Raw genomic sequence first — 55500 nt, forward strand, 5'->3', positions numbered from 1 at the left:
AGCACGGCCGTTCCCCGGCGGGAGAGCAGGAGTTCGGGGCTGGCGCCGATCAGCGTCCGGTCGCCGCCGGCCGGGACGGCGAAGGTGTAGCCGCCCGGGTCGCGACGGGCCAGCCGCTGCAGGATCGCGGGCAGGTCCAGCGGCTCGGCCGCGCTCAGTTCCAGCGTCCGGGCCAGCACCACCTTGCTCAACTCCCCGCCGCGCAGCCGCTCGACGGCCGCCGCGACGCCCGCGCCGTACGCCTCCGGCTCGGGCACGGGGCGGATCCGCCAGTCGGTCCGCTCGGCCGCCGGCGCGGGCAGCGCGATCAGCGGGTCGTCGCCCAGCGCCCCGGCCGTCCGGACCCGCTCGGGCACGGAGAGCTCGACCCTGCTGTCCCGGTCGAAGGCCACCGCGCCGACCACCAGCGGCAGTTCGCCCCCGGCCCGGCCCGCCTCGGCCAGCGTCTCGGCGACCCGCACGGGCAGCGGCCGACCGTCCTGCGGCACCCGGGCGCGGACGCCGTCGGCGAGCAGGGTGCGGGTCGGCGAGGCGAAGAACGCCTGGTCGGGGGCGGCCCGGTACTGGCCGAGCAGTCCGCTGGCCGCGCCGATGACGGCGTGGTCGGGGCCGCCGGCGGCGGGGGCCGCCAGGGCGTGGTGCACCGTGGTCACGGTGGATTCTCCAGTCTGGGACGGTTCTACGGGGGAGCTGAAGGAGCTGCGGGGAAGCGGCGGTTCCACGGGCGCGGGGGTTCCACAGGTGCCCGGGTTCCACGGGCGCCGGCGGTTCCACGGGCCGGGGGCGGCTCAGGCGCGCAGGGTCGCGCCGCCGTCGACGTACAGGTCGTGCATGGTGATGTGCCGCGCCCGGTCGGAGGCCAGGAACACCACGGCCTCCGCGATGTCGGCGGGCGCGGCGATCCGCCCGAGCGGGATGCCGACCCGCCAGGAGCCCAAGTCGCCGTCGATGACCCGCTGTTCGGACGCCTCCGCGTCCTCGCCCCACAGTGCGCGCTGCATCTCGGTGTCGGTCGACCCGGGCGACACCACATTGCACCGCACTCCGGACCGGGCGAGCTCCAGGCCGAGGCAGCGGGTGAACATGGTGGCCGCCGCCTTGGACGCCGCGTAGGCGGCCATCCCGGCCCGGGGCACCCCGGCGGCATTGGACCCGACGGTCACGACGGCCCCGCGCCCCCGGTCCGCCATCCGCCGGCCGACGGCCCGACTGGTGTGGAAGACCCCGGTGGTGTTGACGGCGAAGGTGTCCGCCCAGTCGGCGTCGGTGAGTTCGACGACCGGCGCGGTCCGCAGGATGCCCGCGACGTTCACCAGCGTGGCGATCGACCCGAGCTGCTCTTCGATCAACTCGACGGTCTTCTCCACCGATTGGGCGTCGGAGACGTCCAGCACGTACGGTCTGACGCCCGGCACCTCCGCGACCAGGGCCTCCAGCGCCCCGGCATTGCGGTCCACCGCCGCGACGACGGCTCCCTCGGCCACCAGCGCCCGGACCACGGCCGCGCCGATGCCCTGCCCGGCCCCGGTCACCATGGCGACGGAACCGGCGAATTCGGACTGCTGCTGCACAGGACATCCCCTCCGACCAGCAAGATTAGGCAAGCCTAACCTAACACAGTTGTTCGCTTACGCCGAAGGCCTGTGCGAGCGTCAATTCGAACCACCGGTCGATACATCGACCCGAATGCCGGTCGGCCGAGCATCCGACGGGGCGAGACGAGACGGACCGTCTCGGTCGGCGACGCGGGCACCCCCTGGCCAGAGCCGCGACCCGGCCTGACCTGACCTGACCTGACCTGACCGCCAGTCGGTCGGTCGGTCGGTCGGTCGGCAACAGCAACAGCAACAGCAACAAAGGCGGCGGCACTACCGCCCGTCAGACCAACCGGTCACCCTCGGAGGGGCGCCACGGCGCGAGCCGAGTGGTGGTCAGCTACTGCCGCCCGAAGGCCGGCCCCCGCCGAGGGGCGTACGGCCGCCTCAGCGCGCGGCGGCGGCGGGTGCGGTCGGGGCCGGGGTGAGGGCGGCGCAGCCGCGCAGGCCGTCGCGGCGCTTGAGGGCGGCCTCGGCGGCGGCGCCGGTGACCGGTTCCGGGATGCCCTTGTCGTCGATGGTGGCCGGGGTGAAGGCCTCGCCGGTCACCTTGCCCGCGGCGGTGAGGGTGAGGGTGGTGACGCCGGTCTCGTTGGAGTTGGGGTAGTTGGAGGTGCCGTACCAGAGGAAGTTGCCGAAGCCGTACCCGATGTAGGTGTTGCCGATCATGCCCGAGCCGACCATGGTGTGCGCGTGGGTGCCGACCACGGCGGTGGCGCCTGCGGTGGCGAGCTTCTTGGCGACGGTGGTCTGGGCGGAGGTCGGGCAGGCCTTGCCCTCCTCGCCCCAGTGCAGGTAGACGAGTACGACCGGGGCCTGCTGCTTCGCCGACTCCACGGCCTTGACCAGCGCTGGGACGTCCAGAGCGGAGGCTATGCCCGGCTTGTTCGCGCCGGCCCGCCACTTCTGGTTGGTGAGGTCCTCGACCTGGCTGGCGGCGACCACCGCGACCTTCACCCCGCGCACGGTGGTGACGTACGGGGCGTACGCCTCCTTGGCGTTGCGGCCGACTCCGACGATCGGGATCGGCGAGGAGTCCTTGGCGGCGAGGGTGTCGGTGAGGCCGTCGGCACCGAAGTCCACGGCGTGGTTGTTGGCCATCGAGACGACGTCGACGCCCGAGTCCTTGAGCACCGACAGCGCCTTGGGCGAGGTGCGGAAGGTGTACAGCTTGGGCTCCGGGGCGCCGCGCCCGGTGATCGCGGTCTCCAGGTTGAGGACGGACAGGTCGGCGTCGGCGAGGGTGCGGGAGATCGGGCCGAGCGCGGGCTCGGGCGGCTGGACGGCCAGCCGGTCGGCGGTGCGTCCCTCGAAGTGGACGTCCCCGGCGAAGGCAACGGTGATGGTGCCGTCGGGCCGGGGTGCGCCGCTCTTGCTCGGGGCGGCGCCGGAGGGTGCGGCGCCCGGGGTCGGGGCGGCGGACGTCGGGGCGGGCGCCGCACCGGCCGGGGCCGGGTCGGGGTCGTCCGGCCCGCAGGCCGTGACGGCGGTCAGTCCGACGAGCAGCGCGACGGCGGCCGCGGCACGGCGCATGAGTGGTTCCCCCCGAGGACGATGCAAGAGCGGTCAGCCTACGCCACCGGTTCGGCACCGATTGGCCCCGTATCCGCAACATTTCGGGCACAGGACGACACCGGCACCCCCTCCCCCGGCCCACTCGTCCCAATCACCCCACCCGTCCCGGCCACCGTGTCCCTGGCGCGACGGCGGGGGTGGCGCGCAGCGTGGTGTGTAGGGGGGCGCGGACGCGCTGCAGGGGCGCGGGCACGGCACGGAAGCGCCGCCCCGCACCGACTGTTCGGAGACCCGGAGGCCCGGATTTCCGAAGGCCCGGAGGCCCGGATGTCCGGATGTCCGGAGGCCCTATGTCCGAGGGACGGGTAGAGAGGTAGAGGGGCCCGAAGGTCCGGAGGTGTGACGTGACGGGCGGCGACAGACCCTCCCCGGCCCGGGACGCACCGGGCGGCACGGCCGCGACGGCCGGAGGAGTGCGCGCCGCCCGACCGGGTACGCCATGCTGAACCGCGACACCCGCCCCGGAAGACCGGACGACCGGAAGAGCCGCACCCGCCCATGGACAGCACCCCCGATCCCCGGCCCACGCCCGGACCGACCCCCGACCCGGAGGCGGCCCCAGGTACGACTGGTGTGACTGGTACGACCCCCGACGCGGCGGCCGACTTCACTCCCGCCGAGCGCGCCCGGGGCCGCGCGCTGCGCCGCGCCCAGCTGCCGTGGGCACTGGGCGGCCGGCTGGCGGGCCTGGCGCTGACCCTGCTGCTCGGCCTCACCCCCGTCGGCGCCGGTCTGGTCACCGCCACTGGCAGCTGGTTCGGCGGGTCCCGGACGGCGGCCGTCCTGGCGGGCTCGGCGGCCCTGGTGGTCCTCGGCCAGGCACTGCAACTGCCGTTCGGCGCCCGGGTGCGGACCGTCCGGGCGCGGTACGGGCTGGTCACCCAGGGCTGGTCGGGCTGGGCACTGGACACCCTGCGCGGCCTCGGGCTCGCCCTGGTCCTGTTCCCCCCGATCGCCCTGGGGCTGTTCGCGCTGACCGGCTGGTCGCCGCAGCGCTGGTGGCTGCCGGCGGCGGGCGCGGCGGCGCTGCTGACCGTCGTCCTCTCCTTCCTCCACCCCCTACTGATCGAGCCGGTGTTCAACCGCTTCACCCCGATGCCGCCCGGCGAGCCGCGTACGACGCTGCTGGCGCTGGCCGAGCGGGACGGCGTCCGGGTGCGGGACGTCCTGGTGGCGGACGCGTCCCGCCGGACCACCGCGCTCAACGCGTACGTCTCCGGGTTCGGCGCGACCCGCCGGATCGTCGCGTACGACACGCTGCTGACCACCGCCGAGCCGCGCGAGGTGGAGCTGGTGGTCGCGCACGAGCTGGGGCACGTCAAGCACCGGGACGTGCCGGCCGGCACCGCGCTGGGGGCGGTCGGGGCGGCCGTCGCGGTGGCCGTCCTCGGTCTGCTGGGCTCCTGGCGGCCGCTGCTGGACGCCGCCGGGGCGGCGGACGCGGCGGATCCCCGGGCGCTGCCGCTGCTGGCCGCGCTCGCGGCGCTGCTGGGTGCGCTGTCGGGTCCGGCGCAGTGCGCGGTGAGCCGCCGGATCGAGGCCCGGGCGGACCTGCACGCACTCGAACTGACCGGTGACGCCGAGCAGTTCGTGGCGATGCAGCGCAGACTGGCACTGGCGAACGTCTCCGATGTCGACCCGCCACGGGCGCTTGAGCTACTGTTCGCCACTCACCCGAGTGCGACCCGCCGGATCGCCGCCGCCCGTGCCTGGCAGGCCGCGAGGGCACGGTCCGCACCGGAGCGCCGCGCGAGCCCGGGCGAATCCGTTGTATAGTGCAACAAATATCGAGGAGGTAGGAACGCCGTGCCCGGCCGCCAGTCGTCCATCGACACCATCCAGCGCGAGCTGACCGCCTTCGCCCGCCGTGCCCGGCACAAGGCCTCCCAGCTGCACCCCGACCTCTCCCTGGTCACGTACAGCATCCTCGACCTGATCACCGAGCGCGGCGGCTGCCGGGCCGCCGACGTGGCCGCGCACTTCATGCTCGACAAGTCCACCGTCAGCCGCCAGGTCACCGCCCTGGAGAAGCTCGGTCTGCTGGCCCGCGAAGCCGACCCGGACGACCAGCGCGGCCAGATCCTGCGCGCCACCGAAGCCGGACTGACCCTGCTGCGGGACGCCAACGAGCAGCGCCGCCACGCCTTCACCACGCGCTTCACCGACTGGTCCGACGAGGACATCGCCCGCTTCGCCGACTACCTGGCCCGCTACGGCGAGGAAGGCTGACCGGCACCGCCCGGGCGGAGGCCGCCAAGGCATCGGCCGCCCAGGCGGAGGCCGACGGGGCATAGGCCGCCCAGGCGGAGGCCGACGGGGCATAGGCCGACAGGGAGGACTCCCGGCGGAAACGGCGGCACGACGGAGCCCGTCGACCGGCCGCCCACCGCCCCTCGGGGTGCGCCCCGCCGCCCCCACGGTGTACAGAGGAGGGGTGCCCCTCCGGCAGCGTCCCGATGCGCCGCACCCGCCGCGCGCGCAGTACCCCCCCGACCGCCGCCGCGCCTGGCGGCCGGACCGCCGGGTGCTGACGGCGCTGACGCTCGCGCTGATCGTGCTGATCACCGTCGTCGACGTGCTCTCCCCGCCGGACATCCACCTCGGCCCGCTGTTGATCGTCGCCCCCGCGCTCACCGCCTCCTTCGCCGGCCCCCGCGCCACCGCCGGGGTCGCCCTGCTCGCACTCGCCGCGCTGACCGTCATCGGAGCCGCCCGCGACGGCCTGACCAGCGCCAACATCGAGACCCAGCTGAGCGCACAGGTCGTCGTCTCGGCGCTGATCGTCGGCCTGCGGGTGCTGCGCGAGCGGCACGAGCGCGAGCTGGCCCGGGTCCGGTCGGTGTCCGAGGCCGCCCAGCGGGTACTGCTGCGCCCGCTGCCGGACCGGATCGGGCCGCTGCACCTGGCCTCCGTCTACCTGGCCGCCGAGGCCGAGGCGCAGGTCGGCGGCGACCTGTACGCGGCCGCCCGGACCGCCACGGGCACCCGGCTGCTGGTCGGCGACGTACGCGGCAAGGGCCTGTCCTCGCTCGGCGACGCGGCGCTGCTGCTCGGTGCCTTCCGGGCCGCCGCCCACCTGCACGCCGACCTGCCGGACCTGGCCGCCTACCTGGACGGCAGCGTCAGCTGGGACCTCGCCCAGCTCGCCGAGCAGTCCCGGCAGGCGCGGCAGACGGCGCAGGCCCTGCGCGGCCTGCCCCGGGCAGCGCCCGAACCCGCCCCGGAGGAGAGCGGCGAGTCCTTCATCACCGCCGTGCTGCTCGACATTCCCGACGACGGCGGCCCGGTCCGGCTGATCGACTGCGGCCACCCGCCCCCGCTGCTGCTGCGCCCCGGCGGCATCACCACCATCGCCGCCCGCCACCCCGCCCCGCCGCTGGGCCTCGGCGAGCTCGCCCCGACGCGCTACGAGGTGGAGACCTTCGCGTTCCGCCCCGGCGACCGGCTGCTGATCTACACCGACGGCGTGATCGAGGCCCGGGACACCCAGCGGCGCTTCTACCCGCTCACCGAGCGGGTCACCATCTGGCGCACCGAGCGCCCCGCCGCACTCCTGCACCGCCTGCGCCGCGATCTGCTCACCCACGTCGGCGGGCGGCTGGACGACGACGCCGCGATGGTCGTGGTCGAACGGCTCCCGGACGACGGCCCGCCCGGGAACCGCTCCGCGCCGGGCGTCAGGTCCGCCGCCGCCACCGGTCGGCCCGGTCACCGCAGCCGCACCGGGACGCCCGGCTCGGGCGCAGCCGGCCCCGACAGCGGCCCCGGCTGACCTGCTGACCGGCGGGCCTGCTGACCTGCTGACCTGCTGACCTGCTGACCGGCGGGCCTGCCGACCGGTCCGCGGCCCGGGAGGCCTACGGCTTGTACGGCAACTGCGGCACGTCGAAGCAGTTCGTCGTCATCGACGGCACCTGGGTCACCCAGCCGCCCTGCCCGCCCCCGGCCGAGTCCTGCCAGCGGGCGGCGTTCAGGCAGGCGCGGACCGGGCCGGTGGGCGGCGGCTGCGGGACGAAGGAGGCGGGCAGGATCAGGCCGTGCGCGTCGTACCGCTCGGCGCGGTTCATGAACGCCTCGACGCAGACCCGGGTCGGCGCGGCACCGCAGGAGTCCAGCGCGTCGGTGAGCCACTGCGCGCCCGCCCAGCCCTCCAGCTCCCAGGCGGACAGCTTGTCGGCCCGGTCCGGGAAGTATCGGGCCATCGCGGCCCGGAAGTCGCGCACCGCCGGGTACTGCCCGTCCTCGTAGTCCAGGCTCGACGAGGTCGCCCAGAGCGCGTTGCGGCAGCCCGGCGAGGACCGGTAGTCATCGCGCACCGACTCCGACCAGTTCTGCACATTGGTCACCTTCGCCGCGACCGTCACCCCGGCCTCGTCCAGCGCCCGACACAGCGCCGCGTTGCCCCGGCCGTCCATGGCGTCGAACAGGAGCTGGGAGCCGTCGGCGTGCACGGCCGCCGCCACCGCCTGGAAGTTCGGCAGCGCGAAGTCCACCGTCTGGAGCAGCACCCGGTAGCCCTCGGCCTCCAGCCCGGCCTTCAGCTGTCCGGCGTAACGGGCCGAGTCCGCCTGGTTGTACGCGACCACGGCGGCACTGCCCGCGCCCAGCCGCTGCTTGAAGAAACGGAACACCTCGGTGCTCTGGTACAGCGTCCCGTTCCAACCCACCGACCGACCGTCGCGCGGGGCCGCGCTGCCGTAGATCCCGTACAGGTGCGGCCAGCGGTCGTACGCCGTGCCGATCGGCTGACCGCCGACGTCCGGCACCGCCTTGCCGCTCACGTACGACGCACCCGCGTAGTCGAGGACACTGCCGCTGACGAAGGCGAACACGTGCTCCTGGTCGATCAGCCGGTGCACGCAGTCCTGGTTGCCGACGCCGCTGCCGCCGTCGTCGCAGGTCACCAGCCGGACGGTCCGCCCGTGCAGGCCGCCGCGGTCGTCGAGGGCCTGGAAGAAGGCCTGGGCGCCGTACCGGGGGCCGCTGAACACCTCGCTGCCCACCGGGCTGGTCAGGGAGGTGACGACGCCGATCCGGATCTCGGTGGCGGAGACGCCCGTGTCGGAGGCGGGGTTGGCGCTCCCGTGGCCCTCCCCCGTCCCCGCCGTCGCGCCCGCCGTCGTCCCCGCCGTCGCGCCCGCCGTCGCGCCGGGGGTCGCGCCTGCGGGCCGGGTCGCGCGGGCGGTGAAGGCACTGTCCGGCAGCCGGGTGCCGCAGCCGGCGACGGCCGGCAGGAGCGCGAGGAGCAGGAGGAAGACCTGCGGCCCCGACGCGACACGGCCGGGCCGCCGGCGCGCGGACGCGTCGGCGGCCCGGCCGCGCGAGGGGGAGCTCAGCTGCATCCGGGGACCGGGGTGCCACTGGCGCCACCGGCCTGGGTCAGCAGACCGCACAGGGTCGAGCGGGACACCTTCCAGACACCGTCCTCCAGGACGGACCGGCCGGACGCGCTCGGCTCGACCACCGTGCCCTGGAGCGACAGCGCATACGTGACGGTCGCGTCGGAGGAGTCCGTGAAGGCGACGTCGGTGACCTTCGCCTGCACCTGGCCGACCCTCGGGTCCTGCGAGAAGCCCTGCAGCACGGGGAGCAGCGCGTCGCCGCCCTGGAGCAGCTTGGCCTTGTCCGGGATCGGGGTGTTCGGGTCGAAGAACTTCTCCCAGTTGACGGTGATCTCCCCCTTGGCGGCGGCCGGGTCGGCGGGGGCGGTGCCGGTGGCGCTCGCCGCCGCCGAGGACGCGGACGAGGAGGCGGATGCGGAGGCGGATGCGGATGCGGAGGCGGAGGCAGCGGAGCCGGACGTACTGCTGCTGCACGCGGCCGCCGTCCCCGCCACCAGCAGCGCGAGCAGCGCACCCGCCGTCCGCAGGGCCCGGCCGCCACCCGTGGGGGTGCCGCTTCGCGTCACGTGCATGGTGCTCCCTCTCGACTGCGCCGCCCGGTCCGCCCGCTCGGTGTCCCGGATGCTCGGTGTCCCGGATGCTCGGTGTCCCGGATGCTGTTCCAGGCCGATCCTGGAAACGTCTCAGGTGACACCATGAAGGCGGATCCATGGACGAATCGCAATCCAGCGGAGAAATCACTCATAACAGCCCGAAGAGTTCGCCCTTTCGGGGCACGCGCGGTCAGGTCGGCACGGCCCGAGGCACTTCGGCCCGGAGCGGTTCAGCGGCCCGGGGCCGCGCGGTGCGGGGAGCGCGGGAGTGGACCGGCCGGCTCCTCGTCGCCGCCGGGGCCGTGCTGTGCGTGCTCGGCTGGTACGGGGCCTCCGGGGAGCGCTTCGTCGAACAGCAGATCCCCTACCTGGCCTCGTCCAGCATCCCGGGCGCGGCACTGATCGTGGCCGGGGCCCTCCTGGTCGCGCTGCGCCCACCACCCCCACCGGAGGACGAGGACCTGACCCCTCAACGGGTGGAGCGGCTGTACGAACTGCTGGTCGAGCCGGTGGCCGAGGCTGGACACGATCCCGGCACCGGCGCCGACACCGGCACCGGTGCGGACATGGACGGAGACGTGGACAGGGACGGGGACGGGGACGCGGGCACCGGGCCCGCCGCCCCGCACCCGACCGCCCGGGACGCCGAGGCATGGCTGGCCGTCCCCGGGGGCACCCGCTACCACCGCCCGGACTGCCCGCTGGTCACCGGCAAGGCGAGGGCCGGACCGGTCGGCCCGGACACCGTGCGGACCCGCCGACTGAGCCCCTGCCCGCTCTGCTCGCCGACCGCGTCTGCCACCCGTCCGGGCGAATCCGCCCCACCGGCCGACTGAGCGCCCATGACCTCCGCCGCCCTGCTCACCACGACCGCCGCCGCGACCACGACGACCGCCGCGACCGCCCCCGACTCGCTCGGCCTCACCGTCGACCTCGCCCTCGCCGGGCTCACCGTCGGCAGCGCCGCCGCGCTCAGCGGCATCGGCCTGGTCGTCTGCCACCGCGCCACCGGGGTGCTCAACATCGCCCAGGGCGCCCAGGCCATGGCCGTCGCCTACCTGCTGCGCGACCTCGTCGTGGTGCGGCACTGGCCGGTCTGGCCCGCCGTCGCCTGCTGCCTGCTGGTCGTCGCCCCCGCGCTGGGCGTGCTCCTCGACGTCCTGGTCTACCGCCCGCTCCAGCGGCGCGGCGCCGGACCGGCGGAGACCATGGTCGCCGGGCTCGGCGTGTTCGTCCTGCTCATCGGCGTGGCCGTACTGCTGTGGGGCGCGGCACCGCTGGCCGGCGCGCCCTCCCCGCTCGGCGGCGCCCCGATCCGCCTGCCCGGCGGACACAGCCTGCGGCCCGATACCGTCGCCCAGCTCGCCGCCATCCTGGTCCTCGGCCTCACCGTCTTCACCACCACCCGGTGGACCCGCTTCGGCCTCCGGCTGCGGGCCGTCGTCGACGACCGCCGCCTCGCCGCCCTCACCGGGGTCGACGCCGACCGGGTCTCCGCCGCCGGCTGGGCGTTCGGCACCTTCACCGCCGGACTCGTCGGCGTCGCCCTCGCGCCGTACCTCCTCCTCGACCCGTACGGGCTGCCGCTGCTGGTCATGGAGACCATGGCCGTCGCCGTCGCCGCCCGCCTGCGCAGCATCCCGGTCGCCGTCGCCACCGGGCTCGGGCTCGGCATCGCCCAATCCGAACTCACCCGGCTGCGCCCCTCCGGGCAGCTGCTGCCACTGGTCGAGGCGGTGCAGTCCAACCTGTTCGTGGTCGCCCTGCTCGCCACCGCGCTGCTCGCCGGGCCGCGCATCGGCGGGGAACGGGCCGGGGCCGCGCCGCCGGCCCTCCGGCCCGCCGGGAGCCGCGACCCCGCCCGGAACGGGCGGGCAGGATCGGCCGGGGCCGTCTGCCTGGTCCTCGTCCTGCTCCTGCTGCCGCTCGGCTTCCGGGGCAGCGACCTGCGCAGCGCCCTGCTCGTCCCCGCGCTCGCCCTCGTCCTGCTGTCCGTCGTCGTGGTCACCGGCTACGGCGGACAGGTCTCGCTCGGCCAGGCCGGGTACGCGGGCCTCGGCGCGCTCGGCACGGGACTCCTGATGGCCGGCCGCGTCCCCGGCCTCCCGCCGCTGCCCGCCGTACCCGCGCTGCTGATCGCCGTCCTCGCCACCGCCCCGCTCGGCCTGCTCACCGGCGGGCCCGCGATCCGCCGACGCGGACTCTCCCTCGCCCTGGTCACCTTCGCGGTCGGGACGGCGATGAGCCGCTTCGTCTTCCAGCAGCCGTACGCCACCACCGGACTCGTCCTCGAACGCCCGGCCTTCCTCGCCGACGACCGGGCGTTCTACGCCGCCGAACTGCTGCTCCTCGGCGTCGGCCTGCTCGCCGTCCGGGGCCTGCACCGGGGCCGCCTGGGCCGGGCGCTGGCCGCCATGCGCGACCACGAACCGGGAGCGGTCGCGGCGGGCGTGGACGTCCCGGGCCTCAAGCTCCTCGCCTTCGTCGCGGGCGCCGCGCTCGCCGCCCTCGGCGGCGGGCTGATGGGCCTCGCCGGACGCGCCTTCGACCCCGCCGCCTTCGACCCGGTGCGCGGACTGCTCTGGTTCGCGGCCGTCGTCGTCGCCGGCGCCGACAGCGCCCTCGCCGCCGTCCTCGCGGCCGCGCTCCTCATCGGCCTCGACGCCGGCACCGTCGCCGGCGTCTCCGCCGTGGCCGTCGGTGCGCTGGCCGCCTCCCCGGCGGCCTCGCCGGGCTCCCGCTCGCCTTCCCCCGGCTGCGCCCTCCCCCGCCCCTCCCTCCGCCCCTCACCTCGCCCGTCCCCACGTGCGTTCCCTCGTCCCTCCCCTCCTCCCGTCTCACCCCGGCCGGGCAACGGCTCCGGGCAGCGATCGCGGCCCGGCAGGCCCGGCAGGACGAGACGTCATGAGCCTCACTCATGCCTCCTCACCGGCCATGACACCCGGACACCGATCGCACGACGGGGGCAGGCCCATGAGCGCCGCTCATACCGCCGCCCCCGGTGCGGACCGCTGCCCCGACGCGCACCCGGGCCGCCATGAGCATCACTCATACCGGCGCCCCGCCCACTGCCCCGCGTGGACCCGCCCCCACCACGGCACCGGCGGACCGCCATGAGTGTTGCTCATGACCCCTCCACCGCCCGCCTCACGGCCCGCCTCACCGCGCGGGGCATCGTCCGGCGCTACGGCGGGATCGAGGCCGTGGCCGGGGTGGACCTGGTGGCGTCACCGGGCCGGATCACGGCACTGGTCGGGCCCAACGGAGCGGGCAAGAGCACCTTGTTCGACTGCCTGGCCGGCACCGTCCGCCCCGACGCCGGACGGGTCGTCCTCGGAGGCCGGGACGTCACCGCCCTGCCCGCGCACCGACGGGTCCGGCTCGGACTGGCCCGGACGTTCCAGCAGATCGCCGTCTTCCCCACCCTCTCCGTGGCCGACAACGTCCGGGTCGGCGCCGAACAGCCGACGGCGAGACGGGACCGGCCCGACCCCCGGACCGTCGCACAGCGGACGGCCGACGCGCTACGGCTGTTCGGCCTCCAAGACCTCGCCGCCGAGCCGGCCGGAACACAGCCCACCGGTGTGCTGCGGCTGGTCGAGCTGGCACGGGCCCTGGCGGGCGGACCCCGGGTACTGCTGCTGGACGAGCCCGCCGCAGGACTCGACGTCGCGCAGACAGCCCGGCTGGTGTCCGTACTGCGCGGCCTCGCCGCACGCGGCATGGCGTTGCTGCTGGTCGAGCACGACGCCGAACTCGTCGCCGAACTCGCGGACACCGTCTACGCCATGGCCGAAGGCCGCATGGTCGCGGGCGGCCCCGCCCCGACCGTCCTCGCCGACCCCCGCGTCACCCGCGCCTGGGGAGCGGCGACATGACCACGCACGCCCGGGCGGCGGCGCAGGAACGACCGGCGGTACAGAAACCGCCGGATCGCGGGGTGGCCTGATGCCCGTCGAAGCCGCCCTGCGCGCCGTCCGGGTCCGGTACGGCCCGCTGGAGGCGCTGCACGGCGTCGACTTGGCCTTCCCCTCCGCCGCCGTCACCGTCCTGCTCGGCCGCAACGGCGCCGGACGGACGAGCGCACTGCACGCCCTCGCCGGGATCGTGCCCTTGTCGGGCGGACGGGCGACCTGGCGCGGCCGGGACCTCGGCGGGCAGTCCGCACACCGACGGGCGCGGCAGGGGCTCGCCCTCGTCCCGGCCGAACGCGGCGTGTTCGAGTCCCTGACCGTCGCCGAGAACCTGGGCCTCGGAGGGCCCGGGCAGGACGAGGTACTGGACCTCTTCCCCGAGCTGGCGGCCCTGCTGGACCGACGGGCCGGCACCCTCTCCGGCGGACAGCGGCAACTCGTCGCCATCGGCCGGGCCCTGGCCGCCCGCCCGACCCTCCTCCTGCTCGACGAACCCGAGCGCGGCCTGGCCCCCGCCATCACCGCCCGGCTGCACGCCCGCCTGCTGTCCCACGCCGCCGGCGGCCGAACGGTCGTGCTCGCCGCACAGTCACTCCCGCACACCCTCACCGGAGCCGCCGTCGTCCACGTCCTGCACCGGGGCGAGGTCGTCTTCTCCGGCGAGCCCACCGAGGCCACCGACCTACCGACCGGGCTGTCGGCCGGCCTGCCCCGGCTCGACGGGAACGACGGCCGCTAGGAGCAGCGAGGCGCCAGTACGCCAGGACGGGCCGCCGTGGGAGATCCGACCAAAGACGAGTGGATACGACGATTGCTGACGGTTTCGAAATGATCTGCAGGTACGGTCGGGGAAGATCATGATGTGGGAGCACACTGATCCGCTCATGCGAACGGAGCCCGCAGCGATGGCAGAGTCCCCTGGCGGATTTCAGTCGGTCACGTTCGCGGCCTGGCGTGACCGTCCTCCCGGGCAGGACCGCGCCGCCGATCGGTACTACGTCACGCTGGCGGAACTCCTTGTGCGCCTGGGGAACTTCGGGATCGGTCTCACCTGGAAGGTGCGGATCGACGATGCCCGACTGGTCACCAGGTTCGCCGAGATCGAGAGGGCTTCCTCCGGCGCCGGGATCGGCACCCTGGAGCTACTGGCCCTGGTCGCACCGGACCTCCAGTTTGTCGACGGGGACTTCGCGGGGTACGCAGGCGATGAGCTGAGGGTGGTGCTAAGGGAGTTCGACAGCACGAGTTGGGACCTCTGCACTGCGGACGCCTCAGTAATCCGGGAGATCCGCCGCCACTATCCGGACGCGGCGCCGACTCCTGAGGACGTCCTCCAGGAGATCCCCTGGCCCGCCAACCGCCGGGAGATGTGATCCAACGCTCCGGCTGATCATTTCGGAGCGACTTGAGCCGTGGGCCTTGCCCTCGGCCGGACGGACCCTAGTCCCCCATGAACCACAGGTGGCTGCCGGGCGTCGCCGCGCAGGAGGCCAGCAGCGTCGCGAGGTCGTGGACGGCGACCGTCTGCGACTCGTGGACGCACTGCCGCAGGAGACCGGGAATCTCCCGGAGGGCAGCCTCGGCCTCGCGCTCGTCGAACAGCGTGTCGCCGACACGGTCGACCGAGCCGAGACCGCCCGGGCTGTCCCGGCCCAGCCTGGTCAGTAGCTGCTCCAACGCCTCGCCGTGTTCGTACGATCCCCGGAGGAGCGTTGCCCTCGACGTATGCCAGACCTCCGACTCGGTCCACGTGGGCCGCTCGGAGTGCAGTTCGAGCTCGATCCCCATGATCGCCTCCGTGATAGTCGCGAGCCGAAGCCCATCGCGAACACAGGTATCCCTCAGCAGAGGACCATCATGTGCCGGACAGGGCCTGGTCCTCCTGGGGTGGTTGGACGCGGTTCGGTGTGCTGGGGCTGCCGCCCGGGGCACGGAGGATCCTCGCGGTGCCGGCATCGAGGTCGATCCCGGTCCTGGGGGGTGCGCCGTCGTTCTCGTCATCGCGGAGGACCAGCTCGATCCGACGCTGCTCCAGTTGCACCCGTTTGCCGGCGTAGAGGAGAGCGTGCAGTTCCTCGGTCGCGGTGGCTCCGACGCCGCGCTCGCCCGGGTCGTCGTGCCGCTGCAAACGCTGGAGCACCCACCCTGGCCGCTGGGTCCGCAGCACGAGCTGTCTCGCGGCGGCCAGCAGGAAGAACGCTGCGACCAGGGCAGCGGGAAACAGCAGGCTTCCCGTGACGCTCACCGTGCTCAGCATGTCCGGGTAACGTCCTGTCCGCCGGGGGCAGTTCCGCCCTTTGGGCTTCGGTTCAGGCGGCTCCGAGGGGGCTGCCGTCGTAGGTCGTAGGTCCGGCGGACGGGTCGGGCTTCCTCGTTCACAACTCGGGCAATCGGTCGTCGGGGGTGGGCGACTTCCGCTCCTGCAGCCAGTAGAGGTAGATCCGCAGGTCGCTCGCCAGGCCGCCGGCGATGTAGAGCTCGAAGTCCCGGACCGCGGCGGCGACGCCCTGGTCCGCCCGGGCATCGCACTCCTCCCACATGCTCCGCCGGTCGGAGAGGTACTGCACGACCTGGCCGCGGTCGCGCCACCACTCCCGGACGGCTTCCGGTGTCCACCGGGAGTCGCCGTCGCAGCCGTACCCGAGGAATGGGTCACTGTCTGCCGCTTCGACCAGCAGGGCGGTGTCCGCGAGCGTTCCGGGCTGGCGGTAGACGTACTCGCTGAGGTGCTCGCCACCATAGAGGACGTGGGCGGGTGCCGAGAGGCGCCCCGTCCAGCAGGTGTCCGTCTCCCCTCCGTAGAGGGGCCCGGGGACGTTGAGCCACACCCGGTCCTCCCAGCGGCCCCGAAAGGCATCGCGGTCGTTCCCGAGGGCGGCCACCGGGTCGAAGTAGAGCGTCATCTGCCGAGACTAGGGCATGAGTTCGGGGCTGTTGACGGGTTGACGGTGAAGCAAGGGAACTCCTGGCGGCCTCCGGGCGGAGGGCGCGGGGGTGGCAGCGACGGACCATGGTGCGACTCCCTTCCCGAGGGCCCGGACGGCCCCCGTTCTCGGTGTCCCCACCCTGCCCCGCGGAGCGCCTTCCGCACATGTACCGAACGGCACAACCCGAGCGGAAGAGCCCGGTGTGCCTCCCTGCCGATCGGCAGGGAGGCACACCGTCACACGGGCACACAGGCACACAGGCACACAGGCACACAGGCACACAGGAGACGCGTGAGACGCGGCCCGCCCGGCCGCCCGTCCCGGCTACGGCTGGTACACGTAGGGCGTCGTCGTGCTCACCCAGGCGAAGCCCAGGCGCTGGAGGATGGGGCGGCTCTGGTCGCTCGCGTCGACCTGGAGGTACTCGTAGCCGAGCTCGGCCGCGACGCGGGCCCGGTGGGCGACGAGGGCCCGGTAGATGCCCCGGCCGCGCCAGTCGGGGGCGGTGCCGCCGCCCCAGAGGCCGGCGAACCCGGTGCCGGGGATCAGTTCCATCCGGGCGGCGGACACCGGACGGTCGCCGGCCATGACGACGACCATGCGGACCGTGTCCGTACCGTGCCGGAGGTGGTCGAGCATCCGCTCGCGCAGGCCGGGGAGGTCGGTGCCGAAGGCCTCGTTGTGGGCCGCCACCATGAGGTCCACCCCGGCCGGATCGGTCACCTGCCGCAAGCGCACGCCCTCGGGCAGGACGACCTCAGTGGGCAGGTCCGCGATCCGGGCGATCATCAGCGCCTCGGCCGGCTCGGCCGTGAACCCGGCCGCGAGCAACCGCTCCCCGAGGTCCGCCGGACGGTCGTGCGAGTAGGTCTTCCACTCGAACTCCAGGCCCAGCCCGGTGAAGTGGCGCACCTGCTCGACGATCGCCGCGTCCGCCCCGGCCTCGTCCAGGCCGGACCACAGCACACCGTTCCAGGCGGCCGCCGCACCCGTCTGCCGCACCACCGCGCCTACGCGCTCCACACGGACGCCGGGGCCGTCGGGCCGGGCGTCGCGGCGAATCCGGTCGTCGAACAGGGCGAGTACCTCATCGTGATCCATCCGTTCACTCCAGCACGGCGCGGGAGCGCACGCCATCGGGTTTCCGTCCGGCCGGTCCCGGGCGGACGGTGGCGGGCGGACGGTGGCGGGCCCGCGGCCGGTCGGCGACGGACGGCCGGCCCGGATCGCCTCGCTGGGCACCTCCGTACTGGACGCCGCACTCACCCTCACCCGGCGGGCGGTCGACGCCGGGCACGGGCCGGATGGGGTCTCCGCCCTGGTCGAGTTCCTCGCCGCCGAGGAGCCCGCCGACGCCCGGGGGTACCCGGGTCGGGCCGGGCGCGCAGTCCCCACGTGCCGGACGGCCCGCGTCCGGGGCGACGACGGTGAGCCCAGCGCCACGCGGGGAGTTACTGCGCCAGGTACCCGCCGTCGACCGGCAGGACGGTCCCGGTGATGAAGGAGGCGTCGTCGGAGGCCAGGAACAGCACGGCGGCCGCGACCTCGGCCGGGGCGCCGAGGCGGCCCATCGGGTGGAGCTTCTCGATCGCCGCGAGGTACTCGGGGCCGCCGGGTTCGTCGCGCAGCCGGGCGACGCGTTCGGTGGTGATGGTGCCGGGGGCGACGGCGTTGACCCGGATGCCGCGGTCGGCCCACTCGACGGCGAGGTGCTTGGTGAGCCCGGAGGCGACGAACTTGGCGGGCCCGTACACCGCTTGGCCGCGCTGGCCGGCCTCGCCGGAGATGGAGGAGAGGCAGACGATCGAGCCGCCGGGCCGCTCCTGGGCGGTCATCGCGCGGATCGCGTACTTGCAGGTCAAGAACATGCCGCGGCCGTCGACGGCCATCACCCGGTCCCAGTCCTCGGCGGTGGCCTCGGTGATCTCCATCAGCGGGATCACCCCGGCGTTGGCCACCAGGACGTCCAGTCGCCCGTGCCGGTCCACGGCGGCCTCCACCATCCGCCGCGCGTCCTCGTCGCGGGCCACGTCGCCCACCACCGTGCTGACGGCGCCCGGGAGTTGCTCGGCGAGGCGGCGCAGCCCGGCGGCGTCGATGTCGGTGGCCACCACCGACGCTCCCTCGCGGACGAACCGCTCGGCGACGGCCCGCCCGATACCGCTCGCCGCACCCGTCACCACACAGGACCGGCCGGCCAGCCGCCCGGCCGCGGGGCTTCCCGCCGCGTTCACCGTCACCATGGGCGCGACTCTACCGACCGGAGGGGCCGGGGGCGGGGATCCGCCGACATCCGCCGGCATCCACCGCCCCAGGCACACCCCCGGCACACCGCAGGCACACCGCCGGCACGCCCCCGCGCACCCCCGGCCGCCTCCTACTCCTACGCGCGCGCCCGGGCGTCCGTGGCGAGCGCCTCGGCGGCGGCGAGGTTCGGCTGCGGGTGGGTCACCAGGTGGGCGGCCGCCGCGAGGGCGCCGCCGACCAGTGGGGCGAGCAGGAACAGCCACAGTTGGGACATCGCCCCGCCGCCCGCGAACAGCGCCGGGCCGAGGCTGCGCGCCGGGTTGACGGAGGTGCCGGTGAGCGGGATGCCGACCAGGTGGACGACGACCAGGGCGACGCCGATCGGCAGCCCGTCGAAGCCGACGACCGCCAGCCGGTGGGTGACCGCGAGGACGACGTACACCAGCAGGAAGGTGAGGACGACCTCCGTCAGGAACGCTCCCCCGGCGTTGATGTGCACCTGGGAGCGGTCGCCCCAGCCGTTGGTGCCGAGCTTGTCGTGCGTGTCCAGCCCCGGTATCTGCTTCGCCAGCAGCAGGACCAGCGCCGCGCCGGCGATGGCGCCGAGGAACTGGGCCACCCAGTACGACACCGCCGTGCGCCCGTCGATCCGGCGTGCCAGCAGGAAGCCGAGCGTCACCGCCGGGTTGACGTGGCAGCCGGAGACCGGCCCGAGCGCGTACGCGAGCGCGAGCAGCACGAAGCCGAACGCGAACGCGATGCCCACCGGGCCGATCGCGTCGCCCGCGAGTACCGCGGCGCCCACCGCCAGCAGCACCAGGAGCAAGGTCCCGAGGAACTCGCCGATGACCGCCCGCCTGTCCGTTCCGCCCATGCGGTCCGCCCTTCCGTCCGTGGGCGGCCCGCTGCCGCCCGCACCCGGTCCACCCTGGTCAACCGTTCGGGGGACCGCATGTCGGCCGGACGGCCCACAGGCGTGATCACGGCGCTTCCGCCCGTCGAATTACTCCGAACGGGTGAGCGGACGGGGTCGGCCGGGCAGCGGGCGGGGCCCCGCCAGGGCGCGGACCGCTCCCCAGCCGCTCCCCGGCCGGAGCCCGGCCGGGCAGCGGACCGCCGCACGGCGGCCACCGCGGCGCCACCGGATCCCGCGTCAGACCGTGAGGACGATCTTGCCGCGCAGGTGCCCGACCTCACTGACCCGCTGCGCCTCGGCGGCCTCCGCCAGCGGGAACACCTGGTGCACCGGCAGCCGCAGGGTGCCCGCCTCGTGCAGGGCGAGCGCGGCGGCGTACGCGGCCTGGTGGTGGAACTCGGCGTCGGCCCCGCCGGTGGCGAGGACGCCGTACTTCTCCGCGCCCTCGAAGTCGGCGATGGTCAGGACCCGGTCCGCACGGCCCGTCAGCTCGATCGACAGCGGCAGCACCCCGCCCAGGCCGGCCACGTCCAGCACCCGGTCCACCCCGCCCGGGGCGACCGCCCGGACCCGCTCGGCCAGGCCCTCGCCGTAGGTCACCGGGATCGCGCCGAGCTCGCGCAGGTGGTCGTGGTTGGCCTCGCTCGCGGTGCCGACCACGGTGATCCCCCGGGCCCGGGCGAACTGGAGCAGCACGGTGCCGACCCCGCCCGCCGCGCCGTGCACCAGCAGGGTCTCGCCGGGCCGCACGCCGAGCACGTTCAGCGCCCGCTCGGAGGTCTCGGCGGCCACCGGGACCGCCGCGGCCTCCTCCCAGCCGAGCGAGGCCGGCTTGCGGGTGAGCATCGCGGCGGGCACCAGCGCGTGCTCGGCGTAGCCGCCGCCCATCACGGCGCCGAACACCTCGTCGCCGGGCGCGAAACCGCTCACACCCTCGCCGACGGACTCGACCACGCCGGCCAGCTCGTAGCCGGACACGGCCGGGAGCTCGACCGGGAAGACCTCGGCCATCGCGCCGCTGCGCACCTTGTGGTCCAGCGGGTTGACGCCGACCGTGCGGACCGCGACCCGCACCTGGCCGGCCCCGGGGGCGGGCACCTCGATGTCGACCGGGCGCAGCACGTCCGCGCCGCCGTACTCGTGGAAAGCAATCGCCTTGGTCATGGAAAGTCCCTGGGGTTTCGTGGAGTTGGTTCTTCCGACAGCTCCCATCCTGCCGCCGGGGCGGCGGGCGGCGACCCTGCCTTTCGGACAGTTCGACCTGTCCGAAAGACCAGGCGGTCCGGACCGGGCGGGCCCGGCTAGGCTCGAAGGCATGAAGCGCAGCGACGGCAAGGGCGGCACGGGCGGCACGAACGGCAAGGACGCCGCGGACGAGAAGTGGCGGGAGTCCTGGGGCCGCCCCGAGGACGCGCTGGCGCGGGCCGTCGAAGTGCTGCGCACGCCGCGGCCCGACCTGCTGCTCCGCTTCTCCGACATGCTCCACACCCTCGTCCCGCACGTGGCGGTCGCCCAGCTCAGCGGCGTCTGCACCTTCTCCCCGTCGCACGCCTTCGGCCCGGCCGAGCTGACCCAGGGCGTGAGCGGCCTGGAGCTGACCCGGCTGGCCGAGCGCACCGTCGCGACCACCGCGGCCGGCCGGCCCTGGCAGGGCGAGGCGGAACTCGCGGGCCGCACCCGGCCGGTGGTGCTGGCCGTCGCCACCGCGCCGGGCACCGGCCCCGGAACCGCGGACGCCACCGCGCCGGGCACCGACGGTCCGCCGGCCGACGGCACCCCGCCGAGCACCGGCAACGGCGGCTCCATCCTGGTCCTCGTCCGGGCGGACACCGCCCCCGTGGCGCCGGGGGCACTCGCCGTCCTCCAGCAGCTGTGGGACCTGGTCATCGCCCACTCCGACCACCGCGCCACCGACGCCGGACCCAGGCACGTGACGGCCTCCCGGGCCTCGGCGAGCGCCCGCGCCCGGGCGATCGCGGAGTTCACCGGTACGCACAGCGCGGCGCTCAGCGCGATCCTGGCTCCGCTGCGCTCGACCGACCTGGACGACGCCGCGGCGCGGCGCAGTGCCACCGAGCTGGCCGTCACCGCCCTGCTGGACCTGCGCCGGGGCGCCGACCTGGACCGTACGCTCAGCGAGGAGCCGGCCGACGCCGCCTTCGCCCGGCTCGCCCGGGAACTGCGCCCGCTGCTGCGGCACACCCGCGTGCGGCTGGACGCGGCGCCCCCGGCCGAGGCCTCCCGTTCCGTCCCGGCCGATACCGCGCACACCGCCCGGGACGCCGTCCGGGCCGCCGTCCTGCTGATGCTGGAGCAGGAGAAGCCGACCCGCCTGCACGTGAGTTGGCAGTTCACCCCGGAGGACGCCCTGCGGGCGGTGGTCCGCGGTGACGGCCTGGGCGTCCTGGCCGTCGACGCCCTCACCGTCCACCGCACCGCCGACCGCATCGCCGCGCTCGGCGGTCGCTGCACCGTCGAGGCGGTACCCGGCTGGGGCACCACGGTGACGGTCGACGTGCCGCTCTCCCTCCCCGAGCCGGCCCTCGCCACCGATCCCCTGGACGGCCTCCAGCCTCGGGAGGCGGAGGTCCTGGACCAGCTCGCCCAGGGGCGCCGCAACCGCGACATCGCCGCGGCACTGCACATCAGCGAGTCGACGGTGAAGTTCCACGTCGCCAACATCCTGGCGAAGCTGGGTGTCGCCTCGCGCGGCGAGGCGGCGGCCCTGGCCCACCGGGCCGGCTTGCCGGGCGGCGCGGTGGGGCTGCACGTGGCGTCCTGAGCCGCGACCGGAGCCGTGTCCCGAGCCGCGACCCGACCCCGACCCGTGCGGGCTCCGGCCCGGGGCGGCCCCGCCCCGGCGTACCGCCGGACGCCCGACCAGCCGATCAACTCCCGCCGGAGGCAGCCGACATGACCTTCCCCGCCGACCACCCGACCGATCCGCCGGCCCCCTGGGACCCCGCCACCCCCGGCCTCCTGCGACTGCCGTCCGGCCGCCTGCTGCGCGGCCGCGGCCTGAGCCGCCCGCTGCCGCCCGGCCCCCTGCCCACCTTCGGGCTCTACCTGCTGGGCCGGCCGCCGGCGGGCATCGCCTGGGAGCACCGCTGGGTGCGCTGGCCCGACTTCCGGCTGCCCGCCGACCGCGCGGACGCGGCCGACGCCTTCCACGAGGCCTGGGAGCGCGCCACGACCGAACGCGTCGAACTCGCCTGCGCGGGCGGGCGCGGCCGGACGGGTACCGCGCTGGCCTGCATCGCGGTCCTGGACGGCGTCCCGGCGGCGGAGGCGGTGGGGTACGTGCGGGAGCACTACAGCCCGCACGCGGTCGAGACGCCCTGGCAGCGGAAGTTCGTCGAACGGCTTGCCTGACCCGCCCGCCTGCCCCACGTGCCCGGCACTCCTCAGAGGTCTAGTCCGCCAGGCCGGCCCGGTAGGCGGTGATCACCAGCTGCACCCGGTCCCGGGCCGTCAGCTTCGCCAGCAGGTGCCCGACGTGCGTCTTCACCGTCCCGGTGCTGACGCACAGCCGCTCGGCGATCTCGGCGTTGGTCAGCCCCCCGCCGATCAGCGTCAGCACCTCCAACTCCCGCCCGGTGACGGCCCGGCGCACCTCCGCCCGGACCCGCTCCCGATCAGACTCCCGATCAGACTCCCGGCCCGGGTCCCGCTCCTGATCCGCCCTGCCCGGTGCCCCACCCGGCCCGGCGCCCGGCCCGGTCGGGCGGGCGGCGAACTCCCGGATCAGCCGCCGGGTGACGCTCGGCGCGAGCAGCGCCTCCCCGGCCGCCACCACCCGGATCGCCGCCAGCAGGTCCTCCGGCGGGGTCGACTTCAGCAGGAACCCCGACGCCCCGGCGCGCAGCGCGCCGTAGATGTACTCGTCCAGGTCGAAGGTGGTGAGGATCAGCACCCGTACCCCGCCCTCGGCGGTGACCTGCCGGGTCGCCGCCAGGCCGTCCGTGCCCGGCATCCGGATGTCCATCAGCACCACGTCGGGCCGGGCGGCCCGGGCCAGCCGGACGGCCTGCGCGCCGTCCGCCGCCTCACCGACCACCTCGAAGCCGTCGGCCGCCGCCACGATCCCCGCGAGGCCGGCCCGCACCAGCGTCTGGTCGTCCGCGACCACCACCCGGACCGGCGCCGTCATCCCGCAGCCCCTGACCCAGCGGCCCCGGTGGCCCGAGTGACCCCATCGGCCCGAGCGGCCCCGGCACCCCCTGTAGCTCCCGCAGTCCCCACAGTCCCGGAGGCCCCCGCCCCCGCCCCCTCCACCGGCGGCGCCGGCAGTACGGGCAGCACCGCCCGCACCCGGAAGCCGCCGCCCGGCAGCGGACCCGCCTCCAGCCGTCCCCCGTACAACCCGACCCGCTCCGCCATCCCCGCCAGCCCGTGCCCGCCGGCGCCCACCGGCCCGCCACGACCGCCGCGACCGCCGTCCGTCACCTCCAGCACCAGCCGGTCCTCCTCGTACGCCACCGCCACCCGCGCCGCGTCCGTGTGCGCGTGCCGGACCACGTTGGTCAGCGCCTCCTGGACGATCCGGAACGCCGACAGCTCCACGCCCTCCGGCAGCGGCCGGACCCGGCCGCGCACCCGCAGCCCGACCCGCACCCCGGCCTCGGCGCCGCTCGCCACCAGCCGCCCCAGGTCCGCCAGCCGGGGCGCGGGCGCCAGCTCCCCGACCGCCGTGCCGCGCAGCACCGTCAGCAGGCCGCGCAGCTCCACCATCGCCTCACGGCTGACCGCCTCGATCGCCGTCAGCGCCTGCTCCGCCTTCGCCCGGTCCCGGCCGATCACGAAACGGCCGTACCCCGCCTGCACGTTGACCACGCTCATGCTGTGCGCGATCACGTCGTGCAGCTCCCGGGCCAGCCGCATCCGCTCCTCCGCCAGCTCCGCCCGGGCCAGGTCCGCCTGGTACCGGCGCAACGCTGCCCCGTACGCGCGGAAGCGGGCCACCACGCCGCCCACCGCCCAGCAGGCGGCCAGCTCCAGCGCGACGAGGACCAGGTTGTTCCACAGCTCCCGCGAGCCGAACTCGCTCAGCCCCGCGCCCAGCAGACCCGACGCCAGCACCGCCGCCGAGGTGCACGGCGGGCGCACCGCCGCCACCAGGTAGACCAGCATCCCGGCGGCCACCGCCACCTGGAACCCGGCCAGATTGGCGATCGTCAGCTCCCCGGCCGCCGCCACGACCACCGCCCAGGCGGCGAACACCGCCCCGGCCGCGGCCACCGGCGCCAGCCGCCGCAGCCCCACCGCCGCACCCGCCACCAGCACACAGGCCAGCACCGTCACCACCTCGGCCGTGCCGGGCCGGGCGTAGCCCCGGTGGTGCGGGTCGAACACCCGGGCCGCGTCCAGCACCCGGAGCCAGGTGACCACCGTCAGCACCAGCGAGACCAGCAGGTCGAGCGCCACCCAGTGGCCCGGACGCAGCCTCCCGGTCACCGGCGGAAGCGGGGCAGTGGACATCGCCCCAGGCTAGCCGCGCCCGCCCGGGCCGGGCATCGCCCCGCGGGCCTACGACCACGGGCAGAGGCACGCCCCGCCGGGCCGCCGGATTCCGCCCACGGCCCGACGCCACGCCCCCGGCCGGGCCGGGAGCGTGGGGGCACGCCACAAGGAAGGGCACCACGATGATCGAGGTACGCGACCTCACCAAGCGCTACGGCGCCACCCTGGCCGTCGCCGGGCTGACCTTCACCGCCCGCCCCGGACAGGTCACCGGGTTCCTCGGCCCGAACGGCTCCGGGAAGTCCACCACCCTGCGGATGGTCCTCGGCCTGGACGCGCCCAGCGGCGGGCGGGCCACCGTCAACGGCCGCCCGTACGCCGCGCTGCGCCGCCCGCTGTCCGAGGTCGGCGCCCTGCTGGACGCGGGCGCCGTCCACCCCGCCCGCTCCGGCCGCCACCACCTGCTCGCCCTCGCCGCCTCCAACGGCATCGGCGCCCGCAGGGTCCGCGAGGTCCTGGAGCTCACCGGCCTGGAGCAGGCGGCCCGCCGCCGGGCCGGGCAGTACTCGCTCGGCATGAAGCAGCGCCTTGGCCTGGCCGCCGCCCTGCTCGGCGACCCGCCCGTCCTGCTGCTCGACGAACCCGTCAACGGCCTCGACCCCGAGGGCGTCCAGTGGATCCGCACCCTGCTGCGCGGGCTCGCCGCCGAAGGGCGGACGGTCCTGCTCTCCTCCCACCTGCTGGGCGAGACCGCCGTCACCGCCGACCACCTGGTGGTGATCGGGCGCGGCCGGCTGGTCGCCGACTGCTCCACCGCCGACTTCCTCGCCGAGCACGCCCGCACCGACGTGCTGGTGCGCTGCGCCCGCCCGGCCGAACTGGCCCGGCTGCTGCGCGCCGCCGGGGCGGTGGTCGCGGAGGAGGACGCGGGGGCGCTGGCAGTCACCGGTCCGGCGGCGGCCGCGATCGGCGAACTGGCCGCCGCCCACGGCATCGGCGTGCACGAACTCACGCTCCGGCAGGCCTCGTTGGAGCAGGCCTTCCTGGACGCCACCGACGCCGCCGACGCCACGACCCGCGAGGGGGCCGCATGACTGCCACCGGACCGACCGGCACCGGCACCGGCCTCGGCTCTGGCTCTGGTACCGGCACCCCTGCCGGCACCGGCCGGTTCGCCCGCACCCCTGCCGGCACCGGCCGGTTCGCCCGCACCTCGGCCGGGGACGCGAAGGGGTCGACCCTGCGCGGTGCCCTGGCCGGCGAGTGGATCAAACTGCGCAGCGTCCGCGCCACCCCGCTGGCCGCCGCCGTCGCCCTCGCCGCCGCCCTGTTCATCGGCCTGGTCGACTACGCCGGCGCCGCCGACCACTGGGACACCTGGACCGCCGACGAGCGCGCCCGGTTCGACCCCGTCCGCTACGGCTTCTCCGGCGGCTTCTACGTCGCCGTCCTCGCCGTCGGCACCCTCGGCACGCTGACCGCCTCCAGCGAGTACGGCACCGGTCAGATCCGCTCCAGCCTGGCCGCGATCCCCCGGCGCGGCCGGCTGCTCACGGCAAAGGCCCTGGTGGTCGCCGCGACCGCCACCGTGCTGGGCGAACTCCTCGCCCTGCTCACCTTCCTGCTCGGCCGGCGCGCCCTGAGCGCCAAGCACCTCGCCGTCTCGCTCGGCGACCCTGGGGTGGCCCGGGCCGTGCTCGGCTGCGGGCTGTTCCTCGCCGTGTTCGCCCTGGTCGGGCTGGCCCTCGGCTTCGTGGTGCGGCACACGGCCGGAGCGCTCGCCGCGCTGTACGGCCTGTTCTTCCTCTCCCCCGTGCTCCTGGCTCCGTTCGGGGACGACGCCTCCCGCTACGGCCTCCAGGGCGTGTTCGAGGGGCTGGGCAGCACCGTCACCGCGGCCGGGGGCGCCGACCGGCTCGGCCCGGTCGCCTGCTTCGCCGCCCTGGGCGGCTACCTGGTCGTCGCGCTCGCACTGGCCGCGGTCAGCCTGCACCGCCGGGACGCCTGAGCGGGCGGCCGAACGGACGCCTGGGCGGACGCCGGTACGGGCACCCGGGAGGTTCCCCCGGGTGCCCGTACCGCCGAACCGCCCAGCCGCCAAGTTGCCCAGCCGCTCAGCCGCCGAGCTGCCCAGCCGCCGAGCCGCACCCCGTCAGGTCTTGCGCAGGTCCGGCGCCGGGGCTCCGATCAGCAGGCGCCGCACCGCGTCCCAGGCCGTCCGCAGGGCGGCGGCGCAGGCCCGGGTGTCGGAGCCGAGCAGCCGCAGCCAGGCGCCGCTGTCCTGCGGGAGCACGCTGACGCCGTGGAGCAGGCCGCAGCCGGCGAGCGCCTCGTGCAGCGTGTCCGCGACCTGTCCGGGCAGGGCGAGCGGGCTGAGGACGTAGAGGCTGGTCATCACGTCGTGGCCGGCCAGGACGGCGGGGCCGGTGATGCCGCCACCGGCCCGTGACGGTTCCAGTCGGACCGTGTCCAGGGCCACCAACTCGCCGTCCGGCCGCCGTACTTCGAGGTCCGAGGCGAACACCTGGTACGCGTTGCGCTCGCCCCGCGCGAGGCGCCCGGCCAGGACGGTCTCGCTCGCCAGCACGGTGGCGGACGGATCGACGGTCAGCACGGTGCGCTGGTAGAGGCGGGAGTCGACGAAGGGGATCACCGGCTCGGGCAGGTACTCGACGTAGGCGCCCGGACCGGCCTCCAGGTTCAGCAGTTGCGTCGCGTAGTCGTGCTCCATCCGGTAGACCTTGGTGGCCGCCTGGGTGGTGAGGTGGACCGCCGTGCCGGCGCCGCACCGGATGTCCGTGCGCAGCCGGTCAGCCTGGAGGATGCCGCCGCCGGTGGACATCAGGAAGGTGACGGCGAGGTCGGGGCGGGCCGGGTCGAAGTGCAGCGGGCGCATGATCTGCAGCGGCGACTTCTGGTAGTGGCCGGTGAGTTCGGTGCGTCCGCCGATCTCCTCGAAGGCCAGTTCCAGCAGCCCGACCTTGCCGGGGCGCCCGACCGCGAGGGTGTCGGGCGTCCCGGCGTGGCGGCGGACCTCGTACGGGACGCGGGCCGGCTCGTAGTGCCGGGGGTCGAGCCGGGGCACGGGCGTCGGCTCCTGCTCCACCCCCACCGCGCCCTCCGCTTCTTCGCCCGCCGCCGTCCCGACGGTCACGCCGGGACCTTCCGGAAGGTCTCCAGGAACGCGGCGATCTCCTCCAGCCCCTCCCCCGTCAGGCAGTTGGTGAGCACCACCGGCCCGCCCTCGCGCACCCGGCGGGCGTCGGACTCCATGACGCCGAGGTCGGTGCGGACGTACTGGGCGATGTCGATCTTGTTGATGACCAGCAGCTCGGACTCGGTGATGCCCGGGCCGCGCTTGCGGGGCATCTTCTCGCCCTCGGCGGTGTCGAGGACGAAGAGGAAGAGGTCGACCAGGACCGGGCTGAAGGTCAGGGTGAGGTTGTCGCCACCGGACTCGAACAGCAGGGTGTCGACGTCCGGGAAGCGCTCAAGGAGTTCGGCACCGGCCGCGAGGTTCATCGTCGGGTCGTCCCGGACGGCGGTGTGCGGGCAGGCGCCGGTCTCGACGCCGACCACCCGCTCCGGGTCCAGCACTCCGGCCAGGGTGCGGCGCACGTGCTGGGCGTCCTCCTGGGTGTAGATGTCGTTGGTGATGACGGCGGGGCGGTGGCCGCGCGCGATCAGCACCGGGACGAGCGCCTCGATCAGCGCCGTCTTGCCGGATCCGACCGGTCCGCCGATGCCCACGCGGAGCACGTTCTCGGTCAACTCTCCTCCTCTGGTGCAGACTTGCAGATTTGCGTATTCAGGGGGTGCGCCTCGGATCCGCCGGGGCCGTACCGTACGGCCGGGGTCCGGGGCGCCTGTCGGGTTCAGCTGGCGAACAACCGGGCTTCCGCCCGCTCGTGCCGTCCGGACATCGCGTCGGCGACCGGTACGCAGCCGCCGAGGTCCGCCGCCTCCCGTTCCAGCGCGGCCGCCACCACCTCCCGGATGACCGGGGCGACGGCCCGCAGGACCACCTGGGCCCTGCGGTGGTCGGTCAGCCGCAGCCGCAGCGCCGCACCGGTGAAGCTGGTGCAGAACGCGAACAGGTCGCCGGTGAGGGCCTGTTCGACCGGGACGCCGGCGGCGGCGTAGGCCACCCCGGCGGCCACCGCCTGGCAGCCGGGGGCGCGCTTGTCCGCGACCAGCTCCGCGTACCGCTCCAGTGCTTCGCCGCCCACCGACTCCCGTGCGATGTCCAGGAGTTGGCGCCCGGTACGGGTGGCGGCGAGGCGCAGTTCACGGTTGAGCTTGGTGGCGTGCAGCCGCCGGTCGGTCTCGGCGAGCTGCTCCCAGTCGCCCGCCGTGGCGGCCCGGTGGGCGAGTGCGAGGGCGGTGGCGTCGGACGGTCCGACCCCGTGCCGCAGCAGGTCGGTGAGCAGTTCGGGCACGGTGTCGGGGGTGACGGCCTTGGCCTGGGCGTAGCCCTCCAGGCCGTGCGAGAGGGTGTAGAAGCCGCTGGGGAAGGCCGAGTCGGTCAGCTGGAGGCAGACCAGCAGGGCGTCCAGGTCCGCGTCGGCGGCACTCACGCGAGGTAGAACAGGTGGTTGAGCGGCAGTTCCCGGGCCGGTTCGATGGTGGCGGGCTCGCCGTCCAGGGTGACCTTGTACGTCTCCGGGTCGACCGCGATCTTCGGCAGCGCGTCGTTGCGCAGCATGTGCTGCTTGCCGACCGACCGGCAGTGCCGCACCGGCAGCACCCGGCTCTCCAGGCCGAGTTGCCGCGGGACGCCGAGGTCGACGGCGGCCTGGGACATGAAGGAGACCCGGGTGGCCTGCCTGGCCCGCCCGTACGCGCCGAACATCGGCCGGTAGTAGACCGGTTGCGGGGTGGGCAGCGAGGCGTTCGGGTCGCCCATCAGCGCCCAGTTGATCACCCCGCCCTTGATCACCATCTTGGGCTTCGCGGCGAAGGAGTTGATCGGCCAGAGCACGATGTCGGCGAGCTTGCCGGGCTCCAGTGAACCGATGTGGTCGGCGGTGCCGGAGGCGACGGCCGGGTTGATGGTGAGCTTGGCGAGGTAGCGCAGCACCCGGACGTTGTCGTGGCGTTCGCTGTCGCCGGCCAGCTTGCCGCGTTGGTCCTTGCAGTGGTGGGCGGTCTGGAAGGCGCGGGTGAAGGTCTCGCCGATCCGGCCCATCGCCTGCGAGTCGGAGGAGAAGATCGAGATGACTCCCTCGTCGTGCAGCACGGTCTCGGCGGCGATGGTCTCGGCGCGCACCCGGGAGTCGGCGAAGGAGACGTCCTCGGGGATGTCGTGGCTGAGGTGGTGGCAGACCATCACCATGTCGAGCAGTTCGTCGACCGAGTTGACGGTGTAGGGCAGCGTCGGGTTGGTGGAGGACGGCAGCACGTTGGGCTCGCCGGCGATCCGCATGATGTCGGGGGCGTGGCCGCCGCCCGCGCCCTCGGTGTGGAAGGTGTGGATGGTGCGGCCGTCGATCGCGGACAGGGTGTCCTCGAAGTAGCCGGACTCGTTCAGGGTGTCCGTGTGGATGGCCACCTGGACGTCGTACTCGTCGGCGACGCTCAGCGCGGTGTCGATCGCGGCCGGGGTGCTGCCCCAGTCCTCGTGCACCTTGAGGCCGCACACGCCCGCCTCGACCTGCTCGCGCAGCGCGCCGGGCAGCGAGCCGTTGCCCTTGCCCAGCAGGCCGACGTTCACCGGCAGGTCCTCGACCGCCTGGTACATCCGGTGGATGTTCCACGGGCCGGGCGTGCAGGTGGTGCCGTTGGTGCCGTCGGACGGGCCGGTGCCGCCGCCGATCAGGGTGGTGATGCCGTTGCTCAGCGCCTCCTGCACCTGCTGCGGGGCGATGAAGTGGATGTGGGTGTCGATGCCGCCGGCGGTGGCGATCAGGTGCTCGCCGGAGATCACCTCGGTGCCGGGGCCGATCACCAGCCGCGGGTGCACGCCGCTCTGGGTGTGCGGGTTGCCGGCCTTGCCGACGGCGGTGATGAAGCCGTCCTTGACCCCGATGTCGCCCTTGACGACGCCGAGCACCGCGTCCATCACCACCACGTTGGTGATGACCAGGTCGAGCGCGCCCTGGACGGAGGTGGCGGCCGGGTCCTGGGCCATGCCGTCGCGGATGCCCTTGCCGCCGCCGTAGACGGCCTCGTCGCCGTAGTGGCCCTGGTTGAAGTCCTGTTCGACTTCGACCACGAGGTTGGTGTCGGCGAGGTGGAAGCGGTCGCCGACGGTGGGGCCGAAGAGGTCGGTGTACTGCTTGCGGGAGAGGATGGCCATCAGCGGTCGCCTTCCTGGCGGGTCTCCGCGGGGAAGTCCCGGTGCCGGGCCTCCTCGTGGTCGTCCTTGTGGTCGAGGTTGGTGCCCTTGAAGCCGCGGGCGATCGCCCGGTCGATGGCGCGGGCCCGGGTGGCGGGCGCGGCGACACCGCCGTCCACCAGGTTGCTGAAGCCGACCAGGCGGCGGTGGCCGCCGAACTCGGCGAGCGTGACGTCCTTGGTGTCACCGGGCTCGAAGCGGACGGCGGTGCCGGCCGGGATGTCCAGGTGCTTGCCGAAGGCGGCGTTGCGGTCGAAGTCGAGGGCCCGGTTGGCCTCGAAGAAGTGGTAGTGGGAACCGACTTGGATCGCCCGGTCGCCGGTGTTGCTGACCGAGACGGTGGCCTTGGCGCGGCCGGCGTTGATCTCCACCGGGTCGTCGCCGTACAGGTATGCGGCGCCACCAGACATGGCTGGCCTTCCTCTCTGCCGGTTCAGTGGGGGGTGTGTGCGGGGGTGTGCGCGGGGGTGTGCGCAGGTACGGCTGCGGGTGCGGTTCCGGGTGCGTGCGCACGGGGGTGCACCGACGGGTGTACGTGCCCGGGCCCGGCTGCCTGGACGTGCGGGGTGGCGTGGACGTGGGGGTGGTGGTGGTCCTCGCCGGGCCCGTGGCTGTGCGCGTAACCGTGCCCGTGCTCGGCATCCAGGCCGGCCAGGATGCCGTCCTCGCCGTGCCCGAGCAGGTGCAGCGCCGCCGCCGTCCGGGCCGCGACCACCCCGGCGATCGCGGCCGGCCGCAGCAGCGGTCCGCCGTCCCGTACGGCGGGCGGCGGGTCGTGCGGACGGCCGGCCGGTGCGCGGCCCCCGGCAGCGGTCGGCGCGGTGCGCAGGGCGGGGCCGAAGGAGGCCGGGACGGCCGTCACCTCGCGGGCGCCGAGCAGGCGGCAGCGTTCGGCGCCCTCGGCCGGGCCGGGGTCGCCGTCGTCGAGGGCGACCTCGACCCAGCGGTGCCGCCCGTACTGGCGGACCAGTCGGGCGATCCGGAACAGTTCGGCGTCCTCGAAGGGGCCGGCCGCCGGGGCGGTGACCAGCACGGCTCCGTCCGGGGCCGCGGCCGCGGCGGCGCGCAGCCAGCCGATGAGGTGTTCGGCGGCGCCGAAGGGCGCGGTCAGGGCGAGCCGGCCGCGGCCCTCGCCGGCGGCCAGCCAGCGCAGGGCCCGGGCGGTGTCGGCCACCAGGGCGGGGTCGCGGCCGAGCGTCATCGGTACGACGCAGACCGGGCCGTCGCCGGCGGCCAGGGCCGAGCGGACGGCCTCGGCGAGCGGGCGTCCGGCGGGGACGGCGGCGTGCACGGGGTACGGGGTGCGCCCGGGGTACCCCGGCTGCGGGGCGTGTCCGGGGTACGGGGCGTGTCCGGGGTGCGGGGCATGTCCGGGGTGCGGGGCCGTGACGAGTCCGGCCAGGTCCCGTCCGCCGTCGCTCTCGTGCCCGCAGGCCAGCACCACGGTGGCGGGCTGGGGTCGTGCCATGGCTCAGGCACCCACCGGGTCGTGACAGGAGACCAGCTTGGTCCCGTCCAGGAAGGCGGCCTCGACCTGGAGCAGCGGCAGCATCTCGCGCACTCCCGGCATGACGTCCGCGTTGCCGAGGACCTGCTTGCCGAGCTCCATGCACTCGGCGACGGTCCGGCCGTCCCGGGCGCCCTCCATGATGGCCTCGCTGATCAGCGCGCAGGCTTCGCTGTAGTTGAGTTTGAGGCCGCGACCGCGGCGTTTGCGGGCCAGATCGGCCACGACGTAGATGTACAGCTTGTCCATCTCACGCGGCGAGAGATTCACGGGAATCACTCTTCCTTTCCGAGGATCCGATGAAATGCAAGGGAGTTGGACGGAGAATCAGATCCGGCGCAACCGGGGAACGGCCGGTACCGCCGCCAGGAACAGCATCGTGGTCAGCACGAACGGCCAGGTGAAGGCGTGGCCGCCGAAGGGCGCCGAGGCCGCGTCGAGCGCCGGGGTCAGGACGGTGGCGGCGGCCGCGCCGAGGACGGCGTAGGCCGCGCTCCACCCGCTCGGGGCGACGAAGACCCCGCACAGCGCGAGGGCCGTCAGCACCCCGCTGTAGCCGAGCAGCCCCTGCCCGACGGCCTCGGCGGGAGCGCCGAACGCCCAGGCGGTGAGCAGTCCGGTGGCACTGCCCGCGGCGGCCACCAGGCCCGCGAGGCGGCTCGCCGCGAACAGTCCGGCCAGGAACAGCAGGCCGGAGTACCACTGGGGCAGGAAGAAGATCTGGCCGACGTTGGCGAAGAACCCGTGCCAGAGCTGTTCCCAGCTCAGCCCGGTTCCCCCGGTGGCCGGCCCGGGCAGCGCGGCCGGCCCGGCCGCGCCGTGCCACAGCCGCCGGAAGCCGGGAGCGGCGACCGTGACGGCCGTCGCGACCAGGCAGAACGGTGCGGTCAGCGCCGGCAGCCGCCACTTCTCCAGGACCGCCCCGAGCCCCGCCGTGACCACCACGGCGACGGCGGACCCGAGGACCGCCACCGCGACCGTGGCCGGGTGCCCCGCGCCGAGGAACACGGCGCACCCGAGCGCCACCAGGCACCCGTTGTACCCGTGCAGCCCGGCCGTGACGGCCGCCCGGTCGAGCCCCAGCCCGTACGCGACGGCGGTGGAGACGGCACTGCCGAGCAGTCCGTAGAGCCCGTACCGCGGGCCGGCCGCGAACAGTGCGGCCACGAAGAACAGTCCGCACACGACGGACGGCATGAAATCCACCTGGGCGACACCGCGCAGGACTTCCGCGACCACCCGGACGGATATCGGACGAGCCGCCTCGGCGGCTCTCTCCCCACCCTTTTGCTGACCCATGCCTCGCACCAATTTCCGGTACGGCCGGGGTGTTTGGAAGCAACCCCCGGCGATTCCTCCGGAACCGTACTCCTACGGAATGCGGAGGTGAACGCGCACGAGGAGCTACGTCAAAGCGACGAAGCGTCACCACTGGGCCGCTGAGCTGCAACATTTTGTTGAAGTAAACGCCCCGGGAGTTCCTTGAAGAGAGAAATTCTTTGCGAAGTTTTACTTACGGATGACACGGATGACGATGCCTCACGACGACTGCCCCGCACCGCCCTCCGGTCCGCACCGCCCCTCGCGGGAGCCCCGGCACCCGCTCCCCCCTCGGCCCCCCGCCGGGCCCACCCGTGATCCCCGCCGCCCCCTGCGGCCGTGACACCCGAGGAAGGGCCCGGGACGGAGGTAAGCGCTTCCGGCCGCCCCCGGGCTCTGGGTGGATGAGGAGGTGCTCATGGGAGATACGAAGAGCGGGCGGGACGACGACTTCCAGGCGTTCATCGTCACGGTCTGGCCGCGCCTGGTACGGACGGCGTACCTGTTGGCCGGCGAGCAGTACGCGGCGGAGGACCTCGTGCAGTCCGCGGCGGAGAAGGCCTGCGCGGCCTGGACGAAGGTGCGCCGGGCGGACGATCCGTACGCCTACGTGCGACGGATCCTGGTCAACCAGCACGCCCGCCGCTGGCGGCGCCGACCACCGGAACTGCTGGTGGACGCGGTGCCGGACACGGCCCGGGTGGAGGACGGGTTCGCCCGGTCCGACCAGCGCGGAGCACTGCTCGCGGCACTGGCCACCCTGCCGCCGAGGCAGCGCGAGGCGGTGGTGCTGCGGCACTGGGAAGACCTGAGCGACAGCCAGGCGGCCGCCGCCATGGGCTGCTCGACAGGTGCGGTGCGCAGCCACGCGGCGAAGGGGATCGCGCGGCTGCGGCAGGTCACGGAGCTGGTGGGGCTCAAGGACACGGAACACATCGGAGGAACGGTATGAGCGTGAACGCGAACGGCACGGGCGGCGCGAACACGGGCGGGGACGACGGCGCCGACCTGTGGGTCGGACTCGGCCTGGCCGAGGTCGCGGGCGGTGCGAGGATCGGCCCGGCGCCGGTGGCGGACATCCTGGCAGGCGGACGCCGGCTGCGGAACCGCCGCCGGACGGCGGTCGGCGCGGTGGCGCTGGCCTCGCTGGTCGCCCTGACCGGCGGGGCGATGGCGCAGCTTCGCCCCGACCCGGCGTCGGCCACGCAGTCGGCACCCGCCGGCGCCGGCACGGCCCTCGTCGCACCGGCCGCCGCGCCGACCGCCGCGCCCACCGAGGCCACCCCCGGCCCGCGCGACCCGTTCACCCCGGTCCGGGTCCGGCTCGGCGAGGGCGTCGCCAACGGGAAGCACTGGGAGATCTGGCAGGCGCTCTGGCCGCTGGCGCCCAAGGACCGGGCGTACGAGCAGGCGGTGGCGGTGTGGCAGGAGCGCGCGCCCTTCGACTCCAACGTCGCCAAGCCCACCCCGGAGTACGTCGCCCAGTACTGGGCCCCGAACTCCGACGTCATCAACACCTACTTCGTCGTCGACGGGGTGCGCATCGGCCACGACTCGGCGGGCGACACCCCGGCACCGGGCAAGCTCGACCCGCGCAGCGCGGCCGACGTCAGCGGCGGGCTGTTCGGCCGCAGCAGCAAGGACGGCATCGTGCCCCCGGCGGACGTGGTCATCCTCTCCCTGGGCCCCGACGTCGGCCGGGTGCTGGTGACCTGGGCGGACGGCACGACCACCGAGCCCCAGGCCGTCAGCGTCGGCGACTCCCCGACCCGCCACATGGTGGTGGCCCGCCCGGGGACCATGCGGGCGAAGTCCTGGCAGTTCTTCGACAAGAACGGCGTCAAGCTTCCCGACGGCGGCGCCAAGTACCTGACCGAGCCCGTCTCCTGACCGAGCCCGTCTCCTGACCGAGCCGGTCTCCTGCCCGCTCCCCGAGGTACCGGGGCGCACCGCGAGGTGCCGGGCCGCACCCCGCCCTTCTCCTCGGGGCGGCGGCGCGGCCACGGGGAGTGGGAGGTCGGCCGGGCCGACGTCCCGCTCCCCGGCCGGTTCCACCCTCAGCCCGTAGCGCCCTCAGCCCGTGGCGCCCTCAGCCCGTGGCGCCCTCCAGCAGCAGCCTCGCGGCCACCGCCGCCCCGTCCGCGCGGATCCCGCGCGCCACGGCGGCCGCCCGCTCGGCGATCCCGGGGGCGAGGGCCTGCCGCAGGGCCGCAGAGAGGGAGTCGACCGTCGGGACGGGGCCGTCATGGGCGGTGCCGATGCCCAGCGCGGCCACCCGGGACGCCCAGTACGGCTGGTCGACGATCTGCGGCACCAGCACCTGCGGGGTACCGGCCCGGGCGGCCGTGGTGGTGGTGCCCGCGCCGCCGTGGTGGACGACGGCGGCGACCCGGGGGAACAGCGCCTGCTGGTTGACCTCGCCGACGGCGAAGCAGTCGTCCGCGCCGTCGGCCTCCACGCCCTCGGCCCCGGCGAGTCGCGCCCAGCCGCGCCCGAGCAGCACCCGCCGGCCCTGCGCCCGGACCGCCTCGACGGCGACCCGGGCGACGGCGGCCGCCGCGCCGTGCAGCGGCATGCTGCCGAAGCCGACGTACACCGGCGGCTCGCCGGCCGCCAGGAAGGCCTCCAGGCCGGCCGGCAGCGGGCGTTCGTCCGGCAGGATCCACGCGCCGGTCTGCACCACGTCAAGGCCGGCCGGGCCGGCCGGGAGCGGGCGTTCGTCCGGCAGGATCCACGCGCCGGTCTGCACCACGTCAAGGCCGGCCGGGCCGGCCGGGAGCAGCCAGGGGTCGAGCATCGGGTCGGTGGCCAGCCACGGGCGGTCGGAGAGGACGTGGTCCCGGACGTTCTCGACCTCCGGCAGCCCGACGGCCCTGCGGTGGGCGTTGACCGGCTCGCCGAACAGCGCGTTCATGGCGGCGGCGTTCAGCTCCCACAGCTCCGCGTTGTCGGTCACCTCCGGCGGGTACGGCCGCATCGGGTACTCGAACGGCCGGTGGTGCGCGGAGGGCAGCGTGGTCGGCTGCAGGGCGACGTGCACATAGCGGGCGCCCAGTTGCTCGGCCGCCGCCTGCGCGCCGGCCACGGCGGGGAACAGCCCGGTCGCCACGACCACCCCGCCCGGTTCGGCCGCCCCGAGCACCGCCGCGTGGAACTGCTCGACCAACCTGGCCGCCCGCTCGGAGATGCCCGACCCCGCCGGCCGCGGGCCGGTCACCAGCGTGCGCACATCCTGCCCGACCGGCACCAGCTCCACCCCGGCCTCGGCCAGCCGCACCGCGAACTCCTCATCCGGCGGCGCGCACACCCGTACCCGCGCACCCAGTTCCCGCAGTCGCACCGCGAGCCCGGCCAACGGCTCGACGTCTCCCCGCGACCCGTAGGTCGCCAACACCACGCGCATCCCGTGCATCTCCCGCTTCCCCGACGTCCTGCCTTGAGCCGGTGATTCTGCTGCACCACCGGGGCCTTGCGGCAAGGCCCCCGGCGCGCTATACCTTGAGAGTGGCGAGGAGTGGGTGCACCTCCTCCGCTTCCCCCCATCCTTCGCTTCCCCCTCCGGCCGCCCGGCCATCTGCCACCTGCCGTCCGCCCGTTCGCTGTCGATCGTTCGCTGTCGGTCGTCCGCGAGCTGCCCTGCGAGACTTGCCCCATGCAGCGGATCATCGAGGGCATGGCCGGTCAACTGGCGGACGTCCCGGGCGTGGTGGGGGTGATGCTCGGCGGAAGCCGGGCCCGGGGCGAGCACCTGCCGGGGTCCGACTGGGACCTGGGGGTGTACTACCGGGGCGGCCTCGACCTCGACGCACTGCGGCGGTCGGCGGGCCCCGGGGCGGAGGTGGCCGGACCGGGCGACTGGGGGCCGTGGGTGAACGGCGGCGCCTGGCTGCGGGTCGACGGCGTGGCCGTGGACTGGATCCTGCGGGACCTGGACCGGGTCGAGCGGGTGTGGGCGGACTGCCGCCGGGGCCGCTACGAGGTGGGCGTGCAGGCGGGCCACCCGCTCGGATTCTGGTCGCCCTGCTACGTCGGCGAGGTGGCACTCGGGCAGCTCCTCGCCGATCCCGAGGGGGAGTTGGCGGCGCTCAAGCAGCAGACCGCCCACTACCCGGAGCCGCTGCGCGAGGCCCTGCTGGCGGCCGCATGGGAGGCAGGGTTCCTGCTGGACGCGGCCGCGAAGGGCGCGACCCGTGCGGACGTCCTGTACGTCTCGCTCTGCCTGTCCCGGGCGTTCGGCGTGCTGGTGCAGGCCCTGTTCGCGCACGACCGCCGCTGGTGCCTCAACGAGAAGGGGGCTCTCGCGGTGGCCGGGCAACTGCCCGCCGCGCCAACGGACTTCGGCCGACGGGCACGCGCCCTGCTCGCCGCCCCCGGCGGAACGGCCGGGGAGTTGGCGGCGACGGTCTCCCGGGCGCGGGAGCTGGCCCGGGAGACCGTCGCCGCACTCACCGCCTGATCCTTCGCCGACCCTTCGCCAACCCTTCGGACGTCCCGCCGACCCTTCGGACGTCCCGAGCCGGATCAGACCAACCGCTGGTCCACGAAGCACCAGCGCCAGCTCTCCCCCGGTTCGAAGCTGCGGATCACCGCGTGCCCGGTCCGGCGGTGGTGCTCCGCGGACCAGAAGCCGGGCGTGGAATCGCAGCAGCCGACGAAGCCGCAGTGCAGGCACAGGCGCAGGGCGACGGGGCGCTGACCGAGCTCCTCGCAGTGCGGGCAGCCGGTGCCGAGCGGCGCCGGCTCGGGACTGGGCAGCTCCGCGAGGTGAGCACAGGGGCGGGAGGGGGACATGGCGTCCAGGGTACGGCGAGGCGCCCGGTCCGTGTGGTTCTGTGGCGCCATGTCCCTGAGCGGCTCCAATGTCCTGTTCCTCCTGGTGGCGGGCAGCACCACGGTCGCGGGCGCCGCCCGCCGGTACCGGCTGTCCGCGCCGCTGCTCCTGGTGGTGGCGGGCCTGCTCGCCTCGGAGCTGCCCGGCGTGCCCGTCTTCTCGCTCGACCCGGAGATCGCGCTGCCGCTGATCCTGCCGCCGCTGCTGTACACCGCCGCCCAGGACGCCTCGTACACCAGCCTGCGGGCCAATCTGCGGGCGGTGGCCCTCTACTCCGTCGGCTATGTGCTGTTCTGCACGCTGACCATGGGCCTGGTCGCCCACGCGCTGGTCCCGGGGATGCCGACGGCGGTGGCCTTCGTGCTCGGCGCGGTGATCGCCCCGCCCGACGCGGTGGCGGCGACGGCGATCGCCCGCCGGGTGGGACTGCCCACACAGCTGGTCTCGATCCTCCAGGGCGAGAGCCTGGTGAACGACGCGACGGCCATCACGGCCTACCGGGTCGCGGTCGCGGCCGCGGTCGGCGAGGGCTTCTCGTTCGGCAGCGCGGTCGGCGAGTTCCTGCTGGCCGCACTGGGCGGCACGGCGGTGGGCCTGGTCCTGATGTGGCCGCTGCAACAGCTGCGGGTACGGCTCGGCGACCCCCTGCTGGCCAACACCTTCTCGCTGCTCGTCCCGTTCGCGGCGTACGCGGCGGCGGAGGCGTTCCACGCCTCCGGGGTGATCGCGGTCGTGGTGGTGGGCCTGCACCTCGGCCACTACGCCAACTGCGTCGACTTCGCGCTGCGCTTGCAGGAGGAGGCGGTCTGGCGGATGGCCTCCTTCATCCTGGAGTCCGCGGCCTTCGCCCTGATCGGCCTGCAACTCCCGGTGGTCGTCGGCAAGTTGCACGGCTATTCGACCGGGCAGCTGGCACTGTGGACGACGGTGCTGCTGACCGCCCTGATCGGGCTGCGCTTCGTCTGGGCCTGGCCCGCGGCATACCTCCCGGGCCTGCTGAGCCGGCGCGTGCGGGAGCGGGAAGGGCGGCCGGCGTGGACGCGGCCGGTCGTGCTCTCCTGGGCCGGCATGCGCGGGGTGGTCTCGCTGGCGGTCGCCTTCTCCATCCCCGAGACGACGCACGACGGCTCCCCCTTCCCCCAGCGCGACCTGGTGCTGTTCCTGGTCTTCGCCCTGGTGATCGGCACGCTGCTGATCCAGGGCCTGACCCTGCCGGCCCTGGTGCGGCACCTGCCGATGCCGCCCCCGGACCCGGCCACCGAGACGCTGCGCGAGGCCCAGGCCCAGTACGAGGCCTCCCGCGCGGCCGAGGACCGGCTGGACGAACTGCTCCGGGACCCGCGCAACCGCGTCCCCGAGGCGATGGAGACCCGCCTGCGCCGGCTGATGGAACGCCGCCGCAACGGCGTGTGGGAGCGGATGGGCTCGCCCGTCCACGAGGAGACCGGCGAATCGGTCGACTCCGCGTACCGCCGCCTCGCCCGCGAGACCCTCGACGCGGAACGCGTCGCCCTCGTCGCCCAGCGCGACGCGGGACGGATGGACGACGAGCTGCTGCGCAGGCTGGTCCGGCGGCTCGACTTCGAGGAGGCGCTGCTGGAGCACACGGAGGACTGAACAGGGGCCGAACAGAGGTCCGAACGAAGGACCGGGCGAAGGACCTAACGGGAGACTGAACGGGGGCCCGGGCGGGGGAGGTTCGGTGGAGGCCGGGCCGTGGGCCGGGTGAGGGGCCGGGCAGTGGGCCGGGTCTGCGCGCGCGGCTACCGCCCGGCGGCCGTGGGCGCTACCGTCGTCCCGGCCGCGCCGCCTCGCCCGTGCGGGTGACGGCCGCCCACTCCGCGCGCGCCCGTTCCCCTCTCCCGTTTCCCGTTCTCCACCGAGCTCCGAGGGAATCCATGGTCGACACCGTCAGCTCGCTCGCGTCCCGTGTCCACGACCTGCTGGTGGCGAACCTGAGCAGTCCCGCCGTGGCGGCCGTCCCGGGACAGGGCGCCCTCGCCACCCTCGCCCGGGCCCTCATGGGCGCCCCGCAGGGTGTCGACATCACCACGGGCTTCCACGACGTCATCGCGCGGGCCACGGCGCTCGGCCCGGACGCCGCCTGGCTGGTCGCCGCCGGCCACGGCGGCCTCGCCGGCCTGGCGTTCAAGCGCCGCCAGACCGACCAGGCGCTCTTCCACCTCGAAGCCGCCGTGACGGCCGGCTACAACGACTGCGTGTCCCTGCACGCGGAACCCCTGCGGCCGTTCCACGCCGACCCCCGCTTCCGCGCGGCGTACCGGCGGATCCGCATCACCCTGGCCGACCTCGACGAACTCCTGTGGCTGCACCGGGAGGTGCTGATCATGTCCAGGGACGCCACCAGAGCGAGCATCGACAACATCGGCCGCCGTGACACCGGGGTGTCGCTGCTCCCGCAGGCCCCCATGCCGACCCGGGTGCCGAACACCCCGGGCGTCCTGATCGCCCGCCTCGAGCTCGCCGCCGCCCAGACCGTGCTCCAACGGGCCGCCATGAAGTCGGACATGAGCCGCAGCAGCGGCAACATCAGTCTCAGCCTCATCGACGACTCGTGGGACTACGCCGGCGCCCGCCGCGACGCCTGGCGGGCCGACGAGCTGGAGTCGCACCGCCACCGGGCATCCGCCGCACGCGCGTTCGTCGAACGGCCGGGCGTCTCCACCCTGGTGATCCCCTGCCCGCCCCTGGGCACGATCGCCTACCCGGCCTGAGCCCTGCGCCCGGCCTTTGCCGGCTGCCGGCTGCCGTTGTGCAGAACGGTGGGGTGGCGGGGTGGCAGCCACCAGTCGCGTACGACGGGTGGCTGCCACCCGGATCAGTCCGGGGTGACGGCGGAGGGAGTGACGGCGGACGGGGTGCCGGCCGTCACGCGCACCAGTTCCCCGTAGGACATCGGCACCACGGTGTGCGGGTGTCCGGCGGCCGCCCACAGAACCTCGTACCGCTCCAGCGCGGTGTCGACCACCGTGCGCAACGGGGCTGGGTGCCCGGTCGGGGCGACGCCGCCGATGGCCTGGCCGGTGGCCTCGCGGACCTGGGCGGCGGTGGCCCGGGTGATCTCACCCGAGCCCAACTGTGCCGCGAGGTAGGCCGTGTCGACCCGGTGGGCGCCGCTGGTCATCACCAGCAGCGGTTCACCGTCGCACCGGAACACCAGGCTGTTGGCGATGGCCCCGACCTCGCAGCCGAGGGCCGACGCGGCCTCCGCCGCCGTTCGGGCGGAGTCGGGTAGGACGACGATCTCACCGGCGACGCCGGCCGCTGCCAGCGCCTGCGCGACCGCCAGGCTTCGGGTGGGGAGGGAAGAGGACGTCATCGGCCGATCATGCCTCCTCGCTTATGCGTCCCGCTCATGGCGTCCCATGAGAGTTGTTCATGACCTCCCGCATGAGACCGGCTCATGACCGTCGCGCATGAGAGTCGCTCATGACGCCGCCTCCATGAGTCCCGCTCATGACCCTCCTCATGAGTCCGTCTCATGACGTAGCTCCCCCATGAGTCCGGCTCATGACGTCGCCCCATGAGCCCCGCTCATGACCGTCCGCCCGTCGGCAGCCTCACCGGCAGCCGCCCCAGGGGTCCCGGTGGCTCCAGCCCCAACCCCAACCCCAGCCCCGGCCCGTGCCCGACCGGCCGCGCTCAGCACCGCCCGTACGCCCGCCGTGAGGACGGACGTGTCCCGGCCGACGCCCCAGACGACCCGGCCCGCGAGCCGCGCCTCGACGTACGCGACCGCGTCCGGCCCGGAGCCGACCGCGTGCTCGCTGAAGGAGAGGATCTGCGCCCCCACCGCGTCCGCGACCGCGTCCAGCGGCCCGGCGCCGGTCCCCCGCCGGCCGTCGACCTCGGCCCAGTCGTCGCCCACCCGCCAGGCCCATGAGGAAGTCTCATCGAGGTACTCCGCCCGGAACAGCCCGTACAGCTCCTCGCCCGTCACCTCCCGCCCGCTGTCGTCCGTCGCCGCCTGGACGACCCGGGCGAACTCGATCTGCAGCCGCCTCGGCAGCTCCAGTCCTTCCGCGCTCTGCAGCAGGTAGGCGATGCCGCCCTTGCCGGACTGGCTGTTGACCCGGATCACCGCTTCGTAGTCCCGCCCCAGGTCGGCCGGGTCGATCGGCAGGTACGGCACCGCCCAGGGCACCTCCCGCTCCGGGACGCCCAGTTCGGCGGCGGTCGCGCGGTGCCGGGCGAACCCCTTCTTGATGGCGTCCTGGTGGGTGCCGGAGAAGGCGGTGTGCACCAGGTCGCCGGCGTACGGGTGGCGCTCGTGGACGGGCAGCCGGTTGCAGTGTTCGACGGTGCGCCGGATCTCGTCGATGTCGGAGAGGTCGAGCATCGGGTCGACGCCCTGGGCGTGCAGGTTGAGGGCGAGGGTGACCAGGTCGACGTTCCCGGTGCGCTCGCCGTTGCCGAACAGGCAGCCCTCGACCCGCTGTGCGCCGGCCAGGACCGCGAGTTCGGCGCAGGCGACGCCGGTTCCCCGGTCGTTGTGCGGGTGGACGGAGAGGATGACGGACTCCCGGCGTTCCAGGTGCCGGTCCATGTACTCGATCTGGTCGGCGTAGACGTTCGGGGTGGCGATCTCGACGGTGGCCGGCAGGTTGTGGACGACGGGCCGGTCGGGGCTCGCGTCCCACAGCCGGGTCAGGCCGTTGCAGACCTCCAGTGCGTAGTCGGGCTCGGTCAGGTTGAACACCTCGGGGGAGAACTGGAACCGCAGGCCGTCCCGTCCTTCCGCCCGCCGGGCCATCCGCGTGGCGGCCCCGGTGATCAGCGCCCGCAGTTCGGCCCGCTCCTTGCCGAGGACGAGGTCCCGCCACAGCGGCGCGGTCGCGGTGTAGAGGTGGACGACCACCCGCGGCAGGCCCGCGACGGCTTCGAAGGTGCGGTCGATCAGGTCGGCCCGGGCGGCGGTGAAGACGACGACGGTGACGTCCTCGGGGACGGCGCCGGGGGTGGTGGCCAGTTGGCGGACGAAGTCGAAGTCGGTGCGGCTGGCGGAGGGGTAGCCGACTTCGACCTCCTTGAAGCCCATGGCCAGGAAGAGGTCGAACATCCGTTGCTTGCGTGCCGGGTCCATGGGTTCGGCGAGTGCCTGGTTGCCGTCCCGCAGGTCGACGGGCACCCACAGCGGCGCCCGTTCGGTGCGCCGGCCGGGCCAGCGCCGCATCAGGGCGGGGACGTGGACCCGTTCGTGGGCGGGGCGGTAGCGGTGGGACGGCATGGTGCCGCCGCGCTGCGGGTTCCAGACGGGGGCGCCGGCCGGGACGGGTCCGGCGGGGGCGTGCAGGGTCGGGAAGATCATGCGAGTTCCTCATGACGCGTACCGGTGACCGGCAGGACGGCGCCCCGCAGCGGGGTGCCGGTCCGGTCATGCCCCGCTGCGGCCACCAAGAAGAAGGCCTCCCACGGGGAGGATCCACGGCTGCATGCCGGGTAGGGTAACCATGACAGAAGTCCTCAGACAACCTGACAGGTGAATTCGATGATCCCGCTCCGCCCCTCCCCCCTCGCCGAACAGGCCGCCTCGCGGATCGAGGAGCAGATCCGGGCCGGCCTGTGGCCGGTGGGCGGGAAGCTGCCGGGCGAGGTCGCACTGGCCAAGGAGCTGGGGGTCGGCCGCTCGACCGTGCGGGAGGCGCTGCGCACGCTCGCGGCGGCCGGGATGGTGCAGAGCCGCCAGGGCGCCGGGGTGTTCGTCACCGCCGACCGCCCCGCCGGGGACTGGGCCGCCCGCCTGCGCCGGGCCGAGCTGGCACACGTCTACGAAGTGCGCACGATGGTCGAGGTGCAGGCCGCCCGGCTCGCGGCCGAGCGCCGGACGGAGGCCGACCTCGCCGCCCTCGACGCCGCCCTCGCGGCCCGTCGGGCGGCGGGCGGAGCCGATGACGCCGCCTTCGTGGACGCCGACATCGCCCTGCACACGGCCGTCGTGGCGGCTGCCCACAACCCCGTCCTGGACGACCTCTTCGCCCAGTTCGCCCCGGTCCTCCGGGAGCAGCTGGTCGGGCTGGTCGGCTTGTTCGACATCCGCGCGGAGGACCCGAACCAGGGCTACGACTCGCACGCCGCCCTCGTCCGGACGGTCCACGAGGGCGACCCGGAGGCCGCCGGGCTGGTCCTCGCCGCCGAACTGGAGGCCACCCGCTCCCGCCTCCTGGCCGGCTGAGCCCGCGACCGCGCCCCCCGGGGGGCCGCGTGAACGCGAACCGGCCCCCGGTCCGTTGGGCCTGGTGGAGCGACCACCCTCCCAGGGCGGTCGGGCACCACCGACGAAGGCCGCCGCCCCGCGACGACCGCCGGAGGCGGTGGGCCGGACTTCCGACAGGACCGGACTTCCGGCAGGACCGGGCTCCGGCGCGGCCGGAGTCAGGTGCGGCCGGGCTCCGGTGCGGCCCGAGCCCGGCGCGGCGGGCTTCCGGTAGGGCGGTCACACAGTTTTCACACCGCGGCCATCCACCGGCAGCACGGCCCGTTGACACTGTGTCAAGCAAGTCCGGAAAAGCCTGCTCCGCATACGTACAGTCAACGACTGAATGACATTGTGTCCGATACGTGTGCAAGCACCGCCCAGGCAGCGAACGGGCTTTCACTCCAATCACACGGTATGACTAGTATCGCTTCGTCAGAAGCCCGTGCCCCGACGGCCCGCCCCTCACCGGCCGGCCGCCAGCCCCAAGGAGACTGCTCTGCGCGCGCGTGCGAATCGGCGGCCCCCGACGCCGAAGGGCCCCCGCAGGCGTCCACGCCTGTCCCTGCGGACGGCGCTGCTCGTCCTGGCCGTCGTCCCCAGCCTTGCCCTCGTCCTCCTCTGGGCGGTCACCAGTGGCGAGACCGTCTTCGACTTCCAGCGGCAGGCCGCCCAGGGCCTGCTGGCCCAGAAGGCCGGACAGCCCTCGAACATCGTCTACTACAACCTCCAGGAGGAGCGCCGGCTCAGCGCCGAAGCGCTCGCCCGGCCCGGCAGCGGCACCGACCAGCTGCGCCGTCAGCGGCAGCTGACGGACGACGCGGTGCGCCAGTTCCAGGTCCTGTCCGGCGAGACCGCCGACAGCGCCCCGGACGAGGTGCGCACCGCCGTCTCCGAGGCCCGCCAGGCCATGGGAAAGCTGGCCGAACAGCGCGCCGCCGTGGACCGCGGCTCGGTCGACCAGCAGACCGTCTACGCCTACTACACTGACCTGATCGCGGTGGACCTTCGGCTGTTCACCGCGCTCAGCCACGTGGACACCGGCGAGGTCACCTGGATCTCCAAGACCCTGGTCAACGCGTTCTGGGCGAAGGAGATGCTGGCCCGCGAGGACGCGATCCTCGCCCGCGGCTGGCCCACCGGCCGCCTCAGCGCCGCCGACTACCAGGCGGTCCAGCAGGCCGTCGGCGCGCAGGACCACCTGCTCACCGTCCAGGTCGTCCCGTACATCCCGGACGGCGAGGTCGGCGCCTGGCGCGACCTGATGAACAGCCCGGCCTGGCAGGCCAAGGCCGCCGTCGAGCAGCAGCTGACCAGGCCCACCGCCCCCGAGGCCAACGGCACCGTCAAACTGCCGGCCGCCCAGGACCAGTGGCGCCAGGCCCTCGACCAGGTCAACCCGGCGCTGGTCAAGGCGATCGAGACCCGCACCAGCGGCATCGTCGAGGTCGGCAAGGGCACCATCATGGGCCTGCTGACCCGGGTCGTGCTGACCACCGTCATCGGCCTGATCACCGTCATCGCGGTGGCCGTCGCCTCCTGGCGGCTCAGCCGCTCGCTGCGCCGCCGCATCAAGGAGCTGCACACCCAGGCCGAGGAGATGCGCCGCACCCTGCCCGAGGTGGTCGAGCGCCTCGGCCGCGGCGAGCAGGTGGACGTCGAGGCCGAGACCCGCACCATCACCGACGGCCCGAACAGCAACGGCACCGACGAGCTGGCCCGGCTCGGCCAGGCGCTCAACCTGGCCCGCTCCTCCGCCCTGGAGGCGGCCGTCGGGCAGGCCGAGCAGCACCGCGGCTTCGAACGCCTGCTGCAGCGCATCGCGCGCCGCACCCAGCTGCTGATCGGCCGCCAGCTGCGCAAGCTGGACGAGCTGGAGCGCAAGCACGAGGACCCGGAGGTCCTGGAGGGCCTGTTCGACCTCGACCACCTCACCGCGCGCCTGCGCCGCTACGAGGAGAACCTGGTCATCATGGCCGGCGGCCAGCCGCAGCGGCGCTGGCGCAAGCCCGTCCCGCTGCTGGACGTGCTGCGCGCCGCGCAGGGCGAGGTGCAGGACTACCGCCGCATCATGCTCGACGTCGAGGGCCACCCGTGGCTGTCCGAGCGGGCCGTCGGCCCGGTCGCGCACGTGCTCGCCGAGCTGATGGAGAACGCCACCACCTTCTCCAAGCCGCCCACGCCGGTCGAGGTCCGGGCCGCCATGGTCGGCCGCGGGCTCGCGATCGAGATCGAGGACCGCGGCCTCGGCATGGACCCGGCGCAGTACGACGCGGCCAACGAGCTGATGAGCCGTCCGCCGCGCACCGACGTGCTGGCCCGGGCCGACGACATCCGCCTCGGCTTCTACGTGATCGCCCGGCTGGCCTCGCTGCACGGACTGAAGATCGACTTCCGCCCGTCGGCCTTCGGTGGCACCCGGGTGGTCGTGCTCGTCCCGGACGAGCTGGTCATCGACGGCGACGCCGGGCTGCCGGACGGCGCCGCCGACGCGCCCGCCGAACCGATCCCGCTGGTACGGCGCTCGCGCCGGGCCGTGCGCTCGGCCGCCGAGGACGCGCTCGCCCAGCTGCCGCCCGGGCCGCCGGTCGCACCGGTGGAGTCCTTCGGGCAGGGGCACGTCGGGTACGTGCCGCAGGCGGCGCCGGTGCCGCTGCCGGAGCCCCTCCCGCTGCCGGAGGCGCTGCCCGTGCAGCAGGCCCTGCCGGTGCAGGAGCCGCCGTACCGGCCGGACCCGGTCCCGGAGGCCTTCCCGCCGCCGGCGCAGTCGCTGCCTCAGCCGCTACCGCTGCCGCTCCCGGAACGGTCGTTCCCGTCGGCGGAACAGCCGTTCCCGGAACCGCCCCTGCCGTTGCCGGAACGCGCGTTCTCCGATCAGCCGCTGCCGACGCGGGAGCAGCCGTTCGCGCAGCAGCCCGCACCGGAAGGGCCGCTGCCCGTACAGCCGCTGCCGCCCGTGCAGCCGCTCCTCCCGGCCCCCGCCCAGGACGGTTTCACGTCCGCCCAGGAGTCCTTCCCGTCCGCCCAGAACGGCTTCACGCTCGCCCAGGACACCTTCCCGCCCACGCAGGACGCCTTCCCGCCCGCGCATCCGCACCCGGGCCCGGGCACCCCCCGGCCCGAGCAGCCGATCGAGCACAGCTCCCCCGCCGACCCGGCCCCCGCGCAGGACACCCCGGCCTACCCGGACATCGCCTACGCCCGGATCACCGAGGCCGAGGCCCCGTACGCCGACGAGCAGTACCGCCCGGCCGACCACTACCGGCTGGCCGAGCGGCGCCAGACCCGGGAGTACCCCACCTCGGTGCCGTACAGCCCCGCCGAGACCGGGCAGCCCCCGCTGCCGCAGCGGGTGCGGCAGGCCAGCCTGGCCGCCGAGCTGCGGGTCCCGCCGCCGACCCGCCCGCAGTGGGTCGAGCGTCCCGCCGAGGAGGCCGCCGCGCCGGCCGCGGACCCGTTCCAGCAGCCCGCCCCCCGCCCGGTGCGGCGGTCCGGCGCGGCCATCGGCGCCTTCCAGCGCCAGTCCCGCGCCGCCCGGGCGCAGGACAGCGGCGAGTACCGGCTGCCCGGGGCCCCCACCCCGCCGGTTACCCTCCCCGCGCCCGCCGGTCCCCCGGCCCCCGCGCCCGACCCCTCCCCCTGGGCCCTGCCGGCCGCGGACTCCCGAACCACACGAACGGATGACCAGTCATGAACCGCACGATCGCCACCCACCAGGACCTGGACTGGCTGCTGGACGGACTCGTCGACTCGGTGCCCGGAACCAGGAACGCCGTCCTGCTCTCCGACGACGGGCTCGTGGTCAGCCACTCCCGCACCATCGAGCGGGCCGACGCCGAGCGCCTGGCCGCGGTCGCCACCGGGCAGCAGAGCCTGGCCCGCGGTGTCGGGCAGCTCTTCGACGGGGGCCCGGTGCACCAGGTGATCGTCGAGCTCGCCGAGTGCTGGCTGTTCATCATCGCCGCCGCCCAGGGCACCCACCTGGCCGTGGTCGCCTCCCAGGAGGTGGACGCCGAGGTGATGTCCGTCGCGATGCACACCCTGGTGCAGCAGGTCGGCCAGAAGCTCACCACCCCGGCCCGCAGCGAGAACGCGGCGGGCGCCCCCGCCTCGTTCGACGTGTTCGCCGCCCGGAACCGGGGCTGACGCAGGTGGGCCCGTACGGGAACGACGCCTGGGGGGACCCTCGCGACGACGGCCGGGGCGACGGCCCGCGGGCGGGCGCGGTGCCGCACTGGAGCGAGTTGGAGGAGGACGCGGAGGAGGAGACGGGCAGCATGGTCCGCCCGTACACCATCACCCGCGGCCGGACCGCCCCCGAGCGGGACGACCTCACCCTGATCACCGTGCTCACCACCGTCGAGGAGGAGGCCGCGGCCGCCCTGGCGCGGGGCAGCCGCGCCGGTGCCCGCGGCCTCCAGCCCGAGCACCGCATGATCCTCGACCGCTGCCGCCGCCCGGCGGCCGTCGCCGAGGTGTCGGCCGGCCTGGACCTCCCGGTCTCGGTCACCAAGATCCTGCTGGGCGACCTGGTCGCCCAGGGCCTGCTGAAGGCCCGGGCGCCGCTGTCGGTGGCCCGGGCCGCCGGGGGCGTTGACCTCGGCCTGCTCACGGCCGTTCGCGAAGGACTCCGGAGACTCTGAACATGGCAACACCCCACTCCGCCACCGGCTCCCCCACCGCCGCCCCGGCCGCCGTCAAGATCCTCATCGCGGGCGGCTTCGGCGTCGGCAAGACCACCCTGGTCGGCTCCGTCAGCGAGGTCACCCCGCTGCGCACCGAGGAGTACCTGACCCGGGCCAGCGTCGGCGTCGACGACCTGTCCGGCGTCGACCAGAAGGACACCACCACCGTCGCCCTGGACTTCGGCCGGATCACCGTCAGCCCGGAGCTGGTCGTCTACCTGTTCGGCACGCCCGGGCAGGAACGCTTCTGGTTCATGTGGAACGACCTGGTCAACGGCGCGCTCGGCGGGATCGTCATCGCCGACACCCGCCGGCTGGAGACCAGCTTCGCCTCGATCGACTTCTTCGAGAGCCGGGGCATCCCGTTCGTGGTCGCGATCAACTGCTTCCACAACACCAACACCCGTACTCCCGACGAGATCCGGGCCGCGCTCGACCTCGACCCACAGGTCCCGATGCTGCTCGGCGACGTCCGCGAGCGCGCGTTCGGGCGGGACCTGCTGCTCGCCCTGGTCGACCACCTGATGGACCTCGCCGCCGCCACGCCCGTCGGCTGACACCACCCCTCCCCGGCCGGGACGGCCCCGACCCGGCCGCACTCCGACAGGGCCCCGCCCCGACCCGGCCCACACCGATACGGCCCCACACCCGATACGGCCCGGCCCCGACCCGGCCTCACCCGTCCCCGGCCGAACCGCACTTCCCTGGGAGCACCACCATGACCACACCCCTGCGCGTCCTCGTCCACGGCGGCGGCATCGGCGGCCTCACCCTCGCCACCGCCCTCGCCACCCGCAGCCACCGGGTCGACGTCGCCGAGCTGCGCGAGCAGCCGGAGGCGCTCGGCGTCGGCATCATCCAGCCCTCCAACGCCCTGCACGTGATGCGCGAGATCGGCGTCCTGGACGCCTGCCTGGCCGCCGGCTTCGAGTGGGAGGTGCTGACCATCTGCGACCCGGCCGGCGCCACCCTCGCCAAGATCCCGCAGCCGCGGATGGGCGACGCCCCCTCCAACAACGGCATACCGCGCCCCGCCCTGGCCCGTGTCCTCGCGGACGCGGCCGCCGGGGCCGGTGCCACGGTCCGCTTCGGCACCAGCATCGCCTCCGTCGCGGACGACGGCGAGGGCGTGGACGTCACCCTCACCGACGGGCACACCGGCCGCTACGACCTGGTCGTCGGCTTCGACGGCATCGGCTCGCCGCTGCGCCGGCACCTGTACGGCGAGGCGTACGCCCCCGAGTACACCGGCTTCGCCAACTGGCGCGTCACCCTGCCGCGTTCGCCCGAGGTCCAGGGCGTGGTGATGTCCGCGGGCAACCTCGCGGCGAAGGCGCTGCTCACCCCGATCACCGCGGACCTGATGTACCTGGGCTCGGTGTTCGCCGAGGCCGAGGACTTCCGCCCGGACCCGGAGCGCGCCCACGAGCAGCTCCGCGAGCGGCTGGCCGGCTTCGGCGGCCCGATCGCCGAGGCCCTGGCGCAGGTCACCGACCCGGCCGCCGTGGTCTACTCGCGGATCTCCCAGGTCACCGTCGAGGAGCCCTGGCACGTCGGCCGGATCGTCCTGGCGGGCGACGCCGCCCACGCCTCCACCCCGCACCTCGCCCAGGGCGCCGCGATGGCCGTCGAGGACGCCCTCGTACTCGCGCAGAGCCTGGACGCCGCCGACAGCGTCCCGGCCGCCCTCGCCGCCTGGGAGGAGCGCCGCCGCCCGCGCGCCATGTGGGTCCAGGGCCTGTCCCGCGCGGTCCTCAAGCAGGAGACCGGCACCCCGACCACCCCGGAGGAGGACGAGCTCCTCAAGGTCGGCATCCCGGGCGCGGCGCACGTCCTCGTCCGGCCGTACTGACGGCGACGGCACCCGGGCGAACAGCCAGTCGGCCGGCCGACCCGGCAGTCCGCCAGGATGCCGGCAGTCCGTCAGGAAGCCAGGCAGTCCGTCAGCCAGGCGGCAGGCTCAGCGGTGCACTTCGGCGCGCCGCTGGGTCTGCCAGCCGCTGATCCGGCTGACGGTGTAGAGGACCAGCACCCCGGCGAGCACGTCGAACGCCGTGGAGACGGTGGCCAGGTATACGGCGCGCCGCAGATCGTCCTCGGTGAGCGAGTCCTTCATGACCAGGTAGGTGTAGGACCGGCCCACCATGCCCCCGACCACCCACGCCCCCCACCAGACGGCGAGCAGCGGACCGGGCGCCGACCGCCCGGGCGCACTGGCCTTCCAGATGTCCGTCACGATCCGGTACGGGATCCACAGGTTCGCCACCGGGGTGATCCACGCGCCGACCGTCCACCCCCGCGCCCGGCGCTGGCTGCCCGGGCCGCCCAGCGACTCGGCGTTGATCCGCGCCCGCCACAGCCAGGTCAGGAACGCCAGGCCGCCCACGACGAACACGGCCAGGCCCTTCCACGTCGTGAAGAAGCCGGAGAAGTCGTCGGCCGCCTGGATCTCCTCCTCCGTGGCCGTCCCCGCGAGGAAGTGCTCGACCGCGAGGTAGACGCGCCAGTCCGACACGGTGAGCAGCACGTCGTACACCAGCGTCAGCACGATCAGGACCGACGCGGCGACGCCCAGCCCCGACAGGGCCCTGAACTGCTGCCCGCCGGCCCGGTCCGCGCCGGCGGACGTGCGGTCCTGCTGCGAATGGTCCATGTCTCCCCCTGGTTTCGTGTTCACCGGAATCCGGCTGCCTGCAGTGCCCGGTAGCCGAGCCAGCCCGCCAGGGCCAGCCCGACCGCCAGTCCGTAGCCCGTCATGAAGGCGGCCTGCAACGCGAACCGCGACCGCCAGACCATCGCCCGCCGGCGCCGCCCCACGGAGGTCAGCGCGTTGCGCACGGCCCGGGCCACCTCGGCCGTGGGCGTCTCCACCGCCCCGATGGCCGCGTTCGTGCTCCAGCCGCGCCACCCCTTGCGCCTGAGTCCCACCGGGAACGCCCGGGGTGTCCAGTCGTCCTCGAAGACGACCACGGTGGAGATCCAGTGCCCGGTGCCGCCCGGCCCCTCCGACGGCACCGGAGCGGGCAGGTGCTCGTTCAGCCGGGCCAGCAGGTCGGACGGGCCGCCGCCCGGGACGAGCAGGATCAGCTTTCCGGCGGGCTGGGTGGACCGCGCCCGCTCCACCTCCCACCACAGCCCGTCCCCCTGCCCGAGCCGCAGGACGACGGCCTGGGACAGCTCCATCAACCGCAGCACGGTGGGCTGCCAGTCGTCGAGCGGCAGGTAGAACCGCGCCGCGCCCAGGTGCGGCAGCCGTTCCCCCGGCCGTCCCACCGCGATCACCGGGCCGATGGCGCCCAGCGCGGCCGCGAGCTGCTCCTCCCGCGTGTGGAGGTTGATGTCCGCCCCGTCGTCCACCTCGGCGGCGCTCTCGTCGTCACCGAAGCTGCGCAGGTAGAGCACCGGCCGCCGGCCGTCCAGCAGCAGTTCCCGGGCGGCCGGCCGGGCGGCGTACGGGCGGGTGCGGCGCACGATCAACAGGCCTGCCAGCAGGGCCCCCAGACCGACCAGGAGCAGCAGCGACTGCATCTCCAGCGACATCTTGTGGCCGTCCCGCTCCGACGCGTCGACGGCGTAGAACCCGCCGCCGAGCAGCACCAGCCCGAAGCTGTTGACCACCCGGAGCGCCCGCTGCCACGGCCGCCTGGGCGGGACGTACCGGCTGACGACGCGGACCAGTTCGGCGGCCCCCGAGCGACGGCGGCGGCGCAGCCACAGGGCCGGCCCGAGCAGCGCCAGCGCGACCATCCCGGACACCAGCGCCGCCGTCCCGGCCACCCCGGCGTCCCGCCCCGTGCCCGTGCCCGCGCTGATCAGCAGGTGCAGCGCGAGGTACCCGGACGCGACCGCCAGCGCCGTGACCAGCCGCGCGAACCTCCGCAGACGCGAAGACACTTCGACTCACCCCCAGCTCTCCCCCGACAGCGTGAGTGGAATGCCTGGTGCCTTTACCGCATTTGACTGATCGTCATGCACACCGAGACGGTCTTGTGTCCGCGCGGGGCCCGGTGCAGTCTGGCGGCCGTCCCGATCGGCCGACGTCCTGGGGGTACCGTGCCGTCCCTGTTCCGCATGCTCGACCTGCACGAGGCCGTGGAACGCGAACGGCAGCGCCCCGACGGGCGGTTGTTCGTCTCCGACTACAACGGCGGACACCCCTACGTCGCCGACTACCTCGGCCCGCTCGCCCACACCCCGCCCTACCTGCTCGGCGACGTCACCCGGTACTCGGCGATCGACGAGGACCGCGCGCTGCGGGCCGGGATCGCGGCCCTGCACAGCACCTACGACCAGGAGGAGTACGGGCCGGACCGGGTGATCCCGGCGGGCGGCTCCAGCAGCCTGCTCGGCACCTTCTGTACCTGGCTGCACCTGAGCGGCGTGCGGCGCGTCCACTACCTGCCGCCGGTCTACTACAAGTTCGCCTACTTCTTCCGACGGTTCGGCATCGAGCCGGTCCGGGTGAGCGAACTCCACGCCCACCAGCGCGGCTTCGCGCCGGACCTGCCCGACGAGCGGACGGTCCTGCTGCTCACCGACCCGCTCTGGTACGCCGGGCAGCCCGTCCCCGCCGACGTCCTCAAGCGGATCGGCGAGTGGCAGCGGGCCACCGGGTCACTGGTGTTCGTCGACGGGACGTTCCAGTACCTGCGCTGGGACGGCGGCCGGCGCGAGGACAGCGCCGGCCTGCCCGCCGACCTCACCCTGCGCATGGTGTGCCCGACGAAGTACCTGTCCATCCACGGCTACCGCTGCGCCCACCTGCTGGTGCCCGAACGACTGCGCGAACCGCTCGCCGACCTGCACCTCAACCTGCACGGGGACGTCACCGTCGCCGACCGGCTGTTCGCCCACCGGGCCGCCGGCCTGATGCTCGACGGCGAGGGCAACCGGCGGCTGCTCGACCACATCCGGGCCAACCACCGGCGGCTCCTGCACAGCGGGGCGCTCCGGGCCTCGGCACCGGTGGAGACCGGCTACTTCCTGTTCGCCCGCACGGCCGCGCCCGCCGAGCGGCTGCTCGCGCTGGACCAGCGGCACTTCGAACTCGGCGGGCACGAGGGGTTCGTCCGGATCAACCTGCTGAACGAAGCGGCGCTCGAAGGGCTGACGGCCCTCGCCCGCTGATCTCGCTGCGCCGGTCCCAGACCGCCGCCGAGATCCGGGCCAGGAGGGCGGCGGCGGGGTCGGTGCGGTCCGTGCCGTCGGCCAGCGGGCCGGTGTAGCAGACGGCGAGGAGGTAGGGCGGGCAGTCGGCGGGCCGGACCAGTCCCACGCTGAGGCGCACCCCGGGGAACCAGCCGTTCTTGAAGGCGATCCGGGTGTACGGGGGGAGGCCGGCCGCGAGGTCCACCCGGAACTCGTTGCGCTCCAGCAGGTCCAGCAGCTCCGGCTGGTCGGCGAGCGAGCGCAGCAGCCGGACCAGGTCGCGGGCGGTGACCCGGTTGTGGACGCCGGCGGCGCGCGCCGCGTAGTCCTCGATCCCGCGCGGGCTGGAACTGCGGGTGGCACCCGCGCGCCGCCAGACGTCCGCGACCGCCCGGGGCGTGGTGCGGGCCAGGCAGAGGTTGGTGGCGAGGTTGGAGGAGTGGGTGATCATCCGCTCGGCGAGCAGCCGCAGGGGCACGTGGGTGCCCAGGAGCTCCCACGGCAGCGGGTCGCTGTCCCAGTCCGGATCGTTGCCGAAGTCCCCGCCCACCACGGACTCGAAGCGGTTCACCACCGGGACCTCCGCGTCGAGGTTCACCCCGCTCCGGGTCAGCGCGGCGAGCACAGCGACCTTCATCGTGCTCGCGGCGTCATGCAGTTCGTCCGGGTTGCGCACGAACACCGGCTCCGCCTCGCCCGCCCAGGGGGCCACCACCACAGAGAGCATGGAGGAAGAGTAGGGGAGATCGGGCCGGACCTCGGCGACGGCAAGCCCACCGGCTCCCCGAGCCCCGGAGCGGAGTGGGAAGTGGGGCGGGGCGACATCCCCCAACAACCCGCGCCGGGCCCCGCGGCGGGGGGGCAGGGCGACCCGCAAATTAACCAATCC

The 55500-nt window shown here is 74.6% G+C and carries 53 protein-coding genes (1 of these 53 only partly in view); 24 read left to right on the forward strand and 29 right to left on the reverse strand.

Going from position 1 to position 55500, the window contains the following annotated elements; genetic code table 11:
• The 3 genes from dhbC to ACFQ6N_RS07980 all read right to left on the reverse strand — a co-directional run.
• Nucleotides 1-653: the 5' portion of an isochorismate synthase DhbC gene (gene dhbC / locus ACFQ6N_RS07970; RefSeq protein ID WP_380647674.1), read on the reverse strand. It extends 559 nt beyond the left edge of the window; 653 of the gene's 1212 nt are visible here — the first part of the coding sequence; its start codon is at nt 651-653; its stop codon lies beyond the left edge, outside the window.
• A 135-nt stretch (nt 654-788) separates the two neighbouring features.
• Entirely contained in the window at nt 789-1604 is an 816-nt protein-coding gene (locus ACFQ6N_RS07975) for a 2,3-dihydro-2,3-dihydroxybenzoate dehydrogenase (RefSeq protein WP_380647675.1), read from the reverse strand.
• 378 nt (nt 1605-1982) lie between these two features.
• Nucleotides 1983-3128, reverse strand: coding sequence for a CapA family protein (locus ACFQ6N_RS07980; RefSeq protein WP_380647676.1), 1146 nt, complete (start codon nt 3126-3128; stop codon nt 1983-1985).
• Between the two features lie 615 nt (nt 3129-3743).
• On the opposite strand from ACFQ6N_RS07980, the gene ACFQ6N_RS07985 reads away from it, so the two are divergent.
• The 3 genes from ACFQ6N_RS07985 (at nt 3744) to ACFQ6N_RS07995 (ending at nt 6942) form a co-directional block, all read left to right on the forward strand.
• On the forward strand, nt 3744-4946 hold the full coding sequence (locus ACFQ6N_RS07985; protein ID WP_380647677.1) for a M48 family metalloprotease: 1203 nt from the start codon (nt 3744-3746) through the stop codon (nt 4944-4946).
• Between the two features lie 30 nt (nt 4947-4976).
• The gene (locus ACFQ6N_RS07990) at nt 4977-5399 is read left to right on the forward strand and encodes a MarR family winged helix-turn-helix transcriptional regulator (protein WP_380647678.1); all 423 of its coding nucleotides are present in this window, start codon (nt 4977-4979) and stop codon (nt 5397-5399) included.
• Between the two features lie 295 nt (nt 5400-5694).
• Nucleotides 5695-6942, forward strand: a complete 1248-nt coding sequence (locus ACFQ6N_RS07995) for a PP2C family protein-serine/threonine phosphatase (RefSeq protein ID WP_380647764.1) — start codon at nt 5695-5697, stop codon at nt 6940-6942.
• Between the two features lie 85 nt (nt 6943-7027).
• Here ACFQ6N_RS07995 and ACFQ6N_RS08000 read toward each other — a convergent pair whose 3' ends face one another.
• Together ACFQ6N_RS08000 and ACFQ6N_RS08005 are read right to left on the reverse strand one after the other, a co-directional pair.
• Nucleotides 7028-8512, reverse strand: coding sequence for an ABC transporter substrate-binding protein (locus ACFQ6N_RS08000; RefSeq protein WP_380647679.1), 1485 nt, complete (start codon nt 8510-8512; stop codon nt 7028-7030).
• On the reverse strand, nt 8503-9084 hold the full coding sequence (locus ACFQ6N_RS08005; RefSeq protein ID WP_380647680.1) for a hypothetical protein: 582 nt from the start codon (nt 9082-9084) through the stop codon (nt 8503-8505). The genes ACFQ6N_RS08000 and ACFQ6N_RS08005 overlap by 10 nt, the downstream gene beginning before the upstream one ends.
• Nucleotides 9085-9356: 272 nt before the next feature.
• On the opposite strand from ACFQ6N_RS08005, the gene ACFQ6N_RS08010 reads away from it, so the two are divergent.
• The 5 genes from ACFQ6N_RS08010 (at nt 9357) to ACFQ6N_RS08030 (ending at nt 14392) form a co-directional block, all read left to right on the forward strand.
• Entirely contained in the window at nt 9357-9941 is a 585-nt protein-coding gene (locus tag ACFQ6N_RS08010; protein ID WP_380647682.1) for a hypothetical protein, read from the forward strand.
• Nucleotides 9942-9947: 6 nt separating this feature from the next.
• Nucleotides 9948-12146, forward strand: coding sequence for an ABC transporter permease (locus tag ACFQ6N_RS08015; RefSeq protein WP_380647683.1), 2199 nt, complete (start codon nt 9948-9950; stop codon nt 12144-12146).
• 72 nt (nt 12147-12218) lie between these two features.
• Nucleotides 12219-12983 (forward strand): ABC transporter ATP-binding protein, encoded by a 765-nt coding sequence (locus ACFQ6N_RS08020; RefSeq protein ID WP_380647685.1) that lies wholly within the window; start codon nt 12219-12221, stop codon nt 12981-12983.
• A gap of 70 nt (nt 12984-13053) precedes the next feature.
• A complete protein-coding gene (locus ACFQ6N_RS08025) occupies nt 13054-13758 on the forward strand; it encodes an ABC transporter ATP-binding protein (protein ID WP_380647688.1) in 705 nt (234 codons plus the stop codon).
• A 166-nt stretch (nt 13759-13924) separates the two neighbouring features.
• Nucleotides 13925-14392 (forward strand): hypothetical protein, encoded by a 468-nt coding sequence (locus ACFQ6N_RS08030; RefSeq protein ID WP_380647689.1) that lies wholly within the window; start codon nt 13925-13927, stop codon nt 14390-14392.
• Nucleotides 14393-14459: 67 nt separating this feature from the next.
• Here the strand turns inward: ACFQ6N_RS08030 and ACFQ6N_RS08035 are convergent, their stop codons facing one another.
• The 7 genes from ACFQ6N_RS08035 to ACFQ6N_RS08065 all read right to left on the reverse strand — a co-directional run bounded on the left by ACFQ6N_RS08035 (nt 14460) and on the right by ACFQ6N_RS08065 (nt 20273).
• Nucleotides 14460-14807, reverse strand: a complete 348-nt coding sequence (locus tag ACFQ6N_RS08035; protein WP_380647691.1) for a hypothetical protein — start codon at nt 14805-14807, stop codon at nt 14460-14462.
• Nucleotides 14808-14874: 67 nt separating this feature from the next.
• The gene (locus tag ACFQ6N_RS08040; RefSeq protein WP_380647693.1) at nt 14875-15264 is read right to left on the reverse strand and encodes a DUF6191 domain-containing protein; all 390 of its coding nucleotides are present in this window, start codon (nt 15262-15264) and stop codon (nt 14875-14877) included.
• Between the two features lie 130 nt (nt 15265-15394).
• Nucleotides 15395-15922 carry a ferredoxin gene (locus tag ACFQ6N_RS08045; RefSeq protein ID WP_380647695.1) on the reverse strand — a complete coding sequence of 176 codons (528 nt, stop codon included), beginning with the start codon at nt 15920-15922 and terminating at the stop codon, nt 15395-15397.
• A gap of 348 nt (nt 15923-16270) precedes the next feature.
• Nucleotides 16271-17047: a GNAT family N-acetyltransferase gene (locus ACFQ6N_RS08050; protein WP_380647696.1), complete on the reverse strand. Its 777-nt coding sequence runs from the start codon at nt 17045-17047 to the stop codon at nt 16271-16273.
• Nucleotides 17048-17397: 350 nt separating this feature from the next.
• Nucleotides 17398-18189, reverse strand: coding sequence for an SDR family NAD(P)-dependent oxidoreductase (locus ACFQ6N_RS08055; RefSeq protein ID WP_380647697.1), 792 nt, complete (start codon nt 18187-18189; stop codon nt 17398-17400).
• A gap of 140 nt (nt 18190-18329) precedes the next feature.
• Nucleotides 18330-19067, reverse strand: a complete 738-nt coding sequence (locus tag ACFQ6N_RS08060) for an MIP family channel protein (protein ID WP_380647698.1) — start codon at nt 19065-19067, stop codon at nt 18330-18332.
• Nucleotides 19068-19346: 279 nt separating this feature from the next.
• The gene (locus tag ACFQ6N_RS08065; RefSeq protein WP_380647700.1) at nt 19347-20273 is read right to left on the reverse strand and encodes an NADP-dependent oxidoreductase; all 927 of its coding nucleotides are present in this window, start codon (nt 20271-20273) and stop codon (nt 19347-19349) included.
• 151 nt (nt 20274-20424) lie between these two features.
• On the opposite strand from ACFQ6N_RS08065, the gene ACFQ6N_RS08070 reads away from it, so the two are divergent.
• A complete protein-coding gene (locus ACFQ6N_RS08070; protein ID WP_380647702.1) occupies nt 20425-21891 on the forward strand; it encodes a LuxR C-terminal-related transcriptional regulator in 1467 nt (488 codons plus the stop codon).
• Between the two features lie 131 nt (nt 21892-22022).
• On the forward strand, nt 22023-22481 hold the full coding sequence (locus tag ACFQ6N_RS08075) for a protein phosphatase (RefSeq protein ID WP_380647703.1): 459 nt from the start codon (nt 22023-22025) through the stop codon (nt 22479-22481).
• 40 nt (nt 22482-22521) lie between these two features.
• Here the strand turns inward: ACFQ6N_RS08075 and ACFQ6N_RS08080 are convergent, their stop codons facing one another.
• Nucleotides 22522-23259 (reverse strand): response regulator, encoded by a 738-nt coding sequence (locus ACFQ6N_RS08080; RefSeq protein ID WP_380647705.1) that lies wholly within the window; start codon nt 23257-23259, stop codon nt 22522-22524.
• On the reverse strand, nt 23256-24587 hold the full coding sequence (locus ACFQ6N_RS08085) for a sensor histidine kinase (RefSeq protein ID WP_380647707.1): 1332 nt from the start codon (nt 24585-24587) through the stop codon (nt 23256-23258). Before ACFQ6N_RS08085 ends, ACFQ6N_RS08080 begins: the two co-directional genes overlap by 4 nt.
• A 164-nt stretch (nt 24588-24751) precedes the next feature.
• Between ACFQ6N_RS08085 and ACFQ6N_RS08090 the strand changes: the two genes are divergently transcribed.
• Both ACFQ6N_RS08090 and ACFQ6N_RS08095 read left to right on the forward strand, forming a co-directional pair.
• The gene (locus tag ACFQ6N_RS08090; protein WP_380647709.1) at nt 24752-25663 is read left to right on the forward strand and encodes an ATP-binding cassette domain-containing protein; all 912 of its coding nucleotides are present in this window, start codon (nt 24752-24754) and stop codon (nt 25661-25663) included.
• Nucleotides 25660-26577 (forward strand): hypothetical protein, encoded by a 918-nt coding sequence (locus ACFQ6N_RS08095; protein ID WP_380647710.1) that lies wholly within the window; start codon nt 25660-25662, stop codon nt 26575-26577. Before ACFQ6N_RS08090 ends, ACFQ6N_RS08095 begins: the two co-directional genes overlap by 4 nt.
• A 144-nt stretch (nt 26578-26721) precedes the next feature.
• On the opposite strand, the gene ACFQ6N_RS08100 is transcribed toward ACFQ6N_RS08095, so the two are convergent.
• From ACFQ6N_RS08100 to ACFQ6N_RS08135, 8 genes are all read right to left on the reverse strand, one after another.
• The gene (locus ACFQ6N_RS08100; RefSeq protein ID WP_380647712.1) at nt 26722-27723 is read right to left on the reverse strand and encodes an urease accessory protein UreD; all 1002 of its coding nucleotides are present in this window, start codon (nt 27721-27723) and stop codon (nt 26722-26724) included.
• Nucleotides 27720-28340, reverse strand: coding sequence for an urease accessory protein UreG (gene ureG, locus ACFQ6N_RS08105; RefSeq protein WP_380647713.1), 621 nt, complete (start codon nt 28338-28340; stop codon nt 27720-27722). The genes ACFQ6N_RS08100 and ureG overlap by 4 nt, the downstream gene beginning before the upstream one ends.
• Before the next feature lie 104 nt (nt 28341-28444).
• Entirely contained in the window at nt 28445-29146 is a 702-nt protein-coding gene (locus ACFQ6N_RS08110; RefSeq protein ID WP_380647715.1) for an urease accessory protein UreF, read from the reverse strand.
• On the reverse strand, nt 29143-30867 hold the full coding sequence (gene ureC, locus ACFQ6N_RS08115) for an urease subunit alpha (RefSeq protein ID WP_380647716.1): 1725 nt from the start codon (nt 30865-30867) through the stop codon (nt 29143-29145). Before ureC ends, ACFQ6N_RS08110 begins: the two co-directional genes overlap by 4 nt.
• The gene (locus ACFQ6N_RS08120) at nt 30867-31316 is read right to left on the reverse strand and encodes an urease subunit beta (RefSeq protein ID WP_380647717.1); all 450 of its coding nucleotides are present in this window, start codon (nt 31314-31316) and stop codon (nt 30867-30869) included. The genes ureC and ACFQ6N_RS08120 overlap by 1 nt, the downstream gene beginning before the upstream one ends.
• A 23-nt stretch (nt 31317-31339) precedes the next feature.
• Nucleotides 31340-32374 (reverse strand): sirohydrochlorin chelatase, encoded by a 1035-nt coding sequence (locus ACFQ6N_RS08125; protein WP_380647718.1) that lies wholly within the window; start codon nt 32372-32374, stop codon nt 31340-31342.
• Between the two features lie 3 nt (nt 32375-32377).
• Nucleotides 32378-32683: an urease subunit gamma gene (locus ACFQ6N_RS08130; protein WP_380647719.1), complete on the reverse strand. Its 306-nt coding sequence runs from the start codon at nt 32681-32683 to the stop codon at nt 32378-32380.
• A gap of 57 nt (nt 32684-32740) precedes the next feature.
• The gene (locus ACFQ6N_RS08135; RefSeq protein WP_380647720.1) at nt 32741-33712 is read right to left on the reverse strand and encodes an urea transporter; all 972 of its coding nucleotides are present in this window, start codon (nt 33710-33712) and stop codon (nt 32741-32743) included.
• Nucleotides 33713-34151: 439 nt separating this feature from the next.
• Between ACFQ6N_RS08135 and ACFQ6N_RS08140 the strand changes: the two genes are divergently transcribed.
• Both ACFQ6N_RS08140 and ACFQ6N_RS08145 read left to right on the forward strand, forming a co-directional pair.
• Complete coding sequence (locus ACFQ6N_RS08140) at nt 34152-34685, forward strand: SigE family RNA polymerase sigma factor (RefSeq protein WP_380647721.1); 534 nt, start codon at nt 34152-34154, stop codon at nt 34683-34685.
• A complete protein-coding gene (locus ACFQ6N_RS08145; protein ID WP_380647722.1) occupies nt 34682-35623 on the forward strand; it encodes a hypothetical protein in 942 nt (313 codons plus the stop codon). Before ACFQ6N_RS08140 ends, ACFQ6N_RS08145 begins: the two co-directional genes overlap by 4 nt.
• Nucleotides 35624-35822: 199 nt before the next feature.
• Here ACFQ6N_RS08145 and ACFQ6N_RS08150 read toward each other — a convergent pair whose 3' ends face one another.
• Nucleotides 35823-37136 carry a glycosyltransferase gene (locus tag ACFQ6N_RS08150; protein ID WP_380647765.1) on the reverse strand — a complete coding sequence of 438 codons (1314 nt, stop codon included), beginning with the start codon at nt 37134-37136 and terminating at the stop codon, nt 35823-35825.
• A 249-nt stretch (nt 37137-37385) separates the two neighbouring features.
• On the opposite strand from ACFQ6N_RS08150, the gene ACFQ6N_RS08155 reads away from it, so the two are divergent.
• Nucleotides 37386-38189 (forward strand): nucleotidyltransferase domain-containing protein, encoded by an 804-nt coding sequence (locus ACFQ6N_RS08155; RefSeq protein ID WP_380647723.1) that lies wholly within the window; start codon nt 37386-37388, stop codon nt 38187-38189.
• Between the two features lie 65 nt (nt 38190-38254).
• Here ACFQ6N_RS08155 and ACFQ6N_RS08160 read toward each other — a convergent pair whose 3' ends face one another.
• Nucleotides 38255-38524 carry a UBP-type zinc finger domain-containing protein gene (locus ACFQ6N_RS08160; RefSeq protein WP_380647724.1) on the reverse strand — a complete coding sequence of 90 codons (270 nt, stop codon included), beginning with the start codon at nt 38522-38524 and terminating at the stop codon, nt 38255-38257.
• 49 nt (nt 38525-38573) lie between these two features.
• Here ACFQ6N_RS08160 and ACFQ6N_RS08165 point away from each other — a divergent pair, with 49 nt between their 5' ends.
• Both ACFQ6N_RS08165 and ACFQ6N_RS08170 read left to right on the forward strand, forming a co-directional pair.
• A complete protein-coding gene (locus ACFQ6N_RS08165) occupies nt 38574-40181 on the forward strand; it encodes a Na+/H+ antiporter (RefSeq protein ID WP_380647726.1) in 1608 nt (535 codons plus the stop codon).
• Nucleotides 40182-40462: 281 nt separating this feature from the next.
• On the forward strand, nt 40463-41299 hold the full coding sequence (locus ACFQ6N_RS08170; RefSeq protein WP_380647727.1) for a hypothetical protein: 837 nt from the start codon (nt 40463-40465) through the stop codon (nt 41297-41299).
• 104 nt (nt 41300-41403) lie between these two features.
• On the opposite strand, the gene ACFQ6N_RS08175 is transcribed toward ACFQ6N_RS08170, so the two are convergent.
• Nucleotides 41404-41904 (reverse strand): YbaK/EbsC family protein, encoded by a 501-nt coding sequence (locus tag ACFQ6N_RS08175; RefSeq protein ID WP_380647728.1) that lies wholly within the window; start codon nt 41902-41904, stop codon nt 41404-41406.
• Nucleotides 41905-42093: 189 nt separating this feature from the next.
• Nucleotides 42094-43893 (reverse strand): 2-isopropylmalate synthase, encoded by a 1800-nt coding sequence (locus tag ACFQ6N_RS08180; protein ID WP_380647729.1) that lies wholly within the window; start codon nt 43891-43893, stop codon nt 42094-42096.
• A gap of 180 nt (nt 43894-44073) precedes the next feature.
• Here ACFQ6N_RS08180 and ACFQ6N_RS08185 point away from each other — a divergent pair, with 180 nt between their 5' ends.
• The 6 genes from ACFQ6N_RS08185 to ACFQ6N_RS08210 all read left to right on the forward strand — a co-directional run bounded on the left by ACFQ6N_RS08185 (nt 44074) and on the right by ACFQ6N_RS08210 (nt 51315).
• Complete coding sequence (locus ACFQ6N_RS08185) at nt 44074-44757, forward strand: FadR/GntR family transcriptional regulator (RefSeq protein ID WP_380647730.1); 684 nt, start codon at nt 44074-44076, stop codon at nt 44755-44757.
• A gap of 466 nt (nt 44758-45223) precedes the next feature.
• Nucleotides 45224-48472: a nitrate- and nitrite sensing domain-containing protein gene (locus ACFQ6N_RS08190; protein WP_380647731.1), complete on the forward strand. Its 3249-nt coding sequence runs from the start codon at nt 45224-45226 to the stop codon at nt 48470-48472.
• Complete coding sequence (locus tag ACFQ6N_RS08195) at nt 48469-48924, forward strand: roadblock/LC7 domain-containing protein (RefSeq protein ID WP_380647732.1); 456 nt, start codon at nt 48469-48471, stop codon at nt 48922-48924. Before ACFQ6N_RS08190 ends, ACFQ6N_RS08195 begins: the two co-directional genes overlap by 4 nt.
• Nucleotides 48925-48929: 5 nt before the next feature.
• Nucleotides 48930-49421, forward strand: coding sequence for a DUF742 domain-containing protein (locus ACFQ6N_RS08200; RefSeq protein ID WP_380647733.1), 492 nt, complete (start codon nt 48930-48932; stop codon nt 49419-49421).
• 2 nt (nt 49422-49423) lie between these two features.
• The gene (locus ACFQ6N_RS08205) at nt 49424-50020 is read left to right on the forward strand and encodes an ATP/GTP-binding protein (RefSeq protein WP_380647734.1); all 597 of its coding nucleotides are present in this window, start codon (nt 49424-49426) and stop codon (nt 50018-50020) included.
• A 161-nt stretch (nt 50021-50181) separates the two neighbouring features.
• The gene (locus tag ACFQ6N_RS08210; RefSeq protein WP_380647735.1) at nt 50182-51315 is read left to right on the forward strand and encodes an FAD-dependent monooxygenase; all 1134 of its coding nucleotides are present in this window, start codon (nt 50182-50184) and stop codon (nt 51313-51315) included.
• Between the two features lie 108 nt (nt 51316-51423).
• Here the strand turns inward: ACFQ6N_RS08210 and ACFQ6N_RS08215 are convergent, their stop codons facing one another.
• Entirely contained in the window at nt 51424-52116 is a 693-nt protein-coding gene (locus ACFQ6N_RS08215; RefSeq protein ID WP_380647736.1) for a DUF4328 domain-containing protein, read from the reverse strand.
• Nucleotides 52117-52136: 20 nt separating this feature from the next.
• The gene (locus ACFQ6N_RS08220) at nt 52137-53357 is read right to left on the reverse strand and encodes a transferase (RefSeq protein ID WP_380647738.1); all 1221 of its coding nucleotides are present in this window, start codon (nt 53355-53357) and stop codon (nt 52137-52139) included.
• A 177-nt stretch (nt 53358-53534) separates the two neighbouring features.
• Here ACFQ6N_RS08220 and ACFQ6N_RS08225 point away from each other — a divergent pair, with 177 nt between their 5' ends.
• Nucleotides 53535-54590, forward strand: coding sequence for an aminotransferase class I/II-fold pyridoxal phosphate-dependent enzyme (locus tag ACFQ6N_RS08225; protein WP_380647740.1), 1056 nt, complete (start codon nt 53535-53537; stop codon nt 54588-54590).
• Here ACFQ6N_RS08225 and ACFQ6N_RS08230 read toward each other — a convergent pair.
• Nucleotides 54538-55338, reverse strand: a complete 801-nt coding sequence (locus ACFQ6N_RS08230; RefSeq protein ID WP_380647742.1) for a serine hydrolase — start codon at nt 55336-55338, stop codon at nt 54538-54540. The genes ACFQ6N_RS08225 and ACFQ6N_RS08230 overlap by 53 nt on opposite strands.
• Nucleotides 55339-55500 lie beyond the last annotated feature (162 nt).

This window comes from Kitasatospora sp. NPDC056446 (assembly GCF_042796115.1).
GTDB lineage: Bacteria > Actinomycetota > Actinomycetes > Streptomycetales > Streptomycetaceae > Kitasatospora.

Coding starts and splice junctions, on each gene's coding strand:
- ACFQ6N_RS08170 (WP_380647727.1), top strand. CDS start 40,463: ATGGTCGACACCGTCAGCTCGCTCGCGTCCCGTGTCCACGACCTGCTG.
- ACFQ6N_RS08090 (WP_380647709.1), top strand. CDS start 24,752: ATGATCGAGGTACGCGACCTCACCAAGCGCTACGGCGCCACCCTGGCC.
- ACFQ6N_RS08020 (WP_380647685.1), top strand. CDS start 12,219: ATGAGTGTTGCTCATGACCCCTCCACCGCCCGCCTCACGGCCCGCCTC.
- ureC (WP_380647716.1), bottom strand. CDS start 30,867: ATGGCCATCCTCTCCCGCAAGCAGTACACCGACCTCTTCGGCCCCACC.
- ACFQ6N_RS08135 (WP_380647720.1), bottom strand. CDS start 33,712: ATGGGTCAGCAAAAGGGTGGGGAGAGAGCCGCCGAGGCGGCTCGTCCG.
- ACFQ6N_RS08140 (WP_380647721.1), top strand. CDS start 34,152: ATGGGAGATACGAAGAGCGGGCGGGACGACGACTTCCAGGCGTTCATC.
- ACFQ6N_RS08085 (WP_380647707.1), bottom strand. CDS start 24,587: ATGTCCACTGCCCCGCTTCCGCCGGTGACCGGGAGGCTGCGTCCGGGC.
- ACFQ6N_RS08095 (WP_380647710.1), top strand. CDS start 25,660: ATGACTGCCACCGGACCGACCGGCACCGGCACCGGCCTCGGCTCTGGC.
- ACFQ6N_RS08070 (WP_380647702.1), top strand. CDS start 20,425: ATGAAGCGCAGCGACGGCAAGGGCGGCACGGGCGGCACGAACGGCAAG.
- ACFQ6N_RS08205 (WP_380647734.1), top strand. CDS start 49,424: ATGGCAACACCCCACTCCGCCACCGGCTCCCCCACCGCCGCCCCGGCC.
- ACFQ6N_RS08225 (WP_380647740.1), top strand. CDS start 53,535: ATGCTCGACCTGCACGAGGCCGTGGAACGCGAACGGCAGCGCCCCGAC.
- ACFQ6N_RS08215 (WP_380647736.1), bottom strand. CDS start 52,116: ATGGACCATTCGCAGCAGGACCGCACGTCCGCCGGCGCGGACCGGGCC.
- ACFQ6N_RS08210 (WP_380647735.1), top strand. CDS start 50,182: ATGACCACACCCCTGCGCGTCCTCGTCCACGGCGGCGGCATCGGCGGC.
- ACFQ6N_RS08000 (WP_380647679.1), bottom strand. CDS start 8,512: ATGCAGCTGAGCTCCCCCTCGCGCGGCCGGGCCGCCGACGCGTCCGCG.
- ACFQ6N_RS08045 (WP_380647695.1), bottom strand. CDS start 15,922: ATGACGCTCTACTTCGACCCGGTGGCCGCCCTCGGGAACGACCGCGAT.
- ACFQ6N_RS08120 (WP_380647717.1), bottom strand. CDS start 31,316: ATGTCTGGTGGCGCCGCATACCTGTACGGCGACGACCCGGTGGAGATC.
- ACFQ6N_RS08075 (WP_380647703.1), top strand. CDS start 22,023: ATGACCTTCCCCGCCGACCACCCGACCGATCCGCCGGCCCCCTGGGAC.
- ACFQ6N_RS08150 (WP_380647765.1), bottom strand. CDS start 37,136: ATGCGCGTGGTGTTGGCGACCTACGGGTCGCGGGGAGACGTCGAGCCG.
- ACFQ6N_RS08155 (WP_380647723.1), top strand. CDS start 37,386: ATGCAGCGGATCATCGAGGGCATGGCCGGTCAACTGGCGGACGTCCCG.
- ACFQ6N_RS08055 (WP_380647697.1), bottom strand. CDS start 18,189: ATGGTGACGGTGAACGCGGCGGGAAGCCCCGCGGCCGGGCGGCTGGCC.
- ACFQ6N_RS08060 (WP_380647698.1), bottom strand. CDS start 19,067: ATGGGCGGAACGGACAGGCGGGCGGTCATCGGCGAGTTCCTCGGGACC.
- ACFQ6N_RS08160 (WP_380647724.1), bottom strand. CDS start 38,524: ATGTCCCCCTCCCGCCCCTGTGCTCACCTCGCGGAGCTGCCCAGTCCC.
- ACFQ6N_RS07980 (WP_380647676.1), bottom strand. CDS start 3,128: ATGCGCCGTGCCGCGGCCGCCGTCGCGCTGCTCGTCGGACTGACCGCC.
- ACFQ6N_RS08065 (WP_380647700.1), bottom strand. CDS start 20,273: ATGACCAAGGCGATTGCTTTCCACGAGTACGGCGGCGCGGACGTGCTG.
- ACFQ6N_RS08185 (WP_380647730.1), top strand. CDS start 44,074: ATGATCCCGCTCCGCCCCTCCCCCCTCGCCGAACAGGCCGCCTCGCGG.
- ACFQ6N_RS08035 (WP_380647691.1), bottom strand. CDS start 14,807: ATGGGGATCGAGCTCGAACTGCACTCCGAGCGGCCCACGTGGACCGAG.
- ACFQ6N_RS08230 (WP_380647742.1), bottom strand. CDS start 55,338: ATGCTCTCTGTGGTGGTGGCCCCCTGGGCGGGCGAGGCGGAGCCGGTG.
- ACFQ6N_RS08145 (WP_380647722.1), top strand. CDS start 34,682: ATGAGCGTGAACGCGAACGGCACGGGCGGCGCGAACACGGGCGGGGAC.
- ACFQ6N_RS08025 (WP_380647688.1), top strand. CDS start 13,054: ATGCCCGTCGAAGCCGCCCTGCGCGCCGTCCGGGTCCGGTACGGCCCG.
- ACFQ6N_RS08005 (WP_380647680.1), bottom strand. CDS start 9,084: ATGCACGTGACGCGAAGCGGCACCCCCACGGGTGGCGGCCGGGCCCTG.
- ACFQ6N_RS08195 (WP_380647732.1), top strand. CDS start 48,469: ATGAACCGCACGATCGCCACCCACCAGGACCTGGACTGGCTGCTGGAC.
- ACFQ6N_RS08015 (WP_380647683.1), top strand. CDS start 9,948: ATGACCTCCGCCGCCCTGCTCACCACGACCGCCGCCGCGACCACGACG.
- ACFQ6N_RS08165 (WP_380647726.1), top strand. CDS start 38,574: ATGTCCCTGAGCGGCTCCAATGTCCTGTTCCTCCTGGTGGCGGGCAGC.
- ACFQ6N_RS08050 (WP_380647696.1), bottom strand. CDS start 17,047: ATGGATCACGATGAGGTACTCGCCCTGTTCGACGACCGGATTCGCCGC.
- ACFQ6N_RS08080 (WP_380647705.1), bottom strand. CDS start 23,259: ATGACGGCGCCGGTCCGGGTGGTGGTCGCGGACGACCAGACGCTGGTG.
- ACFQ6N_RS08175 (WP_380647728.1), bottom strand. CDS start 41,904: ATGACGTCCTCTTCCCTCCCCACCCGAAGCCTGGCGGTCGCGCAGGCG.
- ACFQ6N_RS08125 (WP_380647718.1), bottom strand. CDS start 32,374: ATGGCACGACCCCAGCCCGCCACCGTGGTGCTGGCCTGCGGGCACGAG.
- ACFQ6N_RS08180 (WP_380647729.1), bottom strand. CDS start 43,893: ATGATCTTCCCGACCCTGCACGCCCCCGCCGGACCCGTCCCGGCCGGC.
- ACFQ6N_RS08030 (WP_380647689.1), top strand. CDS start 13,925: ATGGCAGAGTCCCCTGGCGGATTTCAGTCGGTCACGTTCGCGGCCTGG.